54 protein-coding genes (1 of these 54 only partly in view) are annotated in these 56,667 nt (G+C 65.6%); 22 read left to right on the forward strand and 32 right to left on the reverse strand.

Annotation, left to right across the window (positions count from 1 at the left end; translation table 11 throughout):
- The 3 genes from HNO80_RS15170 to HNO80_RS15180 all read left to right on the forward strand — a co-directional run.
- The coding region (locus tag HNO80_RS15170; protein WP_502707868.1) for an aldolase/citrate lyase/malate synthase family protein at positions 1–470 on the forward strand (470 nt) is incomplete at its 5' end.
- Between the two features lie 46 nt (positions 471–516).
- Positions 517–1,338, forward strand: a complete 822-nt coding sequence (locus HNO80_RS15175) for a fumarylacetoacetate hydrolase family protein (protein ID WP_175323688.1) — start codon at positions 517–519, stop codon at positions 1,336–1,338.
- 113 nt (positions 1,339–1,451) lie between these two features.
- Positions 1,452–2,438: a DUF808 domain-containing protein gene (locus HNO80_RS15180; RefSeq protein WP_175323689.1), complete on the forward strand. Its 987-nt coding sequence runs from the start codon at positions 1,452–1,454 to the stop codon at positions 2,436–2,438.
- Here the strand turns inward: HNO80_RS15180 and HNO80_RS15185 are convergent.
- Both HNO80_RS15185 and HNO80_RS15190 read right to left on the reverse strand, forming a co-directional pair.
- Positions 2,435–3,052, reverse strand: coding sequence for a hypothetical protein (locus tag HNO80_RS15185; protein WP_175323690.1), 618 nt, complete (start codon positions 3,050–3,052; stop codon positions 2,435–2,437). The two genes, HNO80_RS15180 and HNO80_RS15185, sit on opposite strands and share 4 nt — an antisense overlap.
- On the reverse strand, positions 3,049–4,131 hold the full coding sequence (locus tag HNO80_RS15190; RefSeq protein WP_175323691.1) for a zinc-binding dehydrogenase: 1,083 nt from the start codon (positions 4,129–4,131) through the stop codon (positions 3,049–3,051). Before HNO80_RS15190 ends, HNO80_RS15185 begins: the two co-directional genes overlap by 4 nt.
- 263 nt (positions 4,132–4,394) lie before the next feature.
- On the opposite strand from HNO80_RS15190, the gene HNO80_RS15195 reads away from it, so the two are divergent.
- Entirely contained in the window at positions 4,395–6,134 is a 1,740-nt protein-coding gene (locus tag HNO80_RS15195; protein WP_175323692.1) for an ABC transporter ATP-binding protein, read from the forward strand.
- Complete coding sequence (locus HNO80_RS15200) at positions 6,131–8,155, forward strand: ABC transporter ATP-binding protein (RefSeq protein ID WP_175323693.1); 2,025 nt, start codon at positions 6,131–6,133, stop codon at positions 8,153–8,155. Before HNO80_RS15195 ends, HNO80_RS15200 begins: the two co-directional genes overlap by 4 nt.
- 122 nt (positions 8,156–8,277) lie before the next feature.
- Here HNO80_RS15200 and HNO80_RS15205 read toward each other — a convergent pair whose 3' ends face one another.
- The 4 genes from HNO80_RS15205 to HNO80_RS15220 form a co-directional block, all read right to left on the reverse strand.
- Positions 8,278–10,422: a KAP family P-loop NTPase fold protein gene (locus tag HNO80_RS15205; protein ID WP_175323694.1), complete on the reverse strand. Its 2,145-nt coding sequence runs from the start codon at positions 10,420–10,422 to the stop codon at positions 8,278–8,280.
- Positions 10,423–10,729: 307 nt separating this feature from the next.
- Positions 10,730–14,716 carry a helix-turn-helix domain-containing protein gene (locus HNO80_RS15210; RefSeq protein WP_175323695.1) on the reverse strand — a complete coding sequence of 1,329 codons (3,987 nt, stop codon included), beginning with the start codon at positions 14,714–14,716 and terminating at the stop codon, positions 10,730–10,732.
- Between the two features lie 357 nt (positions 14,717–15,073).
- Positions 15,074–15,775 (reverse strand): SCO1664 family protein, encoded by a 702-nt coding sequence (locus HNO80_RS15215; RefSeq protein WP_175323696.1) that lies wholly within the window; start codon positions 15,773–15,775, stop codon positions 15,074–15,076.
- 25 nt (positions 15,776–15,800) lie between these two features.
- Entirely contained in the window at positions 15,801–16,475 is a 675-nt protein-coding gene (locus HNO80_RS15220) for a histidine phosphatase family protein (protein ID WP_175323697.1), read from the reverse strand.
- A 92-nt stretch (positions 16,476–16,567) separates the two neighbouring features.
- Here HNO80_RS15220 and HNO80_RS15225 point away from each other — a divergent pair, with 92 nt between their 5' ends.
- Together HNO80_RS15225 and HNO80_RS15230 are read left to right on the forward strand one after the other, a co-directional pair.
- A complete protein-coding gene (locus HNO80_RS15225) occupies positions 16,568–17,956 on the forward strand; it encodes a sigma 54-interacting transcriptional regulator (RefSeq protein ID WP_175323698.1) in 1,389 nt (462 codons plus the stop codon).
- Positions 17,957–17,982: 26 nt separating this feature from the next.
- Positions 17,983–19,986, forward strand: a complete 2,004-nt coding sequence (locus HNO80_RS15230) for a vWA domain-containing protein (RefSeq protein WP_175323699.1) — start codon at positions 17,983–17,985, stop codon at positions 19,984–19,986.
- A 48-nt stretch (positions 19,987–20,034) separates the two neighbouring features.
- On the opposite strand, the gene HNO80_RS15235 is transcribed toward HNO80_RS15230, so the two are convergent.
- Genes HNO80_RS15235 through HNO80_RS15250 form a run of 4 tightly spaced genes read right to left on the reverse strand, consistent with a single transcriptional unit; the run spans position 20,035 to position 23,542 of the window.
- Positions 20,035–20,679, reverse strand: a complete 645-nt coding sequence (locus HNO80_RS15235; RefSeq protein ID WP_175323700.1) for a TetR/AcrR family transcriptional regulator — start codon at positions 20,677–20,679, stop codon at positions 20,035–20,037.
- A gap of 50 nt (positions 20,680–20,729) precedes the next feature.
- The gene (locus HNO80_RS15240) at positions 20,730–21,830 is read right to left on the reverse strand and encodes an alcohol dehydrogenase catalytic domain-containing protein (RefSeq protein WP_175323701.1); all 1,101 of its coding nucleotides are present in this window, start codon (positions 21,828–21,830) and stop codon (positions 20,730–20,732) included.
- A gap of 3 nt (positions 21,831–21,833) precedes the next feature.
- Positions 21,834–23,327: a purine-cytosine permease family protein gene (locus HNO80_RS15245; protein WP_349627369.1), complete on the reverse strand. Its 1,494-nt coding sequence runs from the start codon at positions 23,325–23,327 to the stop codon at positions 21,834–21,836.
- Positions 23,294–23,542: a hypothetical protein gene (locus HNO80_RS15250; RefSeq protein WP_175323703.1), complete on the reverse strand. Its 249-nt coding sequence runs from the start codon at positions 23,540–23,542 to the stop codon at positions 23,294–23,296. Before HNO80_RS15250 ends, HNO80_RS15245 begins: the two co-directional genes overlap by 34 nt.
- Before the next feature lie 169 nt (positions 23,543–23,711).
- Between HNO80_RS15250 and HNO80_RS15255 the strand changes: the two genes are divergently transcribed.
- The 6 genes from HNO80_RS15255 (at position 23,712) to HNO80_RS15280 (ending at position 28,013) form a co-directional block, all read left to right on the forward strand.
- Positions 23,712–24,548 carry a nitrilase-related carbon-nitrogen hydrolase gene (locus HNO80_RS15255; protein ID WP_175323704.1) on the forward strand — a complete coding sequence of 279 codons (837 nt, stop codon included), beginning with the start codon at positions 23,712–23,714 and terminating at the stop codon, positions 24,546–24,548.
- Positions 24,549–24,956: 408 nt separating this feature from the next.
- The gene (locus HNO80_RS15260; protein WP_175323705.1) at positions 24,957–25,499 is read left to right on the forward strand and encodes a hypothetical protein; all 543 of its coding nucleotides are present in this window, start codon (positions 24,957–24,959) and stop codon (positions 25,497–25,499) included.
- A 105-nt stretch (positions 25,500–25,604) separates the two neighbouring features.
- The gene (locus HNO80_RS15265) at positions 25,605–25,928 is read left to right on the forward strand and encodes a YciI family protein (protein WP_175323706.1); all 324 of its coding nucleotides are present in this window, start codon (positions 25,605–25,607) and stop codon (positions 25,926–25,928) included.
- Positions 25,925–27,163 (forward strand): RNA polymerase sigma factor, encoded by a 1,239-nt coding sequence (locus HNO80_RS15270; RefSeq protein WP_175323707.1) that lies wholly within the window; start codon positions 25,925–25,927, stop codon positions 27,161–27,163. Before HNO80_RS15265 ends, HNO80_RS15270 begins: the two co-directional genes overlap by 4 nt.
- A 104-nt stretch (positions 27,164–27,267) precedes the next feature.
- A complete protein-coding gene (locus tag HNO80_RS15275) occupies positions 27,268–27,609 on the forward strand; it encodes a YciI family protein (protein WP_175323708.1) in 342 nt (113 codons plus the stop codon).
- Positions 27,610–27,665: 56 nt separating this feature from the next.
- Positions 27,666–28,013: a hypothetical protein gene (locus HNO80_RS15280; RefSeq protein ID WP_502707869.1), complete on the forward strand. Its 348-nt coding sequence runs from the start codon at positions 27,666–27,668 to the stop codon at positions 28,011–28,013.
- A gap of 13 nt (positions 28,014–28,026) precedes the next feature.
- Here the strand turns inward: HNO80_RS15280 and HNO80_RS15285 are convergent, their stop codons facing one another.
- From HNO80_RS15285 to HNO80_RS15310, 6 genes are all read right to left on the reverse strand, one after another.
- Positions 28,027–29,418, reverse strand: a complete 1,392-nt coding sequence (locus HNO80_RS15285; protein ID WP_175323709.1) for an MFS transporter — start codon at positions 29,416–29,418, stop codon at positions 28,027–28,029.
- A gap of 74 nt (positions 29,419–29,492) precedes the next feature.
- Entirely contained in the window at positions 29,493–30,437 is a 945-nt protein-coding gene (locus HNO80_RS15290) for a hypothetical protein (RefSeq protein ID WP_249777389.1), read from the reverse strand.
- A gap of 108 nt (positions 30,438–30,545) precedes the next feature.
- On the reverse strand, positions 30,546–31,358 hold the full coding sequence (locus HNO80_RS15295) for an alpha/beta fold hydrolase (protein ID WP_175323710.1): 813 nt from the start codon (positions 31,356–31,358) through the stop codon (positions 30,546–30,548).
- 22 nt (positions 31,359–31,380) lie between these two features.
- Positions 31,381–32,580: an NAD(P)/FAD-dependent oxidoreductase gene (locus HNO80_RS15300; RefSeq protein WP_175323711.1), complete on the reverse strand. Its 1,200-nt coding sequence runs from the start codon at positions 32,578–32,580 to the stop codon at positions 31,381–31,383.
- A gap of 4 nt (positions 32,581–32,584) precedes the next feature.
- Complete coding sequence (locus HNO80_RS15305; protein WP_175323712.1) at positions 32,585–32,791, reverse strand: hypervirulence associated TUDOR domain-containing protein; 207 nt, start codon at positions 32,789–32,791, stop codon at positions 32,585–32,587.
- Between the two features lie 138 nt (positions 32,792–32,929).
- Positions 32,930–34,048, reverse strand: a complete 1,119-nt coding sequence (locus HNO80_RS15310) for a cytochrome b/b6 domain-containing protein (RefSeq protein ID WP_349627370.1) — start codon at positions 34,046–34,048, stop codon at positions 32,930–32,932.
- A 112-nt stretch (positions 34,049–34,160) separates the two neighbouring features.
- Here HNO80_RS15310 and HNO80_RS18165 point away from each other — a divergent pair, with 112 nt between their 5' ends.
- Complete coding sequence (locus HNO80_RS18165; RefSeq protein ID WP_349627371.1) at positions 34,161–34,442, forward strand: hypothetical protein; 282 nt, start codon at positions 34,161–34,163, stop codon at positions 34,440–34,442.
- Between the two features lie 115 nt (positions 34,443–34,557).
- Here the strand turns inward: HNO80_RS18165 and HNO80_RS15315 are convergent, their stop codons facing one another.
- Together HNO80_RS15315 and HNO80_RS15320 are read right to left on the reverse strand one after the other, a co-directional pair.
- Positions 34,558–35,538, reverse strand: a complete 981-nt coding sequence (locus HNO80_RS15315; RefSeq protein ID WP_175323714.1) for an electron transfer flavoprotein subunit alpha/FixB family protein — start codon at positions 35,536–35,538, stop codon at positions 34,558–34,560.
- 10 nt (positions 35,539–35,548) lie between these two features.
- A complete protein-coding gene (locus HNO80_RS15320; RefSeq protein WP_175323715.1) occupies positions 35,549–36,325 on the reverse strand; it encodes an electron transfer flavoprotein subunit beta/FixA family protein in 777 nt (258 codons plus the stop codon).
- A 144-nt stretch (positions 36,326–36,469) separates the two neighbouring features.
- On the opposite strand from HNO80_RS15320, the gene HNO80_RS15325 reads away from it, so the two are divergent.
- Complete coding sequence (locus HNO80_RS15325; protein ID WP_349627372.1) at positions 36,470–37,030, forward strand: alpha/beta fold hydrolase; 561 nt, start codon at positions 36,470–36,472, stop codon at positions 37,028–37,030.
- A 42-nt stretch (positions 37,031–37,072) separates the two neighbouring features.
- Here HNO80_RS15325 and HNO80_RS15330 read toward each other — a convergent pair whose 3' ends face one another.
- The 6 genes from HNO80_RS15330 to HNO80_RS15355 form a co-directional block, all read right to left on the reverse strand.
- Entirely contained in the window at positions 37,073–37,822 is a 750-nt protein-coding gene (locus HNO80_RS15330; RefSeq protein WP_175323716.1) for an ABC transporter permease, read from the reverse strand.
- 63 nt (positions 37,823–37,885) lie between these two features.
- On the reverse strand, positions 37,886–38,914 hold the full coding sequence (locus tag HNO80_RS15335) for a DUF2891 family protein (RefSeq protein WP_249777390.1): 1,029 nt from the start codon (positions 38,912–38,914) through the stop codon (positions 37,886–37,888).
- Positions 38,915–38,933: 19 nt separating this feature from the next.
- Positions 38,934–39,905, reverse strand: coding sequence for a DUF979 domain-containing protein (locus HNO80_RS15340; protein WP_175323717.1), 972 nt, complete (start codon positions 39,903–39,905; stop codon positions 38,934–38,936).
- On the reverse strand, positions 39,902–40,624 hold the full coding sequence (locus HNO80_RS15345; RefSeq protein ID WP_175323718.1) for a DUF969 domain-containing protein: 723 nt from the start codon (positions 40,622–40,624) through the stop codon (positions 39,902–39,904). The genes HNO80_RS15340 and HNO80_RS15345 overlap by 4 nt, the downstream gene beginning before the upstream one ends.
- 136 nt (positions 40,625–40,760) lie before the next feature.
- Positions 40,761–41,480 carry a GntR family transcriptional regulator gene (locus tag HNO80_RS15350; protein ID WP_175323719.1) on the reverse strand — a complete coding sequence of 240 codons (720 nt, stop codon included), beginning with the start codon at positions 41,478–41,480 and terminating at the stop codon, positions 40,761–40,763.
- 18 nt (positions 41,481–41,498) lie between these two features.
- Positions 41,499–42,071, reverse strand: coding sequence for an MOSC domain-containing protein (locus HNO80_RS15355; RefSeq protein ID WP_175323720.1), 573 nt, complete (start codon positions 42,069–42,071; stop codon positions 41,499–41,501).
- Between the two features lie 100 nt (positions 42,072–42,171).
- Between HNO80_RS15355 and HNO80_RS15360 the strand changes: the two genes are divergently transcribed.
- The 3 genes from HNO80_RS15360 to HNO80_RS15370 all read left to right on the forward strand — a co-directional run bounded on the left by HNO80_RS15360 (position 42,172) and on the right by HNO80_RS15370 (position 45,501).
- Complete coding sequence (locus HNO80_RS15360) at positions 42,172–42,783, forward strand: helix-turn-helix domain-containing protein (RefSeq protein WP_217500986.1); 612 nt, start codon at positions 42,172–42,174, stop codon at positions 42,781–42,783.
- Positions 42,784–42,952: 169 nt separating this feature from the next.
- Positions 42,953–44,182, forward strand: coding sequence for an acetylornithine deacetylase (gene argE / locus HNO80_RS15365; RefSeq protein WP_175323722.1), 1,230 nt, complete (start codon positions 42,953–42,955; stop codon positions 44,180–44,182).
- Entirely contained in the window at positions 44,179–45,501 is a 1,323-nt protein-coding gene (locus HNO80_RS15370) for an MFS transporter (protein ID WP_175323723.1), read from the forward strand. The genes argE and HNO80_RS15370 overlap by 4 nt, the downstream gene beginning before the upstream one ends.
- 91 nt (positions 45,502–45,592) lie before the next feature.
- Here HNO80_RS15370 and HNO80_RS15375 read toward each other — a convergent pair whose 3' ends face one another.
- On the reverse strand, positions 45,593–46,234 hold the full coding sequence (locus HNO80_RS15375; protein ID WP_249777391.1) for a M15 family metallopeptidase: 642 nt from the start codon (positions 46,232–46,234) through the stop codon (positions 45,593–45,595).
- 159 nt (positions 46,235–46,393) lie between these two features.
- Here HNO80_RS15375 and HNO80_RS15380 point away from each other — a divergent pair, with 159 nt between their 5' ends.
- Positions 46,394–47,158, forward strand: a complete 765-nt coding sequence (locus HNO80_RS15380) for a GOLPH3/VPS74 family protein (protein ID WP_175323725.1) — start codon at positions 46,394–46,396, stop codon at positions 47,156–47,158.
- Positions 47,159–47,204: 46 nt separating this feature from the next.
- On the opposite strand, the gene HNO80_RS15385 is transcribed toward HNO80_RS15380, so the two are convergent.
- Genes HNO80_RS15385 through pxpA form a run of 6 tightly spaced genes read right to left on the reverse strand, consistent with a single transcriptional unit; the run spans position 47,205 to position 51,798 of the window.
- Positions 47,205–47,549 carry a cupin domain-containing protein gene (locus tag HNO80_RS15385; protein WP_175323726.1) on the reverse strand — a complete coding sequence of 115 codons (345 nt, stop codon included), beginning with the start codon at positions 47,547–47,549 and terminating at the stop codon, positions 47,205–47,207.
- Positions 47,550–47,581: 32 nt separating this feature from the next.
- Positions 47,582–48,568: a 5-oxoprolinase subunit C family protein gene (locus HNO80_RS15390; protein ID WP_175323727.1), complete on the reverse strand. Its 987-nt coding sequence runs from the start codon at positions 48,566–48,568 to the stop codon at positions 47,582–47,584.
- Positions 48,558–49,463 carry a 5-oxoprolinase subunit B family protein gene (locus HNO80_RS15395; RefSeq protein WP_175323728.1) on the reverse strand — a complete coding sequence of 302 codons (906 nt, stop codon included), beginning with the start codon at positions 49,461–49,463 and terminating at the stop codon, positions 48,558–48,560. Before HNO80_RS15395 ends, HNO80_RS15390 begins: the two co-directional genes overlap by 11 nt.
- Positions 49,460–50,812, reverse strand: coding sequence for an acetyl-CoA carboxylase biotin carboxylase subunit (locus HNO80_RS15400; protein ID WP_175323729.1), 1,353 nt, complete (start codon positions 50,810–50,812; stop codon positions 49,460–49,462). Before HNO80_RS15400 ends, HNO80_RS15395 begins: the two co-directional genes overlap by 4 nt.
- Positions 50,813–50,814: 2 nt before the next feature.
- Positions 50,815–51,054: an acetyl-CoA carboxylase gene (locus HNO80_RS15405; RefSeq protein ID WP_091248151.1), complete on the reverse strand. Its 240-nt coding sequence runs from the start codon at positions 51,052–51,054 to the stop codon at positions 50,815–50,817.
- Positions 51,055–51,090: 36 nt separating this feature from the next.
- Positions 51,091–51,798 (reverse strand): 5-oxoprolinase subunit PxpA, encoded by a 708-nt coding sequence (gene pxpA / locus HNO80_RS15410; protein ID WP_349627373.1) that lies wholly within the window; start codon positions 51,796–51,798, stop codon positions 51,091–51,093.
- A gap of 167 nt (positions 51,799–51,965) precedes the next feature.
- Here pxpA and HNO80_RS15415 point away from each other — a divergent pair, with 167 nt between their 5' ends.
- Entirely contained in the window at positions 51,966–53,408 is a 1,443-nt protein-coding gene (locus HNO80_RS15415) for a PucR family transcriptional regulator (RefSeq protein ID WP_175323731.1), read from the forward strand.
- A gap of 40 nt (positions 53,409–53,448) precedes the next feature.
- On the opposite strand, the gene HNO80_RS15420 is transcribed toward HNO80_RS15415, so the two are convergent.
- On the reverse strand, positions 53,449–54,489 hold the full coding sequence (locus HNO80_RS15420) for a LacI family DNA-binding transcriptional regulator (protein ID WP_175323732.1): 1,041 nt from the start codon (positions 54,487–54,489) through the stop codon (positions 53,449–53,451).
- A 286-nt stretch (positions 54,490–54,775) separates the two neighbouring features.
- On the opposite strand from HNO80_RS15420, the gene HNO80_RS15425 reads away from it, so the two are divergent.
- Positions 54,776–55,846: an asparaginase gene (locus tag HNO80_RS15425; RefSeq protein WP_175323733.1), complete on the forward strand. Its 1,071-nt coding sequence runs from the start codon at positions 54,776–54,778 to the stop codon at positions 55,844–55,846.
- Positions 55,847–55,850: 4 nt separating this feature from the next.
- Positions 55,851–56,667: the 5' portion of a polysaccharide deacetylase family protein gene (locus tag HNO80_RS15430; RefSeq protein ID WP_175323734.1), read on the forward strand. The gene runs 74 nt beyond the window's last position; only the first 817 of its 891 coding nucleotides appear in the window; it begins with the start codon at positions 55,851–55,853; its stop codon lies beyond the right edge, outside the window.

Raw genomic sequence — 56,667 nt, forward strand, 5'->3', positions numbered from 1 at the left:
TGGTCGAGTCCGCCGTCGGCATCGAGGAAGCCAACCATATCGCCAAGGCCCAGGGCGCGTTCCGGCTGGCCTTCGGCTCCGGTGACTTCCGCCGCGACACCGGCATGGCGGCCACCCCGGAAGCGATGGCCTACCCGCGCGCCAAGCTCGTCGTCGCCAGCCGCGTCGGCAACCTGCCCGGGCCGATCGACGGCCCCACGGTCGGCACCAACCACCCGATCCTGCGCGAGCAGAGCGGCATCACGGTGATGATGGGCATGACCGGCAAGCTCTGCCTCGCGACCGACCAGACCAACGTCATTAACGAGGTCATCAGTCCCACGCCGTCCGACGTCGCCTGGGCCACCGACTTCATGGCCGACTTCGAAGCCAACGGCCGCGTGATCCGCGACGGCTCCGACCTGCCGCGCCTGGGCCGCGCCGAGAAGATCATGAAGCTCGCCGCTGCCTTTGAGGTGCAGCCCCTTTGACGCGCAGCCCCTGCAAGTAGCTACCACGATCAGGAAGAGACACCGAATGGCCTACGCAAACTACCGATACAAGGGTCAGAACTTCATCGGCGAAGTTCACGGCGACCACCTCGTCCCGCTGGACGGGCTCACCGACGTCGGACCGGAAACATCAACAGATCTCCTTGCCAGGGCCGCCCGTCTCGCCGAATCACGGGTGGCCCTGGCCGACGTCACCCTGCGCGCTGCGTCGCCGAGGGCCGGAAAGATCCTCTGCGTCGGCCTGAACTACAAAGACCACGCCGGCGACGCCAGCACGGCCGCCTTTCCCGTCCTCTTCCCCAAGTACACGTCCACCCTCGTCGGACCCGACGACGACATCATCTTGCCGCCGGAATCCAGCCAGGTCGACTTTGAGGGCGAGCTCGCCGTCATCATAGGCAAGACAGGCCGGCGCATCGCCGAACAGGACGCCACGGGCCACATTCTGGGCTATTGCGTCTCCAACGACGTCACCATGCGCGACTTCCAGAACAAGTCGCACCAATGGCTGCAGGACAAGGTCTGGGACGACACCACCCCGCTTGGGCCCTACATCGTCACCCCTGCAGAAGCCGACATCAGCAAGGCAGGCATCAGCACAACCCTGAACGGGCAAGTGGTCCAGGAATCTGACCTCTCCCACCTGATCTTCAGCATCCCCGCACTCATCGCCACCATCTCGGAATTCACCACACTCGAGCCAGGTGACGTCATCCTCACAGGCACACCAGCGGGGGTCGGGTACCGCCGGGAACCCCCACTATTCCTCAAGGACGGCGACACCATCACCGTGGCCGTGGAAGGAGTCGGCAGCATCACCAACACCGTCAGGGCAGAAGCCGCCTGACCCACACGAGTCGACGGGCTGCCCGCCGCATATAATTCGAGCATGCCGATCACGCGCCCTGACCAAGGCACCTTCGTCCAGCCGTCCGCCCTCAACCAGTACGGACGCGGGCTGTGAGCGGCGGTCTCGTCGCCCTGCTGGACGACATCGCAGCCCTGGCCAAGATTGCGGCCGCCTCGGTGGACGACGTCGCCGCCGGAGCGGCCAAGGCGGGGGCCAAGGCCGCGGGCGTGGTCATTGACGACGCCGCCGTCACCCCGCAGTACGTCTCCGGCGCGGACCCGTCCCGCGAACTGCCGATGATCAAGCGGATCTTCTGGGGCTCGCTCCGGAACAAGCTGTTGATCATCCTGCCGGCGCTGCTGCTCATCAGCGCCTTCATCCCGGGGGTCATTCCGTTCATCCTCATGGCGGGCGGCACCTACCTCTGCTACGAGGGTGCCGAGAAGGTCTGGCACAAGCTCCGCGGACAGCACGACGCCGAAGAAGACACGCCGGCGGTCGACCGGGGGCCGGAGGCGGAGGCCAAGGTCACCAAGGGCGCCATCACCACCGACTTCATCCTCTCCTGCGAGATCATGGTCATCGCGATGAATGAGGTGTCCGCCGAGTCCCTGTGGGTTCGGGCCTCCATCCTGGTCGCAGTGGCGATCGCGATCACGGCGGCCGTGTACGGCGCCGTCGCACTCATCGTCAAGATGGACGACATCGGCCTGCACCTGACCACCAAGGACTCCGCGGGCTCCCAGCGCTTCGGCGAGCTGCTCGTCCGGGGGATGCCCGCCGTGCTGACCACGATCACCGTTGTCGGGACGGTCGCCATGCTGTGGGTGGGCGGTCACATCATGCTGCAGGGGGCCCACGACCTCGGCTGGCACCTGCCCTATGACCTGGTCCACGCCCTCGAGCACCCGTTTGCCGGGATCCCGGTGGTGGGCGGCTTCCTGGCCTGGCTCGTGAACACCCTTTGCTCGGCCGTTCTTGGCCTTGCCTGGGGCCTCGTCGTGATGGCGATCGTGCAGCCGCTGCTCAAAGTCCTGCCGTTCGGCAAGAAGAAGGCCGGGCACGAAGAGGGCGACGTCCACGCCGCCGTCGACTAAGAATCGCCCCGGAGTTCGTGGGCGAGCTGGCGCAGCGCCATTCGACGGATGAGGGAGCTGAAGGGACCGACGAACGCCCAGTAGCGGCGGAACCGGCGGCGGCTCTTCTCGTCCCTGATGGCGACGCGCGTCTCAACTGTCACGATCGAGGAGCCGGCCCCGTAGGGATCAATCCTCAAGCCGGCAGCGATCTTGGCGTAGCCCGGCTGGTTGAAGCCGGCGAACTGCTCGGGGGTGGTCGGGACATCCGCGGAGGCCGCGACCGACTTCCACGGCCGGCTCACCTGGCCCAGGACCATTTCCGCCCCCGGGGTCTCACCGAGCAGGATCCAGCCCAGACCGACCATGTCCTTGAGCCGGAACGTTCCCCGGGCAGCTGTGGCACCTGGTGTCCTCCCGCGTCCCCTCACGGTATCTGCCACACGTTCGGGCAGTGCCCGGAGGCCGAGCAGGGCCCGGGCCAGCGGTGCCCGGAAGAGGTCCATCTCGCGGGCCGCCTCGTAGCACTCGGCAGGGGGTGCCCGGAAGACGTCTGCGTGCACGATGGCGAGATCGTATTCCGGCAGGAACTGGTCCAGGAGCAGCGGAGCGCCGGCTGCACCGTTGCTTGTCATCCCTCGGCGGCTTCGGGCGGCGAAGCGATCAGGACGAAGGCCCCGACGGCGTCGCCGCCCTCCAGCAGCCTGTGGGCCCGAGCCGCCTCCGGCAACGGGAGGCGGCCGGCGATCACGGGGCGGATCCGCCCGGCCTCGAGCAGCTCGTAGAGGGTGGCCCAGGCCGCCAGCAACGGACGACGGTCAAACCGCCAGAGCCCGGTGCTGTAGGACCGGATCCTCGCCCCGCGCCCAGCCAGGTTGTGGCGCACCGCCCGCAGCAGCAGGCGCAGGGTCCTTCCCGGGCTTCCGGGATTGGCGTACTCCACCAGCACACCCTCGGAACGGAGCACCGCCAGGGCCGGCTCCACCCACTCGCCGCCCACGCCGTCGAGCACCGCGTCCAACCCGTCAGGCTCGAGACGCCGAACGGCGTCCACGACGTCCGCACCCCGGGAGCCGAGGGGCACCACCCCGTGGTCGGCGAGCCAGGGGTGCTTCGCGGCGTCGGCGGCCCCGTACATCTTCAATCCCAGCAGCTGACCGAGCTGCACCATGGCCGTGCCGATCCCGCCCGCGGCCCCGGTGACCAAGACCACCTGCCCGCGCCGGATCCGGGCAACACGGGAGAGTGCCTGGTGGGCAACCAGGTAGTTGAGTGCCACCGTCACCACCTCACCCGCATCCAGGCTGGCGGGGATCCGCATCATCGGGTGCCGGCGCACGAAGACGTACTCTGCGTATCCGCCCGTCTCCGTCAGCACCACCACCCGATCCCCAGGTGCGACGGCGGTGACGCCCTTCCCCACCGCGTCCACAACGCCGACCGCGGTGTAACCGGGTGTGAACGGGAACCGCGGCGGATAGGTCGACAGTCCTTGGCGCATCTGCACATCGACTGCACTCACGCCGCAGGCCTCGACCCGGACCCGCGTCTCACCCCTTCGGGGTTCCGGCAGCTTGTGGCGCACGACCTCCAGCACCTCCGGACCGCCCGCCCGAACCGCGACCACGCTGCGGTACTCATCGGGAACCAGCCGACGCGCTGCGGAGTGCGGCGGGATCGGGCGGATCCCGGCAAATGCCCGTACAGCTGCCATGCGAACCTCCAGGAGCACGATTTAAGGAGCGAGAGGAAAGAACCAACTACGTGGCTCCCCTCCACTGTCACAACTCCCGGAGGCGCAGACTAGGGCCGTTCGCCTCGCACGCAGATTTCGGTGCAGGCAGGCTCCTGACCCACGCAGGCAAGCGCCGGGCGTCGGAACGGATTCGCCCTCAGAGGAACCCGTTCCGCTCCCAGCATCCGGACGTAAACTGGCGTTCGAATCACCGTGCGTGAACTAGAGACCGTGGAGACCGGATGCTCTGGAAACTGCTCGTCGAATACCTGAGGCCGCAGCGGCGCCTGCTGCTCGCCGTCGTCGTCTTCCAGCTGGCGGCGTCCATCGCCTCGCTGTACCTGCCCACCCTGAACGCGGACATCATCGACCAGGGCGTGGCGCGCGGGGACACCGACTACATCATGCGCACCGGCGGCGTGATGCTGATGATCACGCTGCTGCAGATCGCCTGCACCATCGCCGCCGTCTACTTCGGCGCGAAGGCCGCAATGGCGCTGGGCCGGGACGTGCGCGGCGCGATCTTCACCCGGGTGGCGGAGTTCTCCGAGCAGGAAGTGACCCGGTTCGGCGCGCCCAGCCTGATCACCCGCTCCACCAACGACGTCCAGCAGGTCCAGCAGCTGGTGCTGATGTCCGCCACGCTGATGGTCACCGCCCCCATGCTGAGCATCGGCGGCGTCATCATGGCCGTGCGCCAGGACGTGCAGCTCTCCTGGCTAATCGCGGTCAGCGTACCGGTGCTGCTCATCGCTGTGGGCCTGATCGTCACCCGGATGGTGCCGCTGTTCCGGCTGATGCAGACCCGGATCGACACGGTCAACCGGGTGCTGCGCGAACAGCTCACCGGCATCCGCGTGGTCCGCGCGTTCGTCCGGGAGGACATCGAGACCGCCCGCTTCGGCCGCGCCAACGAGGACGTCACGGACACCGCGCTGCGGGCCGGCAGGCTGATGGCGCTCGCGTTCCCCACCGTGATGCTGGTGCTCAACGTCTCGTCCGTGGCCGTGATCTGGTTCGGCGCGTTCCGGATCGAGGACGGCTCCATGCAGGTGGGCACCATGATCGCGTTCCTGAGCTACCTCATGCAGATCCTGATGTCCGTCATGATGGCCACCTTCATGGCCATCATGATCCCGCGCGCCGCCGTCTCCGCAGACCGGATCGGCGCGGTGCTGGGCACCGAGTCCAGCGTCCGGCCGCCCGATCACCCGGTCAGCCTCTCCGGCCGCGCCGCCCGCGGCGAGCTGGAGATGCGCGACGTCGGATTCGCCTACCCGGGTGCCGAGGCGCCGGTCCTCTCGGACGTGGACTTCACCGCCCGCGCCGGGCAGACGACGGCGATCATCGGGTCCACCGGTTCGGGCAAGACCACCCTGGTGAACCTGATGCCGCGGCTCTTCGACGCCACCTCCGGCTCGGTGCGGATCGACGGCGTGGACGTGCGCGAGCTGCACCCGGACCTGCTCTGGGGGCACATCGGCCTGGTCCCGCAGAAGCCGTACCTGTTCTCCGGCACGGTCCGCAGCAACCTGCTCTACGGCAAGCCCGACGCCACCGAGGACGAGCTCTGGCGGGCGCTGTCCATCGCGCAGGCCGAGGATTTTGTCCGCGAGATGGAGGGCGGGCTGGACGCGCCCATCTCGCAGGGCGGCACCAACGTCTCCGGCGGGCAGCGGCAGCGGATCGCGATTGCCCGGGCGCTGGTGAAGCGTCCCGAGCTCTACATCTTTGACGACTCGTTCTCCTCGCTGGACACCGCCACGGACGCCCGGCTGCGCCAGGCGCTCCGGCAGCACACCGCCGGCGCGACGCTGGTGATCATCGCCCAGCGGGTCTCCAGCATTGTGGACGCGGACCAGATCCTGGTGCTCGACGACGGCCGGATCGTCGCGCACGGAACGCACGAGGAGCTGCTGGAGACCTCGCCGACGTACAACGAAATTGTGAACTCCCAGCTCGCGGCGGAGGAGGCGGTATGAGCAAGGTCGAGTCCCAGACGCCCGCTTCGGGCGCCGGGGGGAAGCCGACCGCCGGTGCCGCCACGGAGGCGCCCCTGCGGATTCCGCGACCGCGCGGCGGCCCCGGCCACGGCGGCCCGTTCGCCGGGATGAACATCCCGGCGGAGAAGGCGATGAACTTCTGGCCGTCCGCGAAGCGGCTGCTGGGCGAACTCCGGCCCGAGCGGATCTGGCTGACGCTGGTACTCATCCTCGCCGTCGTGAGTGTGACGCTGTCCGTGATCGGGCCGCGGCTGCTGGGCGAGGGCACCAACCTGATCTTCGCCGGCGTCGTGTCCAAGCAGCTCCCGGCCGGGGTGAGCAAGGCGCAGCTGATCGCGCAGCTGCGGGCCGCGGGGGAGAACCAGAAGGCGGACATGCTCAGCGCCATGGCGCTGACGCCCGGCACCGGGATCGACTTTGCCGCGCTGTCCTCGGTGCTGCTCTGGGCGCTGGTGCTGTACGTGCTGGCCTCGGCGTTCATGTGGATGCAGGCATACATCCTCAACGGCGTGGTGCAGCGGACCGTGTACCGGCTGCGCGAGCGGATCGAGGCGAAGATCAATAGGCTGCCGCTGCGCTACTTCGACACCGTGCAGCGCGGCGAGCTGCTCAGCCGGGTGACCAACGACGTCGACAACATCTCCCAGAGCCTGCAGCAGTCCATCAGCCAGGCCGTGACCTCGGTGCTGACCGTGGCGGGTGTGCTGGTGATGATGGTGATCCTCTCGCCGACGCTGGCCATCATCGCCCTGGTGACCATCCCGCTGACCCTGGTGACGACGACGGTGATCGCCAAGCGCTCGCAGAAGCTGTTCGTGGCGCAGTGGAAGAACACCGGCGAGCTGAACGGTCAGATCGAGGAGACCTACACCGGGCACGCGCTGGTGAAGGTGTTCGGCCGGCAGCGCGAGGTGGAGGAGACGTTCCGGCAGAAGAACGTGGAGCTGTACCAGGCCAGCTTCGGCGCGCAGTTCATTTCCGGGCTGATCATGCCGGCCATGACGTTCATCGGGAACCTGGTCTATGTGGGGATCGCTGTGGTGGGCGGGTTGCAGGTGGCCTCCGGGGCGATGCAGCTGGGCGACGTGCAGGCGTTCATCCAGTACTCGCGGCAGTTCACCCAGCCGCTGGCCCAGCTGGGCTCGATGGCGAACCTGCTGCAGTCCGGCGTGGCCTCCGCCGAGCGGGTGTTCGAGCTGCTGGACACCGAGGAGCAGTCGGCTGACCCGGTGCCGGCCGTGGCGCCCGACGACGGGCGCGGACGGCTGGTGTTCGAGGACGTGTCCTTCGCGTACTCCCCGGACAAGCCGCTGATCTCTTCACTTTCATTGGTTGCAGAGCCTGGTCAGACCGTGGCGATCGTGGGGCCCACCGGGGCGGGCAAGACCACGCTGGTGAACCTGATGATGCGCTTCTACGAGCTCGACGCCGGGAAGATCACGCTCGACGGCGTGGACGTCGCGCTGATGTCGCGGCACGAGCTGCGCTCGCGGATGGGCATGGTGCTGCAGGACACCTGGCTGTTCGGCGGGACCATCCGGGACAACATCGCCTACGGCCGGCCTTCGGCGACCGAGGCGGAGATCCTGGAGGCGGCAAAGGCGACGTACGTGGACCGGTTCGTGAAGTCCCTGCCGCAGGGTTACGACACGGTGCTCGACGACGAGGGCGCGAACGTTTCGGCGGGGGAGAAGCAGCTGCTGACCATCGCCCGGGCGTTCCTGGCCCGCCCGTCCGTGCTGATCCTGGACGAGGCCACTTCTTCCGTGGATACCCGGACCGAGGTGCTGGTGCAGAAGGCCATGAGCGCGCTGCGCTCGGACCGGACTTCGTTTGTCATTGCCCACCGGCTCTCCACAATCCGCGACGCCGACCTCATCCTGGTGATGGAGGCCGGCCAGATCGTGGAGCAGGGAACGCACGCTTCACTGCTGGAGGCCGGCGGGGCGTACGCCGCGCTGTACGAGGCCCAGTTCGCGGCGCCGGTGGCGGAGGTTTAGGAGACGCGGCCAAGTGGCTGTTCTGCTTCTACTCGCGAGATCACCTCAAAGTCTTAAGGCGAGACGGGGCACCCAACTCAACTCGCCTCAAGTCTGGTGGACGTAAGTGTAGGGTCCGGCGTTTACTCCTGCTGAGTCCGGAACGACTGAAGAATGCGCGCAAAACTTTCAAGCACAATCTGCGTTCGCTCACCGAGTGTTGGATGGCTACTGAAGCGGGGCCGCGTCGACGGGGAAGCATTGGAATTCAGGATGTCACCTAACTCTTCGGCCACCCGTTCAATGCCTAGGAGGGAGTCGATGCTTTCTGCTTCCAATTCCCCTACGCTTATCCACTCCTCCTGACCGTCGCTGCCCCTGCCAATAGGAGTCATTGCGGCGAGTATCTTGGCAATGTTCCATATGCCGCCACTCTCTATGCGCCCCCAAAGGAAGTCTTTGGCGTGCTGGTCCGAAGTCAGATCGCGAAGGGCCCAGACAGACCGGAGTGCTTCCTCGAACTCGGTATCACTAGTAGTTGCGTGCAAGCTCATCAGGTGATCCTCGATTCGATCAGCCACTATCGACTTGGCATCCTCGAACCAATCCGGCTTATTTTCATGAAGCGGCTCCGAGCGGAGTATCTGGCGCATCAAGTCGCATACGAGTGCGAGGCCGGATTCCGTTTCGTAAATAGTCTTGACGACGGTGAGAGCATGTTCTGGAGCCGACAACATTAGCTGCTCGGCAAGGCCTAGAACGGGCCACGAGGGTCGGGCAAGAACCCCCGTTTCCTTCGCGGCTATAGCTTTGTAGTTTGCTCCAAGTACCTGCATGAGTCCCTCAACCGGCAGTGTTGAGTCGGCCCCGTGGCGCATGATCTTTGCAATTACTAGTGGGGCATTGTCCACAAGCTTGGCAGTGACGGCCTCCGTCGCGGCTGATGGCCGGGATTCTCGGAGTTCGCGGAGACACTCAAGGATTACACTTTCGGATATATCGCTCTGCGGAACTCCCGTCTGGGTGTACCGGTAGAAGTAGTCCGGGTGGCCGACGCCTTTGCGGTTGGAGATATCCGTTCTGGCTGCAGCGCCGTACTGCATGTTGTCCCTTGCGCTTCGGAGCGGCACGAACAAGTCCGCCAGGAGCTCTACTATCACTGTCGGGTATCGGGCATCGGCAGCTTCGATATAGCCTAGCCAGCGCTCCCAGCACTGCTGATGTGTTTCCGCCCTGTCGCGCCGCAGTACACCGCCTGCAGTAGAAAGAAGCTCATCGGAATGCTCTTCCACGAGGCCGTATACAGAGGGTTCGAAGGTCCGGAGGAAGGTCATGAGGACAAAATCGACAAAGTCGACTTCGCCGGCGACGTCGTTCCAAGTTGCGTCGACCTGAGTGAAGAGCCGCTTGGCTGCACGAGGCTGAATGATGTAGCGGTCAAGGCACTTGCGCCACGAGCGGCTTAGCCTTTCTTCGTCCTGATCGTTGAGCTGCAGACCATGACTGGAGAGAACTTCCTGAAGGACCGTGTTAACCAGTGCCATGCGGTCGTCTGGGAGCATAGAAGGTATGTCCAGGCGTAGCTGAATCATCTTCTCCATATACTCGCGTGCCCGACTTTTCTCGTCAGCAACCAATCCGGTTCTCATTAGGACATCTTGAAGAGTTCTTTCGTCGTATGACAGCAAGTAATACACGTTGGGCAGTCGCCCAAGAAGGCGCACAAGCTTGAACGTCATGAGCAGCTCATCGGGGCCGAGCCGGTCCAGATCGTCAATCAGGACGAGGACCGGCGTGTCCAGGTCTTGGAGAAGTCCGGCGGCTTGTGTACGCAGCTTTTCAGGGCTGCGGTCCCCGCTGACTAAGTCCGCGAAGAGCTGCATTGGACCGGTAAGGTCCGCCCCCGCTGCACTGGCGATGGAGCCCAGCGGTGCAAGGCGTGAGATCCACCCCCCAATCGCCACTCTAGCGCTCTCTGCCCCGGAGCCTTCGGGAAGCGCTGCCCTGATCTCTGAGAAGAAGGCAGGAACCGCTGTTTCCATCGTGGCATATGACCAGGGGTTGTACTTGGCCACTCGCCATTGCGTATCCCGCGCGAGGGCGGCTTCCACCTGATTTAGGAGCGTGGTCTTCCCACTTCCCCACGGGCCCACTAGCGCGGCTACAGCGCTAGGCGTTCTCTGGCGGAGAATGTTTAGTGAGGACACGATGCGGTCAACAATTTTTTTCCTACCGAGACTGTCGACATAATCCCCGACGATGGGGTCGTCTCCATAAAGTATCGACACAGTTATCAATCCTTACCATAGATTTGCTGTTCATGGTTTGGCGATTCGCAGGAAGCGCAAAGCGTCTTAGCCGCCAGCCGCCCCGGCGAGAAATGCCAACAATATAGCAGGAAGGTCTGCAAATTAACATTGCGAATTTCTCAAGGGCTGTGTGTGCTGCCTTCAGTACCGCGATGATCTGCTCTCAGAAATGCAGGAAGCACACCTTCCGCTCACAAAGTCCAATGAACATTCCCGAGGAAACCGCTGAAGCGTGCTTCAGTGGTGACGTTTATGCAAATATCCCCAGACTTCGTGAATATTCCAACTATCCGTCGTCTGCCAATCGTTCGGCCTCGTCATCGTTCCGCTGGGCCTCACGGCGGTAGTCCTCGGCGATGCCGCGGAGAACTCGGGCCGTTCGGGGCCACTTAGTGGATATGCTGTCTGCCATCTCTCGGTAGTGAGACTCGAGCTGACGTTCTTGTTCTCCTCCGTCGAAGACGCCCCTGGATGTGACTCCGCGCCGATTCACTTTTCCGATGTGCAGGCCTGTTTCGAGCCGGTGGCTGCCGATGGTCTCAATGAGGTCACGCACTGGTTCAACTGGCCAAACTCCGTCGGTGCCGACCGGACTCGCAGCGAGGACTTCGCCGATTTGCTCATCTCCAATGGAGGATCGACCGCTGTCGGAGAAGGCCAGACGTGCCGATCGTACCCATTCCGTTAAGAGCTCAGGGTCGATGTGGCCGTCCCTCAGCTGCCCAGGAAGTTCGCGCCAACTACGGAGGACACTGAATGCGCGGTGCGCATAAGCCTTCTCCTGAGCACTACTAGTGCGCGGCCCCTCGCCTTCGGCTCGGAAGAGCGCGCAAACCATTTCCACGAAATTTTTCGAGTCTCTTCCGAGCGCTCGATAGAGGGCTGTAAATGGGTGATCGTCGTTCAACAATTCGAAGAAAGTGAACTCGTATAGGACCAGATCGGGATCTTCTGGCGCCACCTTCTCTAAGTACTCAAGCAGTTGTCGGATGTAGTAGCCGCTCATGACTCGATCGGCGATGGGTTGCGAAGAGTGGAGAACGCCAGAAACGGCCTCCTTGAGGGCGGCGACGTCTAAGTTGCCGGCCTCTTTGAGTGAGTTCGCCAGCGTCGTGACGGCTTCCCAGGGGCGCCCGTGTTCCTTTAGAAGGCGTGCGGCCTCTAGTCGTTCTTCGGGGCGAGCCCGATAAACCTGCACGCCCTTCCAGTAGGCAGCCTGCAGGGACCCGTCCCATCCAGAGATGTCATCCCAGAATTTCTTCTCAAACGGGACGCAACCCATTAGCGCTTCAGCACGCTCCGACCGCTGAAGGGCGGCGCTGGAGAGAATGGACTTCAGCCACGGGATGCCGTTCTGCTCTATCGACGTACTCGCGAAGGCTGAGGCAGCTAAACGAAGATTCGGGTTATCAGAGTCGAGCCAGCCCAGAACGTGCTGCTCCGCTACGCCCGCCATGGCTGCCATCATGTGGCCGATAGCGTGCGGCATCTGCACATCGGTGATCAGTGCTTCGAGGGCTTCATTTCCCGCGGCAAGTGTTTCTCTCAAGGCTTCAACCCGGAGGCGTTCGATTTCAGTTGCGTACCCGGGATCGTTTCGCTTGAAGTTCTCGATCCTCGGAGTGAAGCTGAAAACGAAAGAAAAACGCCGGGGGTCTTTGGTCGGCTCCAAATGGAAAGCGATCGCCCGAAATTCTGCGATTTCATGAGGGGCGAGAGTCCATTCAGCTTGGGAAAACTCATCATGTCGGTCGGCCTCTGCTGTGAGCGCTTCCCATACGCTGAAGCGTTCATTCTCGGACCAGGTCGCGACGGTGACAATTTGTCTTAGCGTTTCCAGCATCTGCTTCCGTTCGGTGGCAGGGAGTTCGTCGAGCTGAGGCACGAGTTGCTTCCAGCGGTCCGCAGAAGTTCCTGCCGCGTCTACAGCGAGACTAACCAAATCCCGCACGAACTTTCCCCATTCGGTAATTGCCACGCTGTGGATGGCTGGCATCCAGTCGCGATAGACCGGAGAAGCAGGCTCTAGAGTTGAAGAGTGGTGAGTTGGCCACACAGACAGCAGAAGATTCCAGCCCACCTCCGAGTTGTTCCGCAGGAGACGACGGATAACTTCAATCTTGTCGTCACCCCGCCCGCCGCTCTGGCGTATCCATCCAAGGGTAATCTTCTGGAGGCTTTCCAGAGGGCGGTTGCTGAGCCGACCGCCAGGGTCGATAGTGGCCAGTTGGCCCAGGAGATCGGCTGCTGTACCGAAGTAGAGCGGAGACCAGCAAACAGTTTCCAGCGCCCAAAGTAAGCTCGGATGAGGAGAAGACGGACCGAAGCTTTCGTCCGCTTGACCGTCACGAAACATCGTTCGAAGCACCGGGGCTGGACGGCGTAGGTCAGCTTCAACGGCCATGAGGAACGTATCTGGTGACGCTTCGGCCAGCAGGGGCAGAACCTGACTGAGTCTTTCCCAAACCTCGCCCGTGGGGTCGCCGTTGGCGGCGTTGAGGAGGGCGTGTACAACTGGAGTTACAACTTCACCCGGCCGGATCCCAGCCAGTTCAACGTCGGATGACGCTGCCAACGCAAGGCCCCTGCTGAGCCCCTTTCTGGCTGTCTCCGAAACTGTTCCAATGCCGGCACCGGCAGATGTAGTCAGGCGCTGCACCGTGTCCATGCCCCTGAACGGATCAGGCTCCAGTAGCGCCTCGTTCAAGACATCGCGCCATCGAGCAAGATCCAGGCCAGTGAGTCGAGGGAGCAGTAGCTGAGCAGCCTCTTCGGGGGAGGTGAGACGCCACTCTCCCGCGGAACGAGTAAAAGGGGCATCAGCTCGGCCCGAGAGGCTGATGAGGAGTCGCTCAACTTTATCGGGGTCCTGCTTGGTCAACTTCTCGACCACCTCCAAGTCCTTGGGCGCTTTGGTCCAGGATCCAAGTAGTACGAGGGGAGCAAGGATTGCCACATGATCGTGATTTTTTGCCCAACTTGGCGCCCGCATGATGCCACCTCGGACGATCCGTCTTAGGAGGGCTGGCATGCTTCGCCGGGCAAGTGCAACAAACTCATCTACTTCCTTGGAACTCGGCCGCTTTTCCCTTTCGGCTGTCTCCGCCACCGAACGTAAGACCTCGGTGGCTGCGACTCGGTCTACCTTCGGGAGTTCGATTCCGTGCCTCACATTGCGAACGATATCGCCAGGCCCAGCGAGCAAGATGATCCGATGTCCCCGGGTGGCTGCCCTGTTAAGGCTGACTTGCTCTCGGAAGTTGGGCACAAGTATCAGAGGCGCGGTGGACTCCGAAAGACGATGCCATGCCTGCAGGTCACTAACAACCACTGTGCGGTGCAACAGTGCGCTTTCTTCCTTAAGGGCCGCGAAGATGAACGCCAGAGTCTCCTCATCCGATGAGGACTGAAGGGAGATGGGCAAACCCTCGGAGTCAGCGCCCGTGAGAAGCGAACGTAACAGGTCCGCTTCGGCTGACCGTCCAGCCAGGAAGAAGCCGTGAGGAAGTCGCGGCTCCGTACTATCGTGGAACGCTGACCACCAAGTTTCGATAGTTTGCGCGTCGCGTGGCCGGTATCCGAGGCGCTCTGAGATCCAGTAGTGAACCGAAGGCGTATGCAGAAGCCAGCCCTCTAGAACGTGCGCATCGATAACTTTGACCCCGGCGAACTTGTTCTCAGTGTCCTTTTGCCTAGCCCACGCCTTCCCGCTTGGCCAGTTCTTCGGTGTGGCAAATATAAAAAACGTTTCCCCGTCGTTCGGCAGAGCGAGAACACGTTTGTCGAAATCGGATTGTGCTTTCTGCTTCGGATTGTGGTCCGTGCCGAACTCAAAGCGCAGTTCGCCGGCTGGGAGGTAGGTTGAGCCCTTAGAGGTTGCTGTTCCGTCCCAACCCGGGGCTGCGGTGCCCTCATGAGCCCTGACGTCGAGATTTGTAATGCCTGGCGTTAGGGCGAGCAGCCTTCGCATCAATTCGGGAAATGTGCCCTTAGCATCCTCGCGTGGAGCCCACGCGTTCAGATCGTTTGCCGTCACCAGCTCTGGCCCGTCCGTGCGAAGCGACGGGGCGACGGGTGCGGTCGTCGCTCCCCGTTCCTTCTGCAAGCGGAGCACCTCCTCGCGCGCAAAGCGGTGTCCTCTCGCCCCGGGGATTTTTGCCGACACGAGGACCCCCGCCTTTACCCAGTTCCTGATCGTATTCTCGTGCGCACCAAGGAGCTTGGCCGTTTCACGCACGTTCAGGTACGGTTCTTCGCCTTGTCCACTAGTCATAACAAAACTGTATCAATTGTGGATTTTGTGGACCAGGTTGGGGGTGCGCATGCTTGGGTCGACGCTGTTTTCCCTGCAAGGCCAACCCGGGGACCCCTACACGTTCGTCTCTGCGCCGAAGCTGCGCTGGAGCGGGCTGACAGGCCGGGTCAGGGAGGATAGGGAGTCCCGGCTGCGGGGCCGTACTGCTCAGGAACTGGTTCCATGCGCAGCTGATGAGCGGGCCGGAAACGGCCGGCAACAACAAGGATTAGTGCGCTGGCCGTGTTGGGTGCAGGGCCCCCCGTGTCGTGCCGGTGATCCGGGCGGCCCGCGGCCTTGTTGTGACCGGCGCAGCGTTGTTCTTTCACTCCACGCCTAAACCAGCGGCCACGGATACCGCATGCCCGTCCGGTCCACCGGCAGGGACCCGGCAACCAGCATTCGCTGCACGCGGTGCTGCAGGGCGGTGACCTCGTCGTCGTCGAGCAGTTCCGCCAGCTCGGCGGGCACGGCCTCGGCGAGCGGGGCGATGTCCGCCAGCAGCGCCTCGGGAATGGGTTCGCCGGCGAAGTCCCAGATCACCGTGCGGAGTTTGAAAGCCGCCGAGAAGCAGAGCCCGTGGTCGATGCCCCAGATCCGGCCGTCGTCGCCGCGCAGCACGTGCCCGCTTTTGCGGTCGGTGTTGTTGGCGACGAAGTCGAACAGGGCGATCCGGGCCAGCTCCGCGTGGGTCTCGGGGGCGTCCTCGAACAAGGTGAAGTAGTGCTGCTGGAAGTCGCACTGAACAAACCACTGCAGCGACCCGACGCCCAGCGGAGCGTCCTCGCGGATCACCGTCGGGGGGACGAAGCCCCAGCCCAGCGACTCACTCAGCAGGTAGGCGGCGCGTTCGCGCTTGTAGAGGCCGGGTTCGAAATCGGACAGCGGCCGTTCGCCAGCCTCCGACTTGTAGACCGCGTACCCCTCCTCCTCGCCGCAGCTGACCTGGACCAGGAACGTCTGGTTGCTGCTGCGCGGGATGAGGCCGAGCAGCTCAATGCTGCCCTCGGTGAGCAGGGTCAGTTCCCTGCCGGCCACGGTCCCTCCCGCCTCGGAGACCCGGTCATGACGCCCGCAGCCCGCTCAGCGGTTCGGCCGTCGAATTCACCATGTGCACCGCGGGATCCTGGCCCTCCACGAACGTGATGGCCGAGACCGAGCCCGGGCTGATCACAATCCGCTGGAACAGATCCAGCGGCGTGCCCAGGGCGTGCGCCACCGCGGCCTTGATGGGGTCGGCGTGGGAGAAGCACACCACCACACCGCCGGCGTGGACACCGCACAGGGCCTCCATCGCCCCGACAATCCGGGACTGCATCTCCGGGAAGCTCTCGCCGTCCGGGAAGCGGAACTGGGACGGACTGTGCTGCACGGTCTGCCACTCCGGCAGGGCCGCCAGGTCTGCGATCGCGGAGCCGGTCCAGCCGCCGAAGTCGCACTCCAGCAGCCCGTCGTCGTGCTTTACCGCCAAACCGGTGCGGGCCGCCGTCGGCTCCGCCGTCTCGCAGGCGCGCTCCAGCGGGGAGGAATACAGGGCGTCCACCGGCAGGCCGGCGAGCCGGTCCGCGACCCGTTCGGCCTGCTCCCGGCCGAGGTCGGAGAGGTGCAGGCCCGGCGCGCGGCCCGGCAGGACCGAGCCCGTTGTCGGCGTCTGGCCGTGGCGCACCAGCAGAAGGAGGGTGCCCGGGCGTGCGGGCGCCGGGGGAGGAGCTGATTCGTCGGCGGTTGCTGTAGCCATCAGCATCCAGCCTATTCCGCCAAGCCTCCGGATGCGCAGGAATCTCACCAAATCCCTCGATTCCCTGCCGGGTGCAGGTCTACGGTGGAGGAGTGAGTGATCGCCCCGAAATCTTCACTGTTGGTGAACTGCGTGCCTCCGGCCACGTCCGCAAGGACCTGCGCCGCGAGATCCGCGACAACCTGCTCGCCGCGCTCGCCGCCGGCCGCGACCCCTGGCCCGGGATGTACGGCTTCAGCCGGACCGTCCTGCCCCAGCTGGAGCGCGCCCTGCTGGCCGGGCACGACGTCGTCCTCCTCGGCGAACGCGGGCAGGGCAAGACCCGGCTGCTGCGCACCCTCGCCGGGCTGCTGGACGAGTGGTCGCCGGTGATCGAGGACTCGGAACTGAACGAACACCCCTACGAGCCCATCACCGAGCACTCCCGCGCCCTGGCCCTCACCGAGGGGGACCGGCTGCGGGTGGCGTGGCGGCACCGCTCCGAACGGTACGTCGAGAAGCTCGCGACGCCGGACACCTCCGTCGCCGACCTGATCGGCGACGTCGACCCGATGCGGGTGGCCGAGGGCCGCCGCCTGGGCGACCCGGAAACCATCCACTACGGCCTGGTCCCGCGCTCCAACCGCGGCATCATCGCCATCAACGAACTCCCCGACCTCGCCGAGCGGATTCAAGTCTCCATGCTCAACGTGATGGAGGAACGCGACATCCAGATCCGTGGCTACGTGCTGCGGCTGCCGCTGGACGTCCTGGTGGTCGCGTCCGCCAACCCGGAGGACTACACGAACCGCGGCCGCATCATCACGCCGCTGCGGGACCGCTTCGGCGCCGAGATCCGCACCCACTACCCGATCGAGCTCGACGACGAGGTGGCCGTCATCCGGCAGGAGGGCCACCTGGTGGCCGGCGTCCCGCCCGTAATCCTCGAGATCCTGGCCCGCTACACCCGGGCGCTGCGGCAGTCCCCGGCGATCAACCAGACTTCCGGGGTGTCCGCACGGTTCGCGATCGCCGGCGCCGAAACTGTCGCCGCGGCGGCGCTGCGCCGGGCCAGCGTGCGCGGCGAGGACCAGGCCGTCGCCCGGATCATCGACCTGGACGCCGCCGTGGAAGTCCTCGCCGGGAAGATTGAGTTCGAATCCGGCGAGGAGGGCCGGGAACAGGACATCCTGGACCACCTGCTGCGGATGGCCACCGCCGAGGCCGTGCGGGCGCACTTCCACGGCCTCGACATGGGGGACCTCGTCGCCGCGCTGGACGGCCACATCACCGTCACCACCGGTGAACTGGTCACGGCGCGGGAGTTCCTCGACAACCTCCCGTTGCTCAACGGATCCAGCCTCTACGACGACATCGGTGAGCGCCTCGGCGCGGAAAACGACGGGCAGCTCGCCGCCGCCGTCGAACTGGCACTGGAAGGCCTCTACCTCGCCCGGCGGATCTCCAAGGATTCCGACGACGAGGCGACGGTTTACGGGTAGGCGACGCCAAGGCTTAGGAGGCCGCCATGAGTGTTCACCACCGGTCCCGGTACAGCCGGTACGCGGGCGGGCCCGATCCGCTCGCGCCGCCGGTGGACCTGGCGGAGGCGCTGGACGCCGTCGCCGAGGACGTGATGGCCGGCTACTCGCCGCGGCACGCCCTGCAGGCGTACCTGCGCCGCGGCGGCCGGAACCGAGAAGGACTCGACGACCTTGCCGGCCGCGTCCAGCAGCGGCGCAAGCACCTGCTGGGCCGGCACAAGCTGGACGGCACGCTCAACGAGGTCCAGAAACTGCTGGAGACCGCGGTGCTGGAGGAACGCAAGCAGCTGGCCCGCGACGTCCGGATGGACGACACGGACCGCGCCTTCCGTGAGATGCAGCTGCAGAACCTGCCACAGTCCACGGCCGCGGCAGTCAACGAACTCGCCTCCTACGACTGGCAGTCCAGTACCGCCCGCGAGGCCTACGAGCAGATCAAGTACCTGCTGGGCCGCGAGATCCTGGACCAGCGGTTCGCCGGGATGAAGGAGGCGCTCGAGGGCGCCACCGAAGAGGACCGCGCGGCCGTCGCCGAGATGCTGGCCGACCTCAACGAACTGCTCGACAAGCACCGCCGCGGCGAGGACACCGACGCCGACTTCCAGGACTTCATGGCCAAGCACGGCCAGTACTTCCCGGAGAACCCGCAGTCGGTCGAGGAACTGATCGACGCGCTCGCCCAGCGCGCGGCCGCCGCCCAGCGGCTCATGCAGTCCATGTCCGCCGAGCAGCGCGAGGAGCTGATGCGGCTCTCCGCCCAGGCGTTCGGCTCGCCGGAGCTTATGGCACAGCTGGGCCAACTCGACGCCAACCTGCAGGCCCTGCGCCCCGGCGAGGACTGGTCCGGGTCCGAACGCTTCGAGGGCGAGGAGGGGCTGGGCCTCGGCGACGGCACCGGCGTGCTCCAGGACCTCGCCGAACTGGACGAACTCGCCGAACAGCTCTCCCAGTCCTACACCGGCTCCCGCCTGGACGACCTGGACCTGGACGCCCTCGCCCGCCAGCTGGGGCAGGACGCGGCGGTCTCGGCGCGGACTTTGGCGGAGATCGAGAAGGCCATGCACGACGGCGGCTTCCTGCAGCGCGGCGCCGACGGGGACCTGAAGCTTTCCCCGCAGGCCATGCGGCGGCTCGGCCGGTCGCTGCTGCGGGACACCGCCAAGCAGCTCTCCGGCCGGCAGGGGCGCCGGGACACGCGAGTTTCCGGGGCGGCGGGGGAGCAGACCGGTTCCAGCCGGCCGTGGGAGTTCGGCGACGCCGAGCCGTGGGATGTCACCCGCACCATCACCAACGCCATCCGCCGCACCATTGCCGACGGCGGCGACCCGCGCCGCGGCCTGCGCCTGGCCGTCGACGACATCGAGGTGACGGAAACCGAGGCCCGCACGCAGGCCGCCGTCGCCCTGCTGGTGGACGTGTCCTTCTCGATGGCCGCGGAGGGGCGCTGGGTGCCGATGAAGCGCACCGCGCTCGCCCTGCACCACCTCGTGTCCACCAAGTTCCGCGGCGACCGGTTGCAGCTGATCAGCTTCGGCCGCTACGCGCAGACCATGGATATCGGCGAGCTCACGGCACTGCCGGCGCTGCGGGAACAGGGCACCAACCTGCACCACGGGCTGCTGCTGGCCGGCCGGTTCTTCCGCCAGCACCCGTCCATGCAGCCGGTCCTGCTGGTGGTGACCGACGGTGAACCCACGGCGCACCTGGAGGCCGACGGCGAGTCGTGGTTCTCGTATCCGCCCGACCCGGAAACCATCCGCGTGACCGTCGCCGAACTGGACCGGCTGGGCCGTGCCGGCACCCAGGCCACATTCTTCCGGCTCGGCAACGATCCGGGGCTGGAGCGCTTCGTCGCCCGGATGGCCCGCAGGGTCGACGGCCGGGTGGTGGCGCCCGACGCCGGCGACCTGGGTGCCGCCGTCGTCGGGGAGTACCTGCGCGCGCACTTCCGCGGCCGGGCCTACGGCGACGACGACTGGGCGAAGTAGCGATCTACGTCATCACATCGTGGGCTTAAGGCCCTGCAGGCCGCCTTTCTACGGACGCTGTGAGTCCGCCTCCGCCTGGCCCGGGTCAGGCACCATGGACTCGATCTGGGCCACTGCGGCGACGATCGCCAGATTCAGCCCCTCCCGCGTGCGGCGCGTCATCGCTTCCGGGTCAGCCCGTGCGGTCAGACGCGGACGCTCCTCGTCGGCGCTCCACAGCGGGTCCGGTGAGGCTGCATCGATGGCGGAGCCGATGACGATCGCGTCGAGCATGGCAGCCACGGCCAACTGCCTGCCCTGTGCGACGCCGGCCTGGTCCAGGATAGTGAACAGCACCTCATACATTTGCAGCGTCACTGAGTCGTCCACCGCGGCCCCCACCAGCAAGGGGAGGGCCGCAGGGACTTGTGCGGACGCATCGCGATAGGACCTGACCCAATATTCCAGCCTGACTTGCCACGGCAAGAGGGGGTCAGTGAGCCCAGACAAGTCGATCTGCTCGTACAGTGCGCGGCGCATCAGTTTGATAATCTCGGCCCTGCCGCCATTGACGTGGTGGTACAGAGACGACGGGTTGACGCCCAGTTCGGCCGCGATTCCCGGAATCGTGAAGTCGTGCCCCTTGTCCACCAATTTCAGCGCCGTTTCCGCGATGATCTGCGGAGAAAGGATGTTCTTTTTGGGGCGGGCCATAGCTGATTATTTCACCCGTTCAGGACCGCGCCCCGCCGGGGCTACTGACCTCAGAAAGTGATCACACTCCGGCCGCGGGCACCGGAACGCATAAGCCGAAACGCTTCGTTGACGCCGTCCAGCTTGAAGCGTTGCGTGACCAGCTCGTCGATGGGAAGCTTGCCGCTGAGGTAGAGCCCCGCGAGCAGGGGAAAGTCGCGGGCCGGGACCGTGGAGCCATAATTCGAGCCCAACAGGCGTTTGCCTCCCTCGGCCATTTCGAGGGCATCGATCTGAACCGGGGAATCCTCCGGGGGCAGGCCGACTATCACTGCTGTGCCGCCGCTGGTCAGGCAAACCGGCATCTGCGCTATGGACTGGGGACGGCCGATCGCCTCAAAAACATAGTCGGCTCCGGTGCCCGTGAGCTCATGTATCTGCTCGGGAAGGTCGTCTCCGGAAATGACTGTGTGGGTGGCACCCAGCTGCTTCGCCAACTCTAGTGACTCGGGGCTGATGTCGGCGGCGATAATCGGGTTGGCGCCGGCCAGCGCCAGGCCCATGATGATGCACAGCCCCACTCCTCCTGCGCCGATTACGACGGCGGATCGGCCGGGCGTTACCTGCGCGTCGTTGATAACTGCGCCGACGCCGGTGGCCACGGAACATCCGATCAGAGCAGCAACCTCAAACGGGACTTCATCCGGTATCTTGATGGCTGCCTGTTCGGGGACGGTGGCATATTCACTCATGGAGCCCACCGCTAGGTAGGGGAAAGCCGGGGCGCCGTCGATTTCCATGGCCGTACTGCCGTCCGGGAGCAGGCATTCCCCGGCCCGCGAGCCCGTGCACACCCAGGGCTTGCCCTGATGGCAGTTGCTGCATGCCTGGCATGGGTAGAACCAGGTCATGACGACCCGGTCACCGACAACCAGGGACTCGACCCCGTCACCGACCGCTTCGACTGTGCCGGCGCCCTCATGTCCGAGGACCGTGGGGCTGGGGAGTGACCAGTCGCCGTCGAGCACGTGCCGGTCTGAACCGCAGACCCCGGACGCCCCCATTCGTACGAGCACCTGACCCGGGCCGGGGTCGCGGACCGTGACCGTCATGATTTCCAGATCCTGCGACCCCTGGCCTGTATGGACGGCGGCGCGGGCTACTGCGGGCATGGGTCAGGACTCCTTGGCGGGGGTGGTTTCTGCGGGGACCATAGGGCGATTTCGGTAGAGCACCCTCATCAGCACCAGATAGGTTGCCGCCGACAGAATGGCTGCCGGCAGTGATGCAGTAACAAGGTTGAAGACGGGCTGGGCTTCGAGTGTGATCGGGTTGTACAGCCACAGGTAGAACAGTGCGCCGACTGCCACGGCGCCGAGCCCGGCCCAGTTCACGCCGCCTGCGTAGGAGTACAGCGTGCCCCGCTGCCCGAGGTGGAGTTGGCGCAGGTCCATCCGCTGGTGCCGCACGAAGAAGTAATCGGCCAGCGCCGTTCCGCAAATGGAGGTCAGGAAGGCGCCGGAGACGGACACGAAGACCATGAATTGTTCGTACATGAACTGCGGGAAGAAGGTCATTACGGCCGGTGGGACAAAGAATAAGGCGGTCAGCGCTTTCCATGAGATCCGCGAGAGAACCTGGCCGGAGGACTGGCGGATGGCCAGGATCGTGGAGTAGACGATCGAGGACATCGACGTGATGTTGGCGAAGGCGATGAAGATCAGCACGGCTACACCGAGGGCCGGCCCCCCGAAGGGCACCATCCAGACCGTGGGGTCGGAATCGCCCAGAGTCAATGCTGAGGCGAGCCCGACGGTCTGGGCGATGAGGGTGGCAATGAACAGCCCGCCGTAGGCCGGCCAGACGGCGGCTTTCCGGCTGGAGGTCATCCGGGCCAAGGAACCCATGATGGGGTACCAGGAAACACCGACGCCGACGTTGAATTCGACGGCGACCATGAAGTTCAGCGTGTTGTCATCGAACGGGGCAAGCGGCGCGGCGCTGAAGAGCTCTCCTACGGAAGTGTTGGACACGAGGAAAACCATCATCACTACCGTGATCACCGCCAGGCCAGGCGCAATGACCTTGTTGAATTTGCCCAGCGTGACCGGGCCCCGCGAAAGAATAAACCAAGCAAGGAGTATAGAAAGGAGCCCGCCGACGGTGACGGCGGGACCGTACTGACTCAGCGCCGCGCTAGTGGTGGTCGCGATGACCTGGCTACTCGCCCGGCCAGCCATGACGGCCAGTAGCGACGACCAGCCCATTTCCGTGATGACAATGACGGTGAAAACCAGAACGGCCACACCGGCGACGCCGAAGGCGCCACGCAACATGGTGTACTGCTCGGAGCCGTAGCGCTGGGAGGCAACAGTGGACGCCAACACCATGAAACACAGTCCGATGGCGTTGCCGATGATCATGGCTGCAACGCCGTCCTGGAAGCCGACCAGCAATGCGGTCGAGCCGCCGACAATGAAGGCCCAAGTCGCGATCGCCAGGGCAGTGTTCACCCAGGTGTAATCCCAGCCGGACCAAACGCGTTCGTGCCTGAGGAGTGGAAAGGTCCCGAAGGCGGCTTCGTTATCCAGCTCGGATGACGGCTTTGACGCCGGTGCGGCGTTCATGCCGGCGGTCACAGGATCACCAGCAGGAGTCCGACGATGCATGCTGCGACCGAGACGAGGACGTAGCCGGTCAATTCCGACGCCGACAGAGGCTGGCGCGAGTCGTCCTGCCACTCGTGGGTCTCGATTGCTACGATGCGGCGCTCGATCTCCTCCGCCACCGCCGGGGACAGACCCATTTCGGATAGGTGCGCCGTGAAATCGGGCGTCCGGCCCGGGGAGACGACCCCGACCCCGGTGGAACGTGATGTGCTCATGTCGTGCCTTTCCTGCAAAAGTTCATTGGAGGGTGAAGCATGCCGGGACACCCGGACGGGGAAATTAACCAAAAGCGATTTGGTTTCAAAGTATGCTGCCGGTCACACTGGGTGTCAACCAAGTGCGAAGATTTGGTTCGTACGCGGGAAAAGCAGTTGAGGAGGCACCTTGGGTAACCCCATTTGGGTTGGCGTTGTGCAGGGCGCCGCTGTGCCAGGCGGTATCGAGGAGAACATCGCGACACTTCGACGACTCGTTGCGGAAGCGGCGGACCTAGGAGCCAGAGTGGTGGTTACGCCCGAGTTGTTTGCTACCGGGTACTCGCCGGCCAGCGCCTGGCAATGGGATGGCGTGGAAATCCGCGGACGGCTGGCAGCTCTCGCCCGCGAGCACGGTGTGGCGTTGGTGGGATCCACAATTGACAGCCCCGGCGGCGCACAGGGGGATTCATCCGCCCGCCAAGACCAGGCCGACCGGCCGATCCGTCATATCGCAGCCTCGTTTTTCGACCCCCACGGCGAGGAATTGGTCCGCGTAAACAAACGGCACCTGTTTGGTGCGGAGGAGAAAGCCTTCATCACACCAGGAAAGGGCTATGCGCAGCCGTTCGAATGGGAAGGCTGGCGCTGGGGGATGGGCATCTGCTACGACGTCGAATTCCCTGAGTTCGCCCGATCCCAGGCCGTGTCCGGTGCGCAAGTGCTTCTGGTTCCCACGGCAGTGCCGGAGCTCGAGTACCGGATGACAGGAAGAGCTGGGGCCTGGGGGTACTCCGCGACGTCGACATCCACGCTGCAGGTTCCGGCAAGGGCACTTGAAAACGGTGTCTTCATCGCTTACTCCAACCATTGCGGCCCGGGATTCACCGGCCACAGCTGTCTTGCGACCCCCTTCGGCCGCAATGCCGCACTCCTGCCGGGCGGCGACTCCGTGGCCGTAATGGAAGTTGATTCTGCAGCAATTGAGTGTGCCCGCGAACTGAACGTCTACCTCAACGATCTGTAGGCGCCTTTGGAACGGAGGGCATACCCCGGTACTCGCCGTCGAACTCGGCGAAGACGACCGTCGAGCGGGACCGTCCGACGCGCGGAGTTAGCGGAGGAGCAGCGGCTGTTCGCGGCACGGGTCATTGACGTCGAGCGGAGGCTTCACCTCACTGGAAAGGAAAAGCGCATGGCCGGGCGGCCGGCGTCGCGGGCGTACTGGTTCGCGGTGTGTGCTGGCCCTCCGCATCTACAATCGCACCGGCAGTATCGTGAGTAGGGGAGGGGCGGTCCGGAATTCGTCGGACCGCTCCTCCCTTTTTTCTGGCTGCGTCCTATACATCCCACTGGGATAGGCTCACTTGCGGCCCGGAAGCGCACCGGCCCGAACTAAACAGAAGTGGGAAATTCCTTGGATTTACTGGGCGGCATGAGCCGTGACCAACTCCGGATGTTGTCGTGGGTTGCGGCCGCCGTCTTCGTGCTCGTGGCAGGCCTTTGGCGTCCGCGCCGCCTACATTGGACCGCGCTCGGCTCCGTCCTGCTCTTCGCGGCCCTCAACGCGGGCGCCGGAATCTACGTCCTGAACCACTTCGGTGATCCGCGCTGTTCCGGGGGAGAGCAGCCGCTGAGCGCGCCGTCGTTCGCCGGGACGCCCGTCGTGGGCGAATTTCTGGGTCGCTTGGACTCCGCCCTGAACGGCGTGGTGGGCGGGGTGAACGAGTTCTTGGCCTTCAAGCACGCTCTTCCCATAGCGCTGGACTTCCTGGCGGTGTCCGGCTGGGCCCTGTTGGTGTCGTTCCCGCTGGCCGTCCTCGCCGCCGGCATCAGCTTTGCCATGGCCAGGCGCCGGGCGGCGGACTTCGATCGGTACCGTGCCACTGTTGACCGCCTCGGGGAGGATCTTGAGCAGGTCAAAAGGCGGCTAACGTCCGGAACTTCCGGCGAGAAGCTGGACGCCGAGCGGATCTAACAAAGAATTTCCGCACATTTCCTGTCGAACAGCGGCAGAGTTGTTCGTAGTAAGGGTGAGCGGCTGCCCAGGAGGGGCGCCCCAAACCGCAGGAGATGACCCGAAATGCAGTATTTGCTTTCCGTGATTCACGATCAGCTTGAACTCGCCCCGTCGGACGAGATGGCGGCCATCGACGTGTTCAACGATCGTCTCCAGGCCGACGGCCACTGGGTCTTCGCCGGCGGCCTCGGATTCCCGGACACGGCCACCGTCATCGACAACCGGGGCGGGTCTCAGATGGTGACCGACGGGCCCTTCGTGGAGTCGAAGGAGTACCTCGCCGGGTTCTGGATCATCGAAGCCCCCGACCTCGACGTCGCGCTCAAGCTCGCCGCCGAGGGGTCGAAGGCCTGCAACCGGAAGGTCGAGGTAAGGCCGTTCCTGTGAACGGGCCCGACGCTGACGGCGCCGTCAGCCAGGCTTACCGGGAGAACTGGGCCCGGCTGGTCGCCGCCCTGACCCGCCGATTCGGCGACCTCGACCTAGCGGAGGAAGCGGCGGCCGAGGCGTTCGCGACTGCCGTTGAGCGGTGGCCGTCCGACGGCGTTCCCGCCAACCCCGGCGCCTGGCTGACCACCACGGCCAAGCGCAAAGCCATCGACCGGCTCCGGCGCGAGAACAAACGCGACGGCAAACACCAGGAGGCCATGTTGGTGTTCGACGACGACCGCCCGCCCGAGCCGCTCGGCGCCATCGACGACGACCGGCTCCGGCTGATCTTCACCTGCTGCCACCCGGCACTCGCGCTGCAGACCCGCGTTGCCCTGACCCTGCGCATGGTCGGCGGGCTGACCGTGCCGGAGATCGCACGGTCCTTCCTGGTGCAGGAGAGCACCATGGGGCAGCGGATCACCCGTGCGAAGGCCAAAATCAAGGCCACCCGGATCCCGTACCGAGTGCCGGCCGCGGAGGATCTCCCGGGACGCGTCTCCAGCGTGCTCGCCGTGCTCTACTTGGTCTTCAATGAGGGCTATCTGGCGACTGGCCCCGACACCGACCCGGTACGCTCCGACCTGACCGCCGAGGCGATCCGGCTCACCCGGCTGCTCCGCGCGCTCCTGCCGGAGGACGGCGAAGTGGCCGGACTGCTGGCCCTGATGCTCCTCACCGAAGCCCGCCGCCCCGCCCGGATCTCGGCAGGCGGCGAACTCGTGACCCTTGACGAGCAGGACCGGGGAGCGTGGAACACGGCACTCATCGCCGAAGGCCACCGCCTGATGCGTGAGCGCCTGGCCTCCGGGGCGGCGCCGGGCCGGTACGAGCTCCTCGCGGCCATCAACGCCGTGCATACCTCGGCCCGCGACTTCCGCGACACCGACTGGTCCCAGATCGTCGGGCTCTACGACCAGCTGGTGGCCATCGATCCGTCGCCGATCGTCGCGCTCAACCGGGCCGTCGCGGTCGCCGAACTGGACGGGCCGAACGTGGCACTGGCCGCCGTCGACCGGCTCGACCGCGACCTGGCCGGCTACCACGCGTACCACGCCACCCGCGCCGAGCTGCTGCGGAGGCTTGGCCGCAACCCAGAGTCGCGTGCGGCGTACGACAAAGCCATCGAACTGGCGGGCAACTCGGCCGAGGTCGCCACCCTACGGCGGCGCCGGGCCCAGCTGGCGCTTTGATCCAGGATCCGTGCGTGAGCCAAGGCCGCCGAGACCTTGCGCGGCACCGCGGCGTCAGCGAGGATGAACGCCATCCCCCGTGCCGCGAAGAAGGAGTCGACGCGATGACCAAATATCTGATCTCGTTTCCAAGTGCCGCCATGGACTTCCCCGAGGAAGAGCTGCAGGCCGTTTCGGATGCGTCGCACGCGGTGGTCCAGGAGGCGAAGGACGCCGGCGTTTGGGTGTTCGGCGGCGGCATAGATGAGAGCATCCCCCCTGTCATGGTCGACGGCGGCGGGAACGTGCGTGAGGGCACCTACCCGCAGACGGCGCAGCTTGAAGGCGGCTATTCGGTGCTGGAGTTGCCCTCGTACGAGGCCGCCTTGGAGTGGGCGGCGAAGATCGCGGTCTCCTGCCGTTGCGCGCAGGAGGTGCGCGCTTTCCAGTACGACCCCGCCAGCTGATGGCGCCAGGCGTATCCGAGCTGCCAGGATGGCGCCCACGTGCCAGACTTTCAGCCATGGAGCCCATGGACTGTCTGGTCATCTACGTCCCCACCGAAGCTGCGCACGCCGTCCGGCACGCCATTGGCGATGCCGGCGCGGGCAGGCTGGGCAACTACTCGCACTGCTCGTTCAGCCTGGAAGGAACCGGGCGCTTTACGCCGTTGCCGGGCGCGAACCCGACCATCGGCGCCGTCGGCTCCCCCGAGGAAGTCCCGGAAACCCGGATCGAGGCCATTTACCCGCGGTCCCGGCGCAGCGCCGTCGTCGACGCCGCGCTGTCCGCGCACCCGTACGAAACCCCGGCATTCATGACCTTCCCAATCGATGCCAGCCTGCCGGACGGAACCGGTCCCGCGGCCTAGCGGCTGATCACTGTCATAGCGTGCCGGCCTCCGTCCCCGCATACGACGCCGAGACCCGGCGGTAGACCGGGGCCAGGAAAGCCAGCAGCGCGGCAGCGATCAGGATGACTCCAGAGATCAGGAACACCAGGGCGATGCCGCGGGATGCACCCTCGCCCAGCAGCGGGGCCAGCTGGGCGGCACCCTCAGCGGACCGCGCGTACGGGATGATCCAGACCTGGGCGATCGGCGCGATCAGGAACGCTGTGATCGGCGCCGCGGCGGACTCGAACGCCATGGCAAATCCAAACACCCGCCCCTGCCGATGCAGAGGCACCACCCGCTGGATGACCGTCTGCTCGGCGGCCTCGACTACAGGCACCAGGACGAGGTACAGCCAGATGCCGGCGACGTACAGCCAAGCCCACTCCCGGAGCGTGAACCCCGCACCGAGGAGCCCCATCAGGATCACCGCGAGGAGCATGGTGCGCAGCGGGTTGGACCCCAGTCCGAATTTGTTGATCAGCGCCCCGCCCACGATGAACCCGGTGGCACCCAGCGCGAGATAGGTCCCCCACAGCTCTACCGGAAACATTTCCAGGCCGTAGGGATCCATCAACGCCATGTAGACGCCGCCGATGAAATTGTTGAACGTGGAGAAGAGAATCAGCGCGAACAGTCCGGTAACGGCTGCGACGGCGGCAAGGGAGCCCCGCAGGTCAAAGCCGCCCTGCGCGTCCGTGGCGGCTGCGCGGACCTCCTCGGGCATGCGCAGGGTAAGCACATGCGCGAAAGCCAGCGCGGTGAGCACCACGGCGACGACGATTGTCCAGCCCATGCCCAGCAGCCCGACCGACACCCCGGAAAACACCGAGGTGACGATGAACATCAGTCCCTGCACCATCCCTACGAGCCCGTTGGCGTTGGCCCGCCGGTCCGGCTCGATCAGGATGGTGACCGTAGCCGCGAGCGCGATGTTGCGCATGTTTTCCACCACGGCGCCGAGCAGGACGATCAGCATGAATGCCCAGAACCATGGTTGCGTCAGGTCCAGCAGCGAGTCGGCGGGCGTCAGCAGGAACATCACCCCCGAGAGCACGAACATCGCCAGGGTGAAGGCGGCGGCGAAACGCATGACGGCGAGCTTGCGGTAGCGGTCGACGTAGGTGCCGAAGCTGATGCTGGACAGGGCGATGAGCAGCATGTACGCGCCGCCGACAACCCCGGTGGCGATCACGTTGCGCGTCTCCAAATACACCCAGAACGTCAGCGCAAACCACAGGTAACTGGTGGTGATATTGGCCAGGCCGGTGTTCAGCAGGATCCCGTTGAAGGTGCGGGACCGCTGCTTCGAATCCCGCAAAGGGGTGTCGACGGCGTCGGGAGCCACAGCGGTGTGCGGCGGGACCGGATCGTGCTCGGTCATGCGTCCCAGTGTAATGACGACCGGCCGGTAGGAACACGGCCGCGGCTCGACGGAAGCCGGCTGTTACGGCGGTGTCACTCCGTGGGCACGGCCGTACGACGGCGAACTGCGACGGAGCGGGCACCCAGCCCTGCCAAGGCGACGGCGAGGGCCAGCAGGACTGTGGGCAGTGCTCCGCCGGCGGGTCCAAGGGTGGCCGCCAGGATCTGCCGGCTCATCAACAGCATCTCCTGCAGGTCGCCGGCCGCCACACGCGTTCCCAGGACGTAGTTGACCGAGATAAACAGGGCGGGAACCACCCACAAGAGGGCCAGGTCCACCAGCCACACCACGGCACGCCGCGCAGGGCGAAGGCCACACCACGCCAAGAAACAGCCCACGAGGATAGCGGGGATCCAGCGAGCCGTTGACGGCACTGCTGCCGGGATGTTGAGGGGCCCGACGGAGCCGACAACCCACTCCACCAGCCACGATGCAAACGGCACCGCCACGAGCCCGACACCCAGTGCAACCAAAGCCCGCGACCTCGACGAAACCAGCAGGAGGGCGACGAGGGCGGCAACGAGGGACAGGATCACGCCCGCCAGCAGTCCGGCGAAGTAGAGGCGGGCCATCGTCCCGCCCGCCAGTCCGCCGTCGAGCGTGGTGAAGGACTGGACCGTCGCGGTGAACTGAACCCCGAGAACTCCGGCTGCCGCGCACCACGTCGCCAGTCGGCGTCGGGCGGGGGACCAGAGACGCACCGCGAGTCCGGCTGCCGCGCCGCCCACGGTGAGGAGAGCGACGATCGTGGTGAGTTCGTACTGGCTGAGCGGCAGAAGCGACACCGGCATCTGGTCCGGGGAGACCTCGGCGGCCCACAGGTTCTGCAGAGGCAGTTGTGCCCCGGTGATCAACCAGGGGCCCAAGCCGAGAAGCCCTGCCAGGATGCCGATCAGCCCGCCCCGCATGGCGTCGCGGGCCGGAGCGTGGCCGGGCCGGTTGTCGGAGACCGTCAGGTCCGTCGCTTGCTGGCCCAAAGCGGCTCCTTAGTGTGGGGATCAGGTAACCAGCGCTAGAGGGGCCGGTCCATCCGAATACTATACCGAATGGATTAATGCCCCGGATGGCCGCGGATGACCGCCGTGTCAGGTAGCGGAGTGCTCACGCACCCGCGCGAGCCATTCAACCAGCAGGGCGTGAGCCAGGGTGGGCTGTTCATGCAACAGGGCATGGCCGGCGTGATCGAGGACCGCCAAGGTGCAACGAGGGTACTGCCCCGCGAGATCGGCCGGGGCCGTATAACCTGCGGTGGAATCCTGCCGTCCCGCCAGAATCAGGACGGGATGCGGGTAGGTCTTCACACTCTGCGGGCGCTCCTGTAGTTCCCAGCGCGAAAAAATCCGCGCCAGGGCGGACTCGTCCACGAGCGAAGCTGAGGGAGCCACGACGTCGCGGAACCGGCGCAGCGTCTCAGCCGTCTGGACCACGAAGTAGCCACGGTAGGAGGACTCGAGTTCCGGGCTGAGCTCGACGGCAAGACCGGCCGACGACACAAGAACCGTGTGTTCAGGTACGCGGCCGGTGTGGGCGCCTACGGGGCAGATCAGCGCGAGCCCCGTGACCTGCTCCGGTCGGCGCTGGGCAATGGCACGGGCTAAGTACCCGCCATAGGAGTGGCCAAGGACTAGAAGAGGTCCACTGCCGATGGTGTTGTCGATGAAGCCGAGCAGTAGGTCCAGGACATCATCGTTGCTGGCGATGGTGGCGGCCGCCGGGGTGAGGCCCATCCCCGGCAGGTCCGGGTACAGACGCCGAAACCCGGGGGCGGCAGTGAATACCGGTTCAAGGGCGTGGGCGATTTCGCGGTGATCCACGCCGGCGCCGTGCAAAGCGAGAACCGGCGTACCGCTGCCGGACTCGACGTAATGCACAGGAACCCCGCGGACCGTAGCCTCCATCCAGACAGTGTAGAGCGCGGGGCTACGCGCGTCCCTTCAGGATCAGGTTCCAGTAGACCCGAGGAAAGATGTCGCGGTCCACCACCCAGGATGCGCGGCTCTCTTTCCACGTTGGTAGCTTCGGAATGGAGGGCATGGGCCGGTATTCGTCGTCGAACTCGGCGAAGACAACCGTGGACCGGGACACCGTGAAGGGGCACACCGAGTAGCCGTCGTACTTTTCCGGCAGGGGGTTTCCCTCTCGGGCCGCGACCAGGTTCTTGGCCAGGACGTTGGTCTGCTTTCGCAACGCGCCGCCGGACTTGGAATTGAGGGTGGCTGCGGCATCCCCCAGTGACCAGACGCTCGGGAACCGGACGTGCCGGAGCGTTTGCGGGTCCACTTCCACGAATCCGCCGGAGTCGCCGGGGGCGGGCAGTTCGGTGGCCTTGAGCCAGTCCGGCGCAGACTGCGGCGGGACGGCATTGAGCACGTCGTAGCGCAGCTCCTCGGCGATACCGGTGACGTTGTTCTTGATCAGGACGGTCTGCGCCGATGGCTCCACTGAAACGACTTCGCTGTTCAGGCGCAGTTCTATGCCGTATTCGGCAATCTTGCGGTTCAGCTCGTCATCCACTCCCGGCACGCCGAACACCGTGTCGGAGGGCTGCACCATCACTACCCGAATGTCTTGGAGGACCCCGTGCTTTCGCCAGTAATCGCAGGCCAGGTACATCGGCTTCTGCGCAGCGCCGCCGCATTTGATCGGGCCGGAGGACATGGTGAAAACGGCGGTCCCTGCCTTGAGGCCTTTGAGCAGCGTCCAGGCTTTTGTTGCCAGCTCGAACTCATAGTGGGAAGCGCCGGACGGGGAATGAACGGCTTCGGCAAGGCCCGGGATATTGTCCCAGTCCAGCTGAATCCCGGGGCAGACCACGAGGTGGCCGTATCCCAACTGGCCGCCCGAGGCCAGCATTACCGTGTTGGCGTCGGGGTCGATGCCCGTGGCGCTGTCCCGAATCCACTCCACGCCCCGCGGCATGACGGCCTCCTGGGGCCGGACGGCGTCCTTGGCCTTCGCCCTTCCCCCGGCGACGTGGGAAAACAGCGGCTGGTAGTAGTGATGCGAGCCGGGTTCCACCACGGCCACATCCTTCACCCCGTAGCGCTGGAGGCGGGCCGCAAGGGAGACGCCGGCGTTACCTCCGCCGATAATGATGACCTCGTGGTGTTGCCCGGCCATGGCGTTACTTCTTTTCGGTCAGGGCCGAGGCTTTGTGCGCTGCCTGGGCCCCGGTCCTGGCGGACTCCACGACATACTGTGGCTCGTCTTCACTGGCCCGGTGGGTGTGTCCGTCCAGCTCGAAGTCGCGGACCTTTTTCTCCACGATCTTGCCGTGGGTGGCGCCTTGGGGCGTGTTCCATTCCACGGGTGTTCCCTTGCTCAGCGACATCGGCACTCCTCGGCTAGGGCGGTTGCTGCAGCGCGCGGCTGGCTGGCAGCCGAAGCCTCAATAGTAAGCATGATGAGCTTTATTGGGTACTGTCCGATCGACGATGGCTGCTCCCGACGCCGTCGGCGGATCGGACTCCTAGCGGCTGCTCACCTGGCCGAACAGCTTCGCGATGGGTGCGAGCACGATCGGGCGGGCGGCGTACCAGCCGGCAGTAGTGATGGCGATTGCGGCCGCGAAGAGCCAGAACCCGGTCCAGTTGATGACGTCGGTGCCGCCGAACATGTGGTTTAGGTTCCGCAGCGCACCGGTCGCGAACACCAGGAACACGTGGATCAGGATGAACAGCACAAAGAACAGCATGGTCGGGAAATGTAGCGCACGCGCAACCTCCACCTGGTAGGCCTTGTTCAGCGTCTTCGCGTTCTTTGGCCAGAACTCGCTCATGCGCACCCCCGTGATTGCCGCGAGCGGGGCCGCGATGAACACCACCAGGAAGTACATGAGCTGCTGCAGGCTGTTGTAGTTCACCCAGCCGTTCTCCACCGGCCAGTCCAGCGTCATGTACTGCAGCAGCGCAGAGAGCGCATTCGGGAACACTTCCCAGCTAGTCGGGACGATCCGCATCCAACGGCCGGAGGCAAACAGCAGCACCGCGAAGATGAGTCCGTTGGCCAGCCACAAGATGTCGAGCGACTGGTGCAGCCACAGGTTGATGCTGATCTTCTTGCCGCCGCTCTTCGGCGTCCAGAACGCCGGCGGCTTCTGTTGCGTGCGCACCTGGTAGCCGGAGCGGATGATGAGCACCATCAGGAAAATGTTCAGGAAGTGCGTCCACTGCGCCCACCACGGGAAACCGGCGTCGGCACTCTGGGGCAGGCTATATTCGCCGGGGTATCTCTCGAGGAACTCCGGCACACCGGGCAACGTGGTCACTCCGCGGGCGGCGAGGACAAGAATCGCGGCGGCGGCGACGGCCCCGACGGCCAGCTTGATCCATTGGGCCAGGGTGCGCGACCCGTAGAGCTTTGCCGCGGCCTTCGGCCGCTTGGACGTTTCCGGCTTTTCGACGACGGCGGGCGGTGCCGCCGCGGCGGGTGCGGCTGCGACCGCGCGGGTTTCTGGGATTTCCGGTTCAATCGACGTCGCCTGTGGCTCTGTTGCGGCAACTGTCTCAGCGACGACGACGGCGGGCGGAGCGGCCGGAGCGGCAGCCGCGGCAGGAGCCTGGACAACAGGTTCGGGAACCGCCTGCACCGCGGGAACGGGGGCGGGAGCAATAGCAGGGCTCGCAGCACGCGCCGGGGCAAGGCCTGCCGGAGGCCATGGCTCACCACCGGGTACGCGGGGGAGTCCGCGGCGAAGCTGGGTGGCTCCCGCAGCCGTCGTCTGCGTGGCCGGAGCAGCTGCCGACGTCGCCGGTTCCGCTTTCGCTACTGACGCGGTCTCCGCGATTGCGGGAGTCACGGACGGGGCCGTCGCCGGTGCCGCGACCTCGCCGGCTGGCGGCCAGGGCTCACCACCTGGCACCCGCGGCAGGCCACGGCGAAGCTGCCTGCCGCCCGCGCCTGCTGCCGGGACGTCTGCGGCAGGAGCGCTGACCGCGGGCGCCGGAGCGGACACCGCCGTCGTGCCTGGTGCCGTCTCGTAGGCTGCAGCGGGGGCGGAAAGCAGGCGGGCAGGCACCTCGCCCGCCGGCGGCCAGGGCTCGCCGCCCGGCACACGCGGCAGGCCCCGTCTAATGGACCCGGAATGAGTTGCCATCGCTACTTCTTCCGGGCCTCAAGGGCGCTGATCAGCTGCGGCACAACCTTGAAGACGTCGCCCACCACGCCGAAGTCGGCGATCTCGAAGATCGGCGCGTCCGCGTCCTTATTGATGGCGACGATAGTCTTCGCGGTCTGCATGCCGGCCCGGTGCTGGATCGCACCCGAAATGCCCAGCGCGATATACAACTGGGAGGACACCGAAACCCCGGTCTGGCCGACCTGCTGCGACTGCGGAACGAAGCCGGCATCCACCGCGGCACGCGACGCACCAACGGCGGCACCGAGCGTATCGGCGAGCTGATCGACCAAGGCGAACTGTTCCGCCGACCCGAGGCCGCGGCCACCGGCGACAACCTTCGCAGCACCGCGCAGCTCCGGCCGCGAGGTGGCGGCGACTGCCTCCTCGAACGAGTCGACCCGCGCCGCGGGCTTCCCCGAGGGCGTCACCGCCAGGGTCTCCGACGCCGGCGGCTGGGCCGCGGCACGCGCTTCGATGGAACCCTGGCGGACCGTGATGACCGGCGGCCCAAACGTCGACGTCGACGTCACGTTGTAGGCGCCGCCGTAGACGGAGTGGTGTGCCACCACGCCCTCCTCGTCGCGGGACACGCCGACGGCGTCAACGCACACCGCTGCCCGTGAACGGGCAGCGTACCGGCCGGCCAGGTCCCGTCCGTTCAATGAATGCGAAATCAGGATTGCCTCCGGCTGCACCTGCTCCGCCGCGGCGGCAAGCGCGTCAACGCCCGGCACCCCGAGCGCGGACGGATCCGTAGACTCAGCGATCAGCACGCGGGCGGCACCTAGGCCCGAGGCCTCCGCGGCGGCGGTTTCGGCGCCGGATTCGACAAGGACCAAGGCAACCGGGGTGCCCACCGCAGCGGCAGCGCCGAAGAGTCCGGCAGCAGCCTTCTCAAGTTCACCGGAAGCGAGGGTTTCCACGACGACAAGGATTGCGTCACGGGGGAAATCAGTCATGTCGGTACTCCTACGCCAGTCGGTTTTCGATCAGGAACTCAGCGAGCTTCTCGCCGGCATCACCCTCGTCAATGATCTTGACGCCGGCCGCGTGCGGGGGCTTCTCGGCCACCGCCAGCATGATCGACCGCGCCGCGTCCGGGTTGTCGGCCGAGATCCCGAGGTCCGCGAGGGTAAGCACCTCAAGGGGCTTCTTCTTCGCGGCCATGATCCCCTTGAAGTTGGGGAAGCGCGGCCCGGGAAGCGCCTCAGTAATCGAAATAACCGCGGGCAGGTTCGCTGATACCTGCTGCACGCCGGATTCGATGTTCCTAGTGCCGGACACCGTGCCGTCGCTGATCTCCACGGAGCTGAGACCTGTAGCAAGCGGCACGTCTAGCAATTCAGCGAGCATCGCGGGAATCATGCCGCCGGATCCATCGGTGGAGACGTTGCCGGTGATGACCAGGTCAAACTCAACGCGGCGGATCGCTGCTGCGAGGGTTTCCGCGGTAAGCCCAAGGTCCGCACCCCGGAGCGCCTCGTCGGAGATGTGGACGGCGCTCGCCGCACCCATCGCCAGTCCCTTGCGGATGGTGGCCGTCGCGCCCTCGGGAGCGAGGGAAAGGACGGTGACCTCGGTGCCCTCGTGCGCGTCGGCGTACGTCAGTGCCAGTTCCAAGGCCCGCTCACCGATCTCATCAATGACGCTCTCGCTGGCTTCACGGTCGGCGAGGCCTGTTTCAAGGTTCAGTTTTCGGTCCCCGTAGGTGTCGGGGACCTCCTTGACTAGGACGATAATCTTCATCGATGACTCTTCCTGTGGCGGGCATGTCTCCAGGGGGGACACGTCGGATCTCCCTAGAGTCTACGAAGAGGGGACCGTGCGTGGTTCACCGGGCGCGTGTCGCGGCCCCCTTTTCGCCGCCGGCGCCCGGCGTTCGGATGCCGTGTGGCCTTCACCCACGGCTACGCGGACCACGGCGGCCTCCGCATGTATTACGAAGTCCATGGCCAAGCGGTGCCCGGCCAGCCGCCGCTGCTCATCCCGGGCGGCGGCTCCACCATCGGCACCAACTTCGGTGACCTCCTCCCGCTGCTGGCCGCCCGGCGCCAGGTGATTGCGGTGGAGGAGGAGGGCCACGGCCGCACCCAGCCCACCAGCCGCCCGCTCACCGCAGAGAATTCCGCCGGCGACATCCTCGCCGTGTTGGGCCAGCTCACCGTGGACGCCGTGGATGTGCTGGGATTCAGCGCCGGAGGGCACACCGCCGTCGCGCTGGCACTCGCACGCCCCGGCGCCGTCCGGCGGCTCATCGCCGCCTCCACCTTCGTGAGCCGCGACGCCGTGCCGGACGAGTTCTGGACTCCATGGCGCAAGCCACCCTGGACGACATGCCCCAGACCTACCAAGACGAGGACCGCCGGCTCAATCCCGAGCCCGGCCACCTGGAACGGCTGTTCGCACTGGACAGCGGGCGCCCCACTGCTGCTGCGGTTGCTCAACGACTAGCCGGCCGGCGTCGGTCTAGGCCCGTCGCGCGACGGCCGCAGTTCAGGGCAGCGGCAGCGGCCGCATGCGCAGCGGCGCCAGGAACAGGATGGTGACGACGGCAGTGATGGAGCCTGCCGCCATGATGGATGCCAGCACCACGATCTGGAACAGGCCCGCGGCCACGGGAGAGATACCGCCAAAGATGGCCCCCACGAAGGCGCCGGGCAGGGTGACCAGGCCCGTGGTCTTGCTCTGGTCGGTTGAAGGGATCAGGGCAGAGTACACGGCCCCCCGCGCCAGCTCGGCCGTGGACTGCCGGGGCCTCGCGCCAAGAGCCATCCACCCTTCCACTTCCTCCCACCGGGAGATCACCGTCTGGCTGAAATGCCGCCCGGCGAGGGTGGCGATGGACATGGCGTTGCCAATCACGATGCCGCCGATGGCCAGGGCATAGCGGGGTGTGAACTCGATGGCGCCGGTGGCGAAGACGACCGCCAACGTGGCAATCACCCCCGCTCCCATTGCCGTGCAGACGTGCCCGAACATGGTCCAGTCCCAGCCGAGGCGTTTGGTTGCCGTGGCCGCTGCGACGGTGAACATGACGAGCAGTGCCAACCCAACGAGAAATGCGTTGGTGATGATGCCGCTCAGCACCAGGCTGATGGCAGCCAGTTGCGCGGCCCCGCGAAGAATCGCCCAAGCCGGCGCCAAGCGGGCCGGCACGCGGTACAGCGACAGCACCGTGACTGTGAGGGCCACCAGGACGGCGACGCCGAACAGGGTCGCAACTACACCGCCGGGCTGGTCCATAGCGCCAGCCTAGTAGTTGCGCAGGCGTCTTCGTCCCAGGTCCGCACCCGGCGTTGTGGCTTTCTAGCGTGCCGAGGCCAGGGCGTCCCAGGCGAAGCTTGCCAACCAGTGGCTGGACATAAACTCGTCGGTGTTGACCGCGTCCGTCCCGGCGATCAGCAGCGGCCCCGTGGCCGCATCGAGAACGCCCTGCACGTCCGCCGTCTTCTGCGACCCCGCGAGAGCCTTGCGGATTCGGATGAGCTGCCCGGCGCGGCTCAGGTTCAAACCATTGAGGTGGGCCAGATACCCGTCGGATTCGTCGGTAACGGAGAAGGTGGCCAGAATGCGGGAATCCGTACTGAGCGCCGGGAGGAACCCTGCGAACCATGAGGAAAATGCATCGGCGTCGAGAACGCGGGCCATCAGGTCCGCCTCGCTCAGGCCGGCGGACAGGAAGTCCTGGCCGCTCAATTCCCAGTCGCCGGGCCAGCCGGAGTCGTCCTGGAACCAGTTCAGCGCTGCCTTCTCGCACAAGGCGGCGGCGTCGTGCCTGCCCAAGGCACGGAAGGCGTCCAGCATCATGCCCAGACCGAACGCGGCGTTGGTGTGCAGGCCGTGCCTCACGGGGAACTCCGCTTTGGCGGTCCAGTCCTCGACCAGTGATGCGACGATGTCCACCAGGGGGTTCAGGGACGCGCCCCACCCCCGGACCTGGGGGTCGTCGGAGGTGGCAGCGGTAGCGGCGAGACGCACCAGCCAGGCCCAGCCGTAAGGCCGTTCCCAGCTGGGGTTGGCCCGCAGGTATGCACCTTCGACTGCGAGGTTTTCGGCGGTGAGGTTGGCGGCCAGCACCTGTCGAAGAGCGGCGTCACGCCCGGCCTCGATCCCGTGCTCCAGCAGGGAAACCCCCAGCCAGGTCATGTGGACGCAGGAGTGCCAGTCGAAGGAGGTGTGGAACGCAGGGTGGAGTTCCTTCGGGCTGGGCCGGTCCTGGAGCGACGTCTCCACATGGTGGGAGGCGAAGGGGTACGGGCGGGATAGGTTTTCCAGCACGATGTCCGCGTAGGCGTCTGCAACGTGGTCCATCTGTACAGTGGCGTCGGTAATCATGGAGTCTCCTTGGGGAATGTCAGTTGAAGGCCAGGAAGTACATCAGCCCGATGTTGGCGCCCAGCAATGGGATGGCCGTGGGCACCTGGGCCTTGATGACGCCGTACTTGTTCTTCATCTCCAATAGGGCCGAGGGGACCAGATTGAAGTTGGCGGCCATCGGCGTGCAGAGGGTCCCGCAGAACCCCGCCAGCATGCCGATCGCGAAGATGATCGCCGGATTCCCGTGGAAGCCCTGGACCAGCACCGGCCAGCCGATGGCGGCGGTCATGATCGGGAACGCCGCGAAGGCATTACCCATCAACACGGTGAAGAGGAACATTCCCACGGAGTAGACGATCACTGCGGCGATCAGTGACCCTTCCGGCAGGACCCCCGCGGCCAGGGTGCCCACGGCCTTACCAACCCCGGCCTTGGTGAAGAGGATGCCGAGGGTGGAGAGCATCTGCGGCAGCAACGCGGCCCAGCCGATTGACTCGAGAATGCGGCGGCCCTCGAAAACCGGGGTCAGCTTCTGTGCGGGCCGCAGGATCAGGACGGCGACGACGGCGGCGACTACGGCCCCCACGGCCAGCGCCAACAGGGTGGTGTTGGTGGGATCGAAAATGGGCTGTCCGCCGATTTTCAGAACGGGGGCGAGCAGAACGATGATGACGGTCACCACCGGCAGGGTGAGTGCCGGGATAAAGAGTTTGTTGCCGAACTTGGCAGCAGACCTGGTGCGCTCTTCCACGCTGGTGGTCCTAGCCTTGCCGTCTCCGAGAGGGCCGGCGCTGGCCAGGACCACCAGAACCAGGACGGCGATGCCCAGGATCCACGGAGGTGCCGTGCCCGCTTGGACCCAGGTACCGTAGAAGAAGCACACACCCAGCAGTCCCCAGAAGGCGGAACTGCCCCAGCGCTTCGGGTGGCTGGTGTCGCGGGCAATGAGGAATGCCCAGGCAACGAAGAGAATGCCAATCAGCCAGAAGACGGCTTCAACCTTGATCATGCGTTGCCTCCTACGGTGACGGCCTGGGGGGTATTTTCTGCCTCTTCGTCCGCGCGGACGTCCTTGTCTAGCTGGCGGTCGAGCCGCAACAGGCGGAATCCGTGGATCAGGAAGGCAATGACGGCGGTGGGGATGGCCCAGACAGCCAGTTCCAGCGGTTCAAGATGGAGCCCGTAGGTGGTGTCCACGAAGGCCGTGATCAATAGGATGGACCCGACCGCCACGAAGATGTCCTCGCCAAAGAAGACCCCCACGTTATCCGCCGCGCCGGAGTGGCCTTTGATCTTTTCCCGGACCTTTTCCGGAACGTGGCCGTAACGGCGCATCGCGGCGCCCTCGGCCATGGGAAATACGAGCGGTCGGACTGTCTGGGCGTGCCCGCCGATGCCGGTCAGGCCGACGGCGGCGGTGGCCTGGCGAACCAGGAGATACCCCAGCAGCACGCGGCCGGCAGTGAGCTTAGCCAGTTTTGCGATGAGCGTTTTGGCCTGTTCCTGGAGGCCGAAGCGTTCAATGATGCCGATGACCGGAAGGACCACCACAAAGATGGTCACCGACCTGCTGCTGGCGAAGCCGGATCCGAAAGCATTGAGTATTTCCAGCGGCGTCAGTCCGCCGAGAAGGGCTGTGACGATGCCGGAGACGGTAACGACAATGAGTGGGTTTAGCCTGACGGCAAAGCCGATGATAACGAGCAAGACCCCGATGAGTACGAGCATATCCATCCATTCCCGCAGGAGGCATGAGCGTTCCGCGGACGAGAGTAGTTAGGGGCATGACCGACCCGGCCCGTGTTGGAGGAATGTTCTCCACTAAGTGATGCCCATCACTGTGATCCACAGCCTAGGGTTTTGTTCAACAATCTGCAAGCGATGGTGGTCCGTCGTTGGTATGGGGCCCTCCGGCAATGGCCTCGAGCAACTGACTTTCCGCGCGATCGAGATAGTGGCGCATGAATTCCGAGGCTGCCGTGTTGTCTCCCGAGGCAAGCAGCTCGATCACCTGCGCGTTGTCAGCCACGTAAGGCTCGTGGAATGCCGGGTTCGAGCCCATGGAGTGGAAAACCAGCCGCATCTCAGCCAGTACCTGCTCCATCAGGGAATTGAGGCGCTCGCTGCCCGCCCTGGCAACCAGGGCGCGGTGAAACTCCTGGTTGGCGTTGGCCATTCCGCCTATATCGCCTTGGGCGCGGGCGTGTTCCGCGCCGGCTACTATGTTGCGCAGATCATCCATCGGTGAGCGTTCGTGCCACAGGACGGCGGCAGGCTCCAGGAAGCGGCGTATCCGGTAGATTTCCCGGATGTCCTCCGCGGTTGGTCGGGCGACGAAGACGCCACGGTTGGGTATCCGTGTAACGATATGTTCGGCATGCAGGGCGGTGAACGCCTCGCGGAGCGTGTTCCGGCTGACTCCCAGTGCTTCCCCCAGGGCTTCTTCGGAGAGCTTTGTTCCGGGTAAGAGCTCGCCGGCCGCTATTCTCTGGCGTAGCTGAGCAGAAACCCAGAGCCCGGTGTGAGCATGCGTTGACCCCTTGGCCTCGCGGCGTAGTGAGTCCAGTACCGCTTCAAACGTCATGGCGTCAAGCCTAGTTTGTTAGGGCAGCCGCGAGGGGCGCAGCAGGGTTGCCTCGCCCGCGCGCTCGGGATCCAGCGGTACAGGGCTGACGAGCACCGCCGGGCCGCGCTGCAGGTCGCCGTCGGAAAGCACCTGGCACCGCACACCGCCGCGCCCGCGCATGGCCTTGTGGGCGCCCGCGGCGAGCATCTCATCCATCCAGGCGCACGGGTGGGCCGGCCGCCCGGCCTTGAGTCGTGCCAAGCCTCCGCCGGATTCCAGCGCGAACTCGTGGCCCAGCAGCGGCGCCAAGTGCGCTCCCCGGACGACGACGTTGCGGCGCGTCAGCAGCGGGTCAAGCGCTGCCGTCCCCAACTCGGCGGCGATGGCTTCGAGTGCCTCGACGGCGAAGACGGTGACGGCGGCATCCATGTGCGCGGCCTTGCCGAAGAACCGGTCGCCCACGATTCCCTTGCCGGCCACGAGCGTCGCCTGGTCCGCGTCCGTGGTGGGGACGTCGGCTGCGCCCTCGCGCGCCCGGCCGAAGTAGGCATGCGTCGGCGACACGAGCAAGTGCAGGATCTCGACGTCGTACCGGTAGCTGGCGGTCATGGCACCCAAACTATCGCCTCGGGGGGTTCAGCCCGATACCGGCCACCCGCCAACGATTCATTATCTTGACGATATCTTCACTATGACGGACGATCGTGGAATGGAACATCACGGCCTCGGCCCAGCAGCCATGGAGCTCCCCGGCGTGGAGGACCAGGCCGAGCGCGCGATGACCGCCGTCGGGGCACTGGTCCTGCAGCTGCGGCGGGACGCCGGGTACAGCATCGGCAGCCTGGCGGCAGCAGCCGGCCTGAGTCCGGGCCTGCTCAGCCAGATCGAGCGCGGCCAGGGCAACCCGTCGCTGACCACGCTGATCAAGTTGTCCCAGGCACTGAAGGTGCCGGTGGGCCGCTTCTTTGACACCAGGGACCAGGGCGGGGCGCTGGTCCGGCGCGCTGACCGGCGGCGCCTTGAAGTCGCCGAGGACAATCTCATCTATGAACTCCTGACCCCCCACATGAGCGGCCAGCTCGGCATGCTGCGCGCGCAGATCGCCGCCGGGTGGGACAACGAGGACGCCCCCTTCAAGCATGCCGGCGAGGAGTGCGTGACCATGGTGCAGGGCAAGCTCCACGTCTGCGTCAACGGCGTGGGGTACGACCTGGAGGAGGGCGATTCGCTGACCTACGACTCCTCGCTGCCGCACTGGTACCGCAACTCGACGTCGGAGGACGCGGTGCTGATCGGCGCCATGACGCCGCCGTCGTTCTAGGGCCGCGGCTAGCAGTGCGTTCAATTTATTGAACAAATCGCGTCTTAAGTGTTGACATGGTGGCGGACGGCCCAAATACTGAGGTAAGCGCGGAGCCTGCCGGCGGCCGCCGCCAGCCGCAGCCGGCCGATCAGGCCAGGCCCGTCCACCACTCCAAGGGAACTTGCCCATGACGTCAACCACCGCTACGGCAACCGCCGTCCCAGCCACCGCAGTGCCGAGTGCAGCCGCGCTTGCCTGGACCGAGAAGCTTGTCTCGTTCGATACGACCAGCCGCAATTCCAACCTCGCGCTGATCCACAGCATGGCCGACGAGCTCACCGCCCACGGCATCACACCGCTGATCGTCCCCAGCCCCGAAGGCAACAAGGCCAACCTTTTCGCCACCCTTCCGGCCCACGACGGCACCGTCACCGGGGGCATCATGCTCGCCGGCCACACCGATGTGGTGCCCGTGGACGGCCAGGCGTGGGACAGCGACCCGTTCGCCCCCGAGGTCCGTGAGGGGCGTCTTTACGGCCGCGGGACTACCGACATGAAAGCCTTCAGCGGCGCGATCCTGGGCTTCCTGCCGGAGTTCCTCTCCCGTCCGCTGGCGGAGCCGCTGCACTTCGCCTGGACCTACGACGAAGAGGTGGGGTGCCACGGCGCCGTCGTCCTCTTGGCCGAGCTCGCGGCCCGCGGGATTCATCCCCGGGTCGGTTTCGTCGGCGAGCCCACCAGCATGCGCCCGGTCTCGGCGCACAAGAGCAGCCAGCTCTACCGCGTCACCGTCAGCGGGATTGCCGCCCACTCGTCCATGACCTCCACCGGCGTCAACGCCATCGAATACGCGGCCAGGTCCATTGCCTTCATCCGTTCCCTCGCTGACGAACACCGGCTGTCCGGCCCGTTCGACGAGAGCTTCGTGGTCCCGTACACCACCGCCAATGTCGGCGTCGTCAGCGGCGGTGCCGCCGTGAATACGGTGGCCGAAAAATGCGACTTCGAGTTTGAGTTCAGGACGATTCCGGGCGTCGACCCGGAGGCAGTGATATCCCGCATCGAGGTGAACCTGGCCCGGCTCCGGGCCGAAATCCAGCAGGAGAACCCCGCCGCGGACATCCGCATGGTTCCGCTGGGCACGGTTCCGGGGCTCAGCCCCGAGGGACCGCGCATCGCGCTGGAACTGGCCCAGGATCTCACCGGCCATGCGGTCGAAGAATCCGTGGTCTACGCCACCGAGGCCGGCCTTTTCCAGCAGGCCGGAATCGACACCGTGGTGTGCGGCCCCGGCAGCATGGACCAGGGTCACACCGCCAACGAATACATCGAGCTGACCCAGATTGCCGCCTGCGAGGACTTCCTGCAGGCCCTCGCCACCCACCTCTTTACTACTGAACGGACCACCAAGCCATGAGCCACCAGACCGCCACCGGTGCGGGATCGAGTCAAGAGGTCCTGAACCCTCGGTCGCCTGCCGACCTTGCCCTGCAGCAAAGCAACGCCCGCAAAGCCGTCGTCGCAGCCTCCATTGGCAACGGCCTGGAGTGGTTCGACCTGATCGTGTACGGCACGTTCGCCGTCACCATTTCCAAGCTGTTCTTCCCGACCACCAGCGAAGCCGCGTCGCTGCTGCTGACCTTCGCCTCGTTCGGCGTTTCCTTCATCATGCGGCCGCTCGGCGGCATCATCATCGGCCGCTACGCGGACCGGGCCGGCCGCAAAGCAGGCATGCTAATTTCCATCCTCGTCATGTTTGTCGGCACCCTGCTGATTGTTGTCGCACCGACGGCCGCCGCGATCGGCGTCGCGGCCAGCATCCTGGTGCTGATCGCCAGGCTGCTGCAGGGTTTCGCCACCGGCGGGGAATTCGGCACGGCAACGGCCTACCTGATTGAGTACGCGCCCAGCCGGAAGGCGTTCTACGGCAGCTGGCAGGTGGCCACCCAAGGCGGTGGCATCCTGCTGGCCGGCATCTTCGGGTTCGTCCTGAACACCTACCTCAGCACCCAGTCCCTGGACTCCTGGGGCTGGCGGCTGCCGTTCATCTTCGCACTGGCGATCGGACCCGTCGGCTGGTACATCCGCTCCAAGATGGAGGAAACGCCGGAATTCTTGGCCACGGAACGGTCTGCCGCGCCCCTGCGGGAGACGTTCATCGGCAACGGCGGCCGGCTCTGGGCCATCGTCGGCGTCGTCTCGCTCGGATCCGTGGGCGTCTACATTGCCCTGTTTATGCCCACCTACGCGATCGTGAACCTCGGGATGCCCAAAGCCGTGGCCTTCCTCTCCACCCTGATCTTCGGTGTGGTCATGAGCCTTGGTTCCCCGTTCATCGGGATGCTCGCGGACAAAGTCGGGCCCGCCCGGGTCATGACCTGGGCCGCCGGTGGAACCATCGTCGTCGGTATCCCGGCATTCCTGGGGCTCATCGCCGCGCCGGAGCTGCCCACCATGATTGTGGTCGAACTCGTCCTGTCCGTGCTGGCCACCGCCTACTTCGCGCCGCTGCCGGCCATCATGTCCTCGATGTTCCCGGCCCGCATCCGGTCCACCGGGCTCTCCCTGGGCTACAACATCGGCGTCACCGTCTTTGGCGGCTTTGCCCCCTTTATCCTCACCTGGCTGATCGGCAGCACCGGCTCCCTGCTGGTGCCGGGTTACTACCTTGTCGCCATTGCGGTCATCGCCGCGGTGAGCCTGACCATTTCCCGGAAGGTGTACCGCCAGGCCTGACCCAGGCACCCGCCCGAACGGCTCCTGGCCGCGATTTTCGGGCGGAGAATATTCGGAGCGCCCCCGGCAGCCGCCGGGGGCGCTCCTTGGTTTAAAGGTAGTCCGGGGCTGGTTCCAGATCGAAATAGTCCTCAAGGGTGGTGCTGACTTGTCCCGCGAGTTCCTTGCCCACATAGCGCAGGTGCCATGGCTCGTAGGTGTAGCCGGTAACATCCTCGGCTCCGGCCGGGTAGCGGATGATGAATCCGTAGCTCGCGGCATTCTCAGCCGCCCACTTGCCAGCCGGAGTGTTTGCGAAGCAGGCCTGCAGGGCGCAGACCCCACTGGCATTGCCGATGTCCATCGCCAGTCCGGTCTGGTGTTCGCTGAAGCGGGGCCTCGCGGCAAGGGTGTCCGCCGTCGCCTGGCCGTACTGGCGCACGTAGCTGTCATAGAGGCTTGCCTGCTGGCTGTACGAACGGTAGCCGCTGACCGGAATAATATTCACGCCGGCCGCCTTGGCGGCTTTGGCCAACTGCTTATAGGCGTCCGCGGCCTCGGCCCGTAGCTGTTCCCCCTGGACCCTGACCAGCCGGGCCGGGACGTAGGTGGCCGGGTTCAATGGCCGGTGTTTGTTGACCACCACCTGCAAGCTGGAGGCGGAATCGATGTCGTAGCCCGTCGCCGTCAATGCCGTCACGGGCGGTGCGATCATGCCGAGCGCGAGCATCAGCCCCGCCACCGCAGCTGTCATCCTGCTGATTCTTTTGAGCACCGTTGCCTCCCAGAAATGTCCGGAACAGATGCGGGGAACCCTACCGGTCTGTCCGGCCGGCGTCGAGGGTGTTTTGTCTTGGAAGATCCGGGACGAAATCCTCATGCGGTGGCTGCGCAACAGGCCCACGATGATCGTATGAACGCTGAAACGCCGAAGGCGGCGGAGTTGAACCTTCCCGAGGCCTTCCTGCTGTTGGCAACGAACGACAAAGACGGCAAACCAGAGGTCCCGGTGTTCGCGCTAAGAACCACTCTGGCGGGGGCAATCTTGGCCGAGCTGGAACTGATCGGTGCCATCGAGCTGCAGGGGAAGAACGTCCGGGCTACCCGCGCCGCCCCGCCGACGGATTTCCAGCACGAGCTGGAACTCATCCGCGGCAAATCACGGCCCCACACTCCCAAGCGGTGGGTCGCCATGCTGGAGGGCCGCGCCGAAGTGCAGCGTGTCTACGACAGGATGGCGACACTGGGCATCGTGGAACACGTCGGCGAAAAGCACCTCGGCGTGTTCCGGTCCACCCGGTACCCCGAGAAAGACCACTCTTCGAAAGTTGCGCTTCTGAAGAAGCTCGAGGCTGCACTCAGAGGTGCCTCGCCGGCCCCCGGCGCATCTGAGGCAAAAACGCCCGACGCCGGGGCGCCTCCTTCGACGGGGCCCGACGCCGGGGCGCCCGACGCCGGGGCGCCGCCCGCCACCGGCACGCCGGCTGCGCCCGCACCAGATGCCAGGACCACGGCGCTGATTGCCCTGCTGCAAGCGGCCGGCTTGTTCGGCAAGCTCTTCCCGGCGGCAGATCGAGTCCGAGCGGACGAGTTGGCCAAGGACTACTGGCCCGCCCGGGCCGTGGAGGACGAGCTGCGAATGATCAGACTGGCGCAGGAAGAAGCCGCTACCCTCTAAGGCCGCCGGCTGAACGGCGCCAGGTCCGTCGTGAACGGCCCAGGACCTACTCCTGGCTGACGATGTCGACGGAGATCTCCACCGCCGGGACCGTTCCTCTGTTCTCCAGCCAGTGAAGCGTTTCCCTGTCCTCGGGCCAGCCTGCCCCCGGCCCGTAGTCCGTAGCGACTCCATTCCGGTGGTCGGTGATCGTTCCCTGCAGGATGTAGACCAGGCCAGGCCGGCCTTTGTGGTCGTGGACCGGGCCGAAGACCCCTCCCGGCTCGATGGTCACCATCCGCATTCGAAGTTGGCGCCCTGCCATTCCCTCGATCTCCGGGCCAAGGTCAACTGTGGCAAGCAACTGCGTCGTAACACCTTTGGTCTCCGGTGCCGCTTGGTCGTTGTTCATGGTGCGCACCTCCCTGCACGTTTAGCCGTGAATCAACCGCTGAGGCCGAGGGCTGCGCGCGCGTTGTTCTTGCGTTCAGCGAGTTCCTTGCGCGCCGCCAGGGCTTCATCCATGCTGACGGCAACGAACTTGGTGGACGTGCCGGGTGCGGCTCGTGCCACCAAATCCATGTCGGCGCTGATGACTGTTCCCACCATGGCGTAGCCGCCGCCGGAGACGGCATCACGGTGCAGGATGATCGGCTGGGTGCCGCCCGGAATCTGGATGGACCCGACGGCGTAGCCGGCATCCACGATGTTGGACGGGTCGGACCCGGCCCCGAAGGGCTGCTCCCGTTCCTTCCACTTGACGCCCGGGCCGGAGTAGCGCAATCCCATCCGGTCGGCTACCGGAGTCACCTTCCACTCGCCGTGCAGCAGGTTGTCCAGTCCCTCGTCGGTGAGCCGGTGGTCATAAAGGCCCAGCACGATCCTGACGGTCTGTTCCTTGGCGAAGACGGGCCGGAACTCTTCCGGAACGGTATCGACGTCGGGCACCGCTCCGCCGTCGAGCGGGCTGCCGACAGGAACCCGGTCACCGGCCTCCAGCTTGCGGCCATGGAATCCGCCGATAGCGCCCAGGCTGTAGGTGGACCGGCTGCCCAGCACCTCGGGCACATCGATGCCGCCCTGGACCGCGATGTAGTACCGTGTGCCGCCCTGTATGACGCCGAAGCTGAGTTCGTCGCCGGCCTTCAGCTGCAGCCGGGTCCACTGGGGCCGGGGTTCGCCATTGACCTTGACTTCAACCGGGGCCCCGGTGACGGCAAGAACAGCATCCTGGTCGGTGGTCAGCGCCGGGCCCAGGTAGGTGCATTCGAGGACAGCTTCCTTGGCGGTGTTGCCCACCAGTGCATTGCCCAGTTCGGCGGAGTACTGGTCCAGGGAACCGCTCTGCGGGATGCCAACGTTGTAGTGGCCGGTGCGTCCCTGGTCCTGGACCGTGGTGGCAAGCCCGGGGCTCTTGATATCAAATGCCATTGAGGGCCTCCATGAGTTCCTGGTTGTAGCCTTCGGGATTCGCCAGCGCTTTGGCCAGATCAAAGGTCACGGGCGCCTGCCGGTAGCGGAACGTCCCCGCGGCGATCTCGGCCTGGATGCTGTTGTACTCGGCCTCGGTCACGGGCTTGAACTTCACGATGTCGCCGGGCCGGAAGAACACCATAAAGTCCTTGAAATCGGCCAGGGCCTGCGCCGGATCAAAGATCGGCGCGGCAGCGATGCCGAACATCTGATACCCGCCCGCGCCCCGCACCGAGTAGATGCAGCCGAAGCAGCCGCCGTGGCCCACCGTCAAAGCGGGCGTATCCGTGCGGGGGCTCAGGTACTTGGGGACTTCCAGCTGTTTCTCGCGCTCAACCAGTTGGAAGAGGAACGGCAGGCCGGCGACAAATCCGACCATGGACACAAGCCAGGGCTGCTCGTGGTGCCTCTTAATGAATTCCGCGGCATCCTTGAGGTTGTTCACTTTGGCGGCGTAGTCAATGTCGCTGCCGCCCGGCTCCTGATGGAATCCCTCGCGGAAGCGCTCTGCCACTTCGGCCGTGAAGGGATCGTCGTACCAGACCGGCACTTCGATGATCCGGGTTTCGAGGGCTTGCTGATGGTGATGCGCCAGGTCCCCTTCAATGGTCCGGACGGTCTCTTCAAGAGTCGACGGCGGCAGGACGTCGGGATCGAACCTCACCAGCAACGAGGCGTTGGCGGGGCAGATATCCACGATGCCGGGCAGTTCCAGCTCTGAGAGCTTCTCGGCGATGGACATGACCCTGAAATTGGCGGCCAGGCTCATGGACTCGGAGACCTCGACGAACAGAAACTCGTCTCCGCCCCAGGTGTAGCGGGCCTCCAACACGGCAGGTGCGGGGCTACTCATGGTGCCTCCATCAGATTGTCGACGGTTTCTATGAACTTGGAGTGGTGCTTGACGGCGGCGAACTCGAGCCGGTCCAGCAGCTTCTTGAGCACGGGAATGGTTGTCTTGACCCCTTCGATCCGGGTCCCGTACAGCGCCTCCAGCGCCCCCTCGATGGCGGCTTCGCGCGTGTCCTTGTGGACAATGAGCTTCGCGAGCATGGAATCGTAATACGGGCTGACCGTGGACCCTGCCTCTACGCCGGCGTCGATGCGGATCCCGTCGCCTGCAGGCCATTCCAGGGCCGTGATGAGGCCCGGGCTGGGGAAAAAGTTGTTGTGCGGGTCCTCGGCGTTGATGCGGCACTCGATGGCATGGCCGTTGAACTGGATGTCCTCCTGCCGGACCGACATGGATCCCGTGGAGGCGATGAGCAGCTGTTCACGGACCAAGTCGACGCCGGTGATTTCCTCGGTGATGGGATGCTCCACCTGGATCCGGGTATTCATTTCGATAAACGCGGCCTCATGGCCTGCCGGGTCGTAGAGGAATTCGACCGTTCCGGCGCCGCTGTAGCCGCATTCCCGGGCGAGTTCCACCGAGGATTCCCGGATAGTCCGGCGGACGGCGTCGGGAAGGTCAGGGGCCGGGGCTTCCTCAATGACCTTTTGGGAGCGCCGCTGCATGGAGCAGTCGCGGTCTCCGAGATGAATGAAGTTGGTTCCGTCTCCCAGAATCTGTACCTCCACGTGCCGGGCATGCCGCACGAAGCGCTCCAGGTAGACGGCCGGATCTCCGAAGACCGACGCCGCTTCGCCGCGGGCCATCTCTATGGTCTCCAGTAGTTCGTCCTCGTTGTGCACAAAGCGGATGCCCCGGCCCCCGCCGCCGGCGGAGGCCTTGACCACCAGCGGGTAACCGATGCCGCGGGCCTCTTCCACGGCGTCGGCGTCGGGGTCCAGCGGTCCGTCGGTGCCGCGGAGGATCGGGACCCCTGCCTTGCGGGCGGACTCCCTGGCCAGGGACTTGTTGCCCATCATCTCGATCGCGTCGGCGTCAGGACCCACCCAGGTGAGCCCCGCCGCGGCGACCTTCCGCGCAAACGCGGCGTTTTCGGAGAGGAAGCCGTAGCCAGGGTGGACGGCGTCGCAGCCGTTATCCACCGCTGCGGCGATCACGGCGTCCTGGTTCAGGTAGCTGGCGGGGGCGGGCGCCGGCCCCACCACAACAAAGTTGTCGGCTGCGCGCGCGGCCAGGGAATCGGCGTCGGCCTCGCTGGCCACGACGAGCGTCTCGATGCCCATTTCACGGGCCGTCCGGGCGATCCGCACGGCGATTTCACCACGGTTGGCGATGAGCAGTTTTTTCATCACTAGCCTTCTCGAATGACGATAATGGTGTCGCCCGGATTGACCATTTCGCCCTCGTTGACCTTAAAGGATTCGAGGGTTCCGGCCACATCGGACTGGATTTCGGTGAACTGCTTCATGATTTCGATGATGCCTACGGTCTGGCCGACTTCGATGGTGTCGCCCTCGTTTGCGAAAGGCGGCTTGCCCGGGCCGGGCTTGCGGTAAAAGACTCCGGGGAGGGGGGAAACAATGTTTGCCATGGGGTGCTCGCTTTCAGATGGTTGGATTAATCGGCTCTAGCCCAGGACCGCACGCACGGCGCTGGCCACGGCAGTGGAATTGGGTGCGTCGGAGTGCACGCAGATGCTTCGGAACGGAATGGTCAGCTCGGTGCCGTCAACGGCCAGTACCGGTTCACCGGCCAGGGCGCGGCTGACACGCTCGGCGGCGGCTGCGGGATCAGTGGGAACCGGGCGGCGCTGGATCAGCAGCTCGCCTGCCGGACCGTAGTTCAGGTCGACATAGAGTTCCGGCACGAATTCCACGCCCATCGCCCGGCACACTTCTTCGTGGGCGGTCCCGGCGAGCCCGTAAAACGGAACTCCGTACTGCAGGGCCGCTCCGGCGGCGGCCTGCATCAGCTCCTCGTCACCGGCCAGCATCCCGTAGAGGGCGCCATGTGGTTTGATGTGGTTCAGCGTGAGACCGTGCTTGCCGAGGAATGCCGTCAAGGCTCCGGTCTGGTACAGGATGATCGACTCGACCTCGTCAGGGCTGAGTACCATCCGGCGGCGTCCGAAACCCACGACGTCGGGGAGGCCGGGGTGCGACCCTACAGCCACCCCGTGCTCGGCGGCGAGCGCCACAGTCCGGTTCATAACGTCGGGATCTCCGGCGTGAAACCCGCAGGCCACGTTGGCAACGTCGATGATGCGCATGAGTTCTTCGTCGTTGCCGAACTCGTGGAGGCCCAGGCCTTCACCCATGTCGGAGTTCAACAGCACACGCCCTTGAGGCCGCCGAGCGGTGGCGGGAGTCACATTTGTTTGCATGGTGCAACGCTACTCAGCATCCGGGGCCGCCGATATTGTGCAGGCCGATGAATCGAACGGCCTGACTTATGCTGGATGCACTATCTAGGCATTCATTCGCGCTGTCCATGGAGGCTTCCTTGAGGATCTCGGACCTGGTTGACGACGTCGATCTCAACATCCGCCTTCGCGTTCCCGGCGCCGAAGGCCGCCTGAACCGGCCGATCACTTGGTGCGCGCCCACTGAACACATGGACCCCACGCCCTTTCTCAGCGTCAACGCCCTCGTGCTGACCAACGGCATGGGCCTGAACGTTAGGGACTTCAGGATCTGGGACGCCTACGTGGAACGGCTGGTCTCCGTGCCCGTTTCCGGACTGGCATTCGGTCTGGGCGCCGCGCACCGCGAGCTGCCGGAGGGCCTGTTGCAGGCCTGCGAGGCGCACGGCTTGCCGCTGCTGGAGCTCCCGCCGGAGGTGCCCTTCGTGCTGGTCATGCGCCATGTGGAGCGGATCATTGCCACCGAGCGCTATGAGGAACTGCGGAAAGGCTGGGAGTTGGCAGACGAATGCACCCGCTTGGCGGCTGACGGGCGGTCCCTGGCGGAGGTGCTCGGGCGGGTGGCGGACGCCGTCAACGCGAGGGTGGCCGTGATCGATCAAAATGCGTTCGAACTCGTAGCCGCAGGCACGGCCCACGGCGATACGGCGCGGACCAGGCTGCGTCTGCCAAGCGGCGGAGCTGAGCAATTCAGGCTTGCCATCGAGGGGATTGGCAGTGACGTCGTGCTGCAGCCAGTTCTGGGCCCCGTTGCTGCCGTCATCGGCCTGCAACTTAGCTACACCCTTGGCTCCCGCTCGCCCCTGCATTCCCGGGAGGCGGCGCGCTTCATGGAGGCTCTCTATGCGGACCACGGCGAGCCGTCCCAGCCGCTGCGCCGCTATGCCCTCGAGTCCGGCTTCGATCCCGGCGGAGACTGGAGCACGGTACTCATCGGCAGTTCGGAAGAGATCGCGCCCGCGAAGCTGCGAGCCATTGCGTGGCGCGCGCGGGTGGGGTTGCAGGCCGCTTTCAGTACGGTGCGGTTCATGGAGGAGACCGGCCTCACCACGTTGTTGCTGCAGCACCGGCACGGAACAGCCGACCTGCTTGATGCCGTCCGGGAGTTCTTTCTGGACGCTCCGGAATTGTCCGTCATCGTCACCGAGTCTGCGAACCTCAGCGAACTGCCGCTGACGCTTCAGCTCGCCCGGCGCCAGGTGGGGCGGCCCGGCGTGCACAAGGCGCCGCTGGCCGATCTCGCCGGCATCGTGCAAGGGCTGCCCAGCCCAGGTTTGGTGGCACTGTGCCAGCGCCTCCTGGCCCCCTTGGCCTCCGACGGCGGCAGTGCGCTGCGGGAGACGTTCGACGCATATCTGCGGCACAGCGGGAATTCCGCGAAGATCTGCGACGAGCTCTTCATTCACCGAAACACGCTCAGCTACAGGCTGAGGAAGATCCAGGAGCTGCTGCGGCTGGATCTGACCGACGGCGAAGTCCGCGCCACCTACATGCTGGCTTTGGGTGTCGTTGCAGCAAACTGAGGGCGACGCGGCGCAGCTTGCTGGTGCCTCGCGCTCCGCGTCATGCGGCGTTGTCCCAGGCGCTGCTTTCCCTCACGCACAATGTCGGTTTGAGCCGGACGGGTTCGACCTGTTCGCCGTCAAGCACGCGCTTGAGGAGCTGCATCGCTGTCCGTCCGATATCCAGCATGGGGGAGCGGACCGAGGAGAGCGGTATGGGGAGCTCCGCAGCGACGGAAGTGTCGTTGAAGCCCACCACCGCCACGTCACTGCCGACGGCGAGGCCATGTGAGCGCAGTACGCCCATAGCGCCGATTGCCGCGAAGTCGTTGACGGCGAAGACGGCAGTGGGATTCGGATTCCTGCCCGCCAAGATCGTTTCGGTGGCTTCGCGGCCGCCCGCCGTGTCGAACCGGGACCAGACGATGGCTTCCTGGGGAAGCTTGCCACCTAGGGATTTCCACCGGTCCGCGAACCCTGCCGTCCGGTCAACAGCCGTGCTGGCGTATGGTTCACCGGCGATGACGGCGACGTTCCGGTGGCCTTGGCTCCACAGGTGGTCGGCCACGAGTTGGCCGCCGAGGACATCGTCGCACGTGGCCGACGGGTAGCCGGTGACCCGACGGTTCATCAGCACGAAGGGAATGTTGCGGGCGGTGAGCTCCCTGAGCTGGCTACCATCCAGATGGGCATCGCCGATGATGAGCCCGTCCACGCGGCGGGCCAGCATGGTGTCAGTTTTCCGGCGTTGTTCCTGGGGGTCATCGCGCGAATTCATAACGAACGTGGAGTAGCCGAGCTCGGCTGCGGCCTCTTCAATCCCCTCGTACATGATGGCCAGGACAAGGTCCGAGAGCCGGGGGACAATCACGCCCATCAGGCGGGTCCGCCGAGTCCGCAGGCCGGCGGCCTGGGGATTGGGGGAGTAGCCCCGCTTCCGCGCCAACTCGCGAACCCGTTCAGCCGTCGCCACGGACGCGGCGCCGCGGGCAACGTCGGAGCCCGAATGCAGAATCCTGGACACGGTGGACGGGTGGATGCCGAGCTCGTTGGCGAGATCCTTCAGCGTGACGGTGCGGCCGTCGGCCGTGATTTCTTTCATTTGTTCCCCTGCCGCAGCTCAAGAAGGCGTCCTACAAGAGTGCCCGACGCGGTGCGAATCTTCAGCCCTAGGACCCTTGACGTGTCAAGAGTCACATTCTATAGTCACTTTAACCCCTACCCAATCGATTGGGTAGTCAGGCGGGACGCATTCGACACCAAAAGTGTTTACAGCGCTGAAACGCCGGACGGCACCGGGGGGAAACATCGCGTAGTTACTTTTAGCCAAGAACCCAAACGATTGGGTACGCGTTCGCCGCGGCGGGTGCAGGAGCAACGGAGTCAATATGACCGTCACAGATTCGGGGAGCCCCCACGTGGTGCTGCTGGCCACGGGAGGCACCATCTCCTCCCGCGGCTCCGAGACCGGCGGAGCGGTGGCGTCGGACACGGGAGAGCAGGTTTTCGCCAGCGTGGGCGGCCGGGCCGCCCACCCGGTTCGCGTGGTGGACGTCTTCCGGAAGGGTTCGTACCTGCTGACCGTCGACGACATGATCGCCATCTGCGCCAGGATCCGCGAGACCCTGGCGGACCCGCAGGTTCTCGGGGTGGTAGTGACGCATGGCACGGACACGATGGAGGAAACGGCGTACCTGGCGGAGCTCACGCACAACGATGCCAGGCCCGTCGTCTTCACCGGCGCCCAGCAAGCGGCCGACTCCAGAACCCCGGACGGCCCGGGAAATCTCGCCCGGGCAATCGCCGTCGCCGGCTCTTCCGCAGCCCGGGGGAAGGGGGTGCTCCTGGCCTTTGCCGGGACCATCTTCCCTGCGGCCGGAGTGCGGAAGTGCCACACCACCAGAGCCGAGGCCTTCGCCAACCCGGATTTCGGAACGGCCGGAACGGTCAGCGAAGAGGGTGAAGTCAGCCTCACGACGGCACGGCCCACGGTTGATGCGCTGCCTTTGCCTGGCGCCGGGGCCGGTTCGCCCCGCGTGGACCTCATTGCCGCCTACCCCGGCGCGGACGCCACCCTGCTGCGAAGTTCCCTCCAAGCCGGGGCGGCGGGGATTGTCCTCCAGGGGACGGGAACGGGCAACGCCAACCGCGAGATCTGCCGGGAGGTCGCCGCGGCCACCGCGGCCGGTGTCGTGGTGGTGACGAGCACCCGGGTGGAGGCCGGCGCCGTCGTGCCGATCTATGGCGACGGCGGCGGCGACGATCTGCGCGCGGCTGGCGCCATATCTTCCGGGCTGCTCCGGCCATCCCAGTCGTTGGTCCTGCTCAGCCTGCTGCTCAGGCTGGGCACCCCCGTGTCCCGCATCGCGGAAACCTTCGCCCTGCGTGGCAGGGCCCCGGACCACCCCCAGACCAGAACCCATCAAGAGAACCCAACAAAAAGCGCAGTGAAAGGTTGAACTCATGACAAAGGACATCCAAGTCGCATTCGGCGTCGACGTGGACGCCGTTGCCGGAATGCTCGGCTCCTACGGAGGCGAAGACTCTCCGTGTGACATCTCCCGCGGTCTGTTTAGCGGGGAAGTCGGTGGCCCGCGCCTCATCCGCCTCTTTGAGAAGTACGAGCTGCCGGCCACGTGGTTCGTCCCGGGTCACTCGATCGAGACGTTCCCGGACCTGACCCGGATGATCGTGGACGCAGGGCATGAAATCGGCGTGCACGGGTACTCGCACGAGAACCCCATCGCCATGACCCGGGAGCAGGAGACGGCCATCCTTGACCGGTCGATCGAACTCATCGAAAAGGTCTCCGGCCGTCGCCCCACGGGCTACGTCGCTCCGTGGTGGGAATTTTCGCAGGTTACCAACGAGATTCTCCTCGAACGCGGGATCAAGTACGACCACTCCCTGATGCACCGCGACTTCGAGCCCTACTACGTCCGGGTCGGCGACAGCTGGAAGAAGATCGACTACACCAAGGACGCCGAAACCTGGATGGAGCCGCTGGTCCGGGGCAAGGAAACCGACCTGGTCGAGATTCCGGCCAACTGGTACCTCGATGACCTGCCTCCGATGATGTTCATCAAGGCGTCCCCGAACTCGCACGGCTTTGTCAGCCCCCGCGACATCGAGCAGATGTGGCGCGACCAGTTCGACTGGGTCTACCGGGAAATGGATCAGGCAGTCTTCACCATGACCATCCACCCCGACGTCTCGGGCCGGCCCCAGGTCCTGCTCATGCTCGAACGCCTCATCGAACACATCAACTCCCACGAAGGCG

It is taken from the genome of Arthrobacter sp. C9C5, assembly GCF_013359735.1.
Taxonomy (GTDB): Bacteria; Actinomycetota; Actinomycetes; order Actinomycetales; family Micrococcaceae; genus Arthrobacter.

Excerpts from the sequence above, each read along its gene's own strand:
- HNO80_RS15175 (WP_175323688.1), top strand. The coding sequence starts at position 517 with ATGGCCTACGCAAACTACCGATACAAGGGTCAGAACTTCATCGGCGAA.
- HNO80_RS15185 (WP_175323690.1), bottom strand. The coding sequence starts at position 3,052 with ATGACAAGCAACGGTGCAGCCGGCGCTCCGCTGCTCCTGGACCAGTTC.
- HNO80_RS15190 (WP_175323691.1), bottom strand. The coding sequence starts at position 4,131 with ATGGCAGCTGTACGGGCATTTGCCGGGATCCGCCCGATCCCGCCGCAC.
- HNO80_RS15195 (WP_175323692.1), top strand. The coding sequence starts at position 4,395 with ATGCTCTGGAAACTGCTCGTCGAATACCTGAGGCCGCAGCGGCGCCTG.
- HNO80_RS15200 (WP_175323693.1), top strand. The coding sequence starts at position 6,131 with ATGAGCAAGGTCGAGTCCCAGACGCCCGCTTCGGGCGCCGGGGGGAAG.
- HNO80_RS15210 (WP_175323695.1), bottom strand. The coding sequence starts at position 14,716 with ATGACTAGTGGACAAGGCGAAGAACCGTACCTGAACGTGCGTGAAACG.
- HNO80_RS15220 (WP_175323697.1), bottom strand. The coding sequence starts at position 16,475 with ATGGCTACAGCAACCGCCGACGAATCAGCTCCTCCCCCGGCGCCCGCA.
- HNO80_RS15230 (WP_175323699.1), top strand. The coding sequence starts at position 17,983 with ATGAGTGTTCACCACCGGTCCCGGTACAGCCGGTACGCGGGCGGGCCC.
- HNO80_RS15235 (WP_175323700.1), bottom strand. The coding sequence starts at position 20,679 with ATGGCCCGCCCCAAAAAGAACATCCTTTCTCCGCAGATCATCGCGGAA.
- HNO80_RS15240 (WP_175323701.1), bottom strand. The coding sequence starts at position 21,830 with ATGCCCGCAGTAGCCCGCGCCGCCGTCCATACAGGCCAGGGGTCGCAG.
- HNO80_RS15245 (WP_349627369.1), bottom strand. The coding sequence starts at position 23,327 with ATGCATCGTCGGACTCCTGCTGGTGATCCTGTGACCGCCGGCATGAAC.
- HNO80_RS15250 (WP_175323703.1), bottom strand. The coding sequence starts at position 23,542 with ATGAGCACATCACGTTCCACCGGGGTCGGGGTCGTCTCCCCGGGCCGG.
- HNO80_RS15260 (WP_175323705.1), top strand. The coding sequence starts at position 24,957 with ATGAGCCGTGACCAACTCCGGATGTTGTCGTGGGTTGCGGCCGCCGTC.
- HNO80_RS15265 (WP_175323706.1), top strand. The coding sequence starts at position 25,605 with ATGCAGTATTTGCTTTCCGTGATTCACGATCAGCTTGAACTCGCCCCG.
- HNO80_RS15275 (WP_175323708.1), top strand. The coding sequence starts at position 27,268 with ATGACCAAATATCTGATCTCGTTTCCAAGTGCCGCCATGGACTTCCCC.
- HNO80_RS15280 (WP_502707869.1), top strand. The coding sequence starts at position 27,666 with ATGGAGCCCATGGACTGTCTGGTCATCTACGTCCCCACCGAAGCTGCG.
- HNO80_RS15285 (WP_175323709.1), bottom strand. The coding sequence starts at position 29,418 with ATGACCGAGCACGATCCGGTCCCGCCGCACACCGCTGTGGCTCCCGAC.
- HNO80_RS15295 (WP_175323710.1), bottom strand. The coding sequence starts at position 31,358 with ATGGAGGCTACGGTCCGCGGGGTTCCTGTGCATTACGTCGAGTCCGGC.
- HNO80_RS15300 (WP_175323711.1), bottom strand. The coding sequence starts at position 32,580 with ATGGCCGGGCAACACCACGAGGTCATCATTATCGGCGGAGGTAACGCC.
- HNO80_RS15305 (WP_175323712.1), bottom strand. The coding sequence starts at position 32,791 with ATGTCGCTGAGCAAGGGAACACCCGTGGAATGGAACACGCCCCAAGGC.
- HNO80_RS15315 (WP_175323714.1), bottom strand. The coding sequence starts at position 35,538 with ATGACTGATTTCCCCCGTGACGCAATCCTTGTCGTCGTGGAAACCCTC.
- HNO80_RS15320 (WP_175323715.1), bottom strand. The coding sequence starts at position 36,325 with ATGAAGATTATCGTCCTAGTCAAGGAGGTCCCCGACACCTACGGGGAC.
- HNO80_RS15330 (WP_175323716.1), bottom strand. The coding sequence starts at position 37,822 with ATGGACCAGCCCGGCGGTGTAGTTGCGACCCTGTTCGGCGTCGCCGTC.
- HNO80_RS15335 (WP_249777390.1), bottom strand. The coding sequence starts at position 38,914 with ATGATTACCGACGCCACTGTACAGATGGACCACGTTGCAGACGCCTAC.
- HNO80_RS15340 (WP_175323717.1), bottom strand. The coding sequence starts at position 39,905 with ATGATCAAGGTTGAAGCCGTCTTCTGGCTGATTGGCATTCTCTTCGTT.
- HNO80_RS15345 (WP_175323718.1), bottom strand. The coding sequence starts at position 40,624 with ATGCTCGTACTCATCGGGGTCTTGCTCGTTATCATCGGCTTTGCCGTC.
- HNO80_RS15350 (WP_175323719.1), bottom strand. The coding sequence starts at position 41,480 with ATGACGTTTGAAGCGGTACTGGACTCACTACGCCGCGAGGCCAAGGGG.
- HNO80_RS15355 (WP_175323720.1), bottom strand. The coding sequence starts at position 42,071 with ATGACCGCCAGCTACCGGTACGACGTCGAGATCCTGCACTTGCTCGTG.
- HNO80_RS15360 (WP_217500986.1), top strand. The coding sequence starts at position 42,172 with ATGGAACATCACGGCCTCGGCCCAGCAGCCATGGAGCTCCCCGGCGTG.
- argE (WP_175323722.1), top strand. The coding sequence starts at position 42,953 with ATGACGTCAACCACCGCTACGGCAACCGCCGTCCCAGCCACCGCAGTG.
- HNO80_RS15370 (WP_175323723.1), top strand. The coding sequence starts at position 44,179 with ATGAGCCACCAGACCGCCACCGGTGCGGGATCGAGTCAAGAGGTCCTG.
- HNO80_RS15375 (WP_249777391.1), bottom strand. The coding sequence starts at position 46,234 with ATGACAGCTGCGGTGGCGGGGCTGATGCTCGCGCTCGGCATGATCGCA.
- HNO80_RS15380 (WP_175323725.1), top strand. The coding sequence starts at position 46,394 with ATGAACGCTGAAACGCCGAAGGCGGCGGAGTTGAACCTTCCCGAGGCC.
- HNO80_RS15385 (WP_175323726.1), bottom strand. The coding sequence starts at position 47,549 with ATGAACAACGACCAAGCGGCACCGGAGACCAAAGGTGTTACGACGCAG.
- HNO80_RS15390 (WP_175323727.1), bottom strand. The coding sequence starts at position 48,568 with ATGGCATTTGATATCAAGAGCCCCGGGCTTGCCACCACGGTCCAGGAC.
- HNO80_RS15395 (WP_175323728.1), bottom strand. The coding sequence starts at position 49,463 with ATGAGTAGCCCCGCACCTGCCGTGTTGGAGGCCCGCTACACCTGGGGC.
- HNO80_RS15400 (WP_175323729.1), bottom strand. The coding sequence starts at position 50,812 with ATGAAAAAACTGCTCATCGCCAACCGTGGTGAAATCGCCGTGCGGATC.
- HNO80_RS15405 (WP_091248151.1), bottom strand. The coding sequence starts at position 51,054 with ATGGCAAACATTGTTTCCCCCCTCCCCGGAGTCTTTTACCGCAAGCCC.
- HNO80_RS15420 (WP_175323732.1), bottom strand. The coding sequence starts at position 54,489 with ATGAAAGAAATCACGGCCGACGGCCGCACCGTCACGCTGAAGGATCTC.
- HNO80_RS15425 (WP_175323733.1), top strand. The coding sequence starts at position 54,776 with ATGACCGTCACAGATTCGGGGAGCCCCCACGTGGTGCTGCTGGCCACG.